This is a genomic window from Providencia sp. UF-224 (genome assembly GCF_058245955.1).
The window spans coordinates 115,344-173,014 of record NZ_JBSICC010000007.1; the positions used below are offsets into that span (position 1 = coordinate 115,344).

57 protein-coding genes (2 of these 57 cut by a window edge) are annotated in these 57,671 nt (G+C 41.5%); 20 read left to right on the top strand and 37 right to left on the bottom strand.

Going from position 1 to position 57,671, the window contains the following annotated elements:
* Window positions 1-74, bottom strand: the beginning of a protein-coding gene (locus AC4IFO_RS09205; RefSeq protein ID WP_490733691.1) for a malonate decarboxylase holo-ACP synthase. Its footprint begins 547 nt before the window's first position; the window shows 74 of its 621 coding nt (coding positions 1-74); its start codon is at window positions 72-74; the stop codon falls past the left edge of the window.
* Between the two features lie 207 nt (window positions 75-281).
* Here AC4IFO_RS09205 and AC4IFO_RS09210 point away from each other — a divergent pair, with 207 nt between their 5' ends.
* On the top strand, window positions 282-1,277 hold the full coding sequence (locus tag AC4IFO_RS09210) for an FUSC family protein (RefSeq protein ID WP_490733693.1): 996 nt from the start codon (window positions 282-284) through the stop codon (window positions 1,275-1,277).
* A gap of 19 nt (window positions 1,278-1,296) precedes the next feature.
* Here the strand turns inward: AC4IFO_RS09210 and AC4IFO_RS09215 are convergent, their stop codons facing one another.
* On the bottom strand, window positions 1,297-1,989 hold the full coding sequence (locus tag AC4IFO_RS09215) for a DAPG hydrolase family protein (RefSeq protein WP_490733695.1): 693 nt from the start codon (window positions 1,987-1,989) through the stop codon (window positions 1,297-1,299).
* A gap of 92 nt (window positions 1,990-2,081) precedes the next feature.
* On the opposite strand from AC4IFO_RS09215, the gene AC4IFO_RS09220 reads away from it, so the two are divergent.
* Complete coding sequence (locus tag AC4IFO_RS09220; protein ID WP_490733697.1) at window positions 2,082-2,723, top strand: TetR/AcrR family transcriptional regulator; 642 nt, start codon at window positions 2,082-2,084, stop codon at window positions 2,721-2,723.
* A 128-nt stretch (window positions 2,724-2,851) separates the two neighbouring features.
* Entirely contained in the window at window positions 2,852-3,493 is a 642-nt protein-coding gene (locus AC4IFO_RS09225) for an NAD(P)-dependent oxidoreductase (RefSeq protein WP_490733699.1), read from the top strand.
* 100 nt (window positions 3,494-3,593) lie between these two features.
* Here the strand turns inward: AC4IFO_RS09225 and iolB are convergent, their stop codons facing one another.
* The 4 genes from iolB to AC4IFO_RS09245 form a co-directional block, all read right to left on the bottom strand.
* Window positions 3,594-4,424 (bottom strand): 5-deoxy-glucuronate isomerase, encoded by an 831-nt coding sequence (gene iolB / locus AC4IFO_RS09230; RefSeq protein WP_490733701.1) that lies wholly within the window; start codon window positions 4,422-4,424, stop codon window positions 3,594-3,596.
* A 178-nt stretch (window positions 4,425-4,602) separates the two neighbouring features.
* Window positions 4,603-5,496 carry a myo-inosose-2 dehydratase gene (gene iolE, locus AC4IFO_RS09235; protein WP_219246425.1) on the bottom strand — a complete coding sequence of 298 codons (894 nt, stop codon included), beginning with the start codon at window positions 5,494-5,496 and terminating at the stop codon, window positions 4,603-4,605.
* A 30-nt stretch (window positions 5,497-5,526) separates the two neighbouring features.
* Window positions 5,527-7,431, bottom strand: a complete 1,905-nt coding sequence (locus tag AC4IFO_RS09240; RefSeq protein ID WP_490733704.1) for a bifunctional 5-dehydro-2-deoxygluconokinase/5-dehydro-2-deoxyphosphogluconate aldolase — start codon at window positions 7,429-7,431, stop codon at window positions 5,527-5,529.
* 25 nt (window positions 7,432-7,456) lie between these two features.
* Window positions 7,457-8,590, bottom strand: a complete 1,134-nt coding sequence (locus AC4IFO_RS09245; RefSeq protein ID WP_490733706.1) for a Gfo/Idh/MocA family protein — start codon at window positions 8,588-8,590, stop codon at window positions 7,457-7,459.
* 419 nt (window positions 8,591-9,009) lie between these two features.
* Between AC4IFO_RS09245 and AC4IFO_RS09250 the strand changes: the two genes are divergently transcribed.
* A complete protein-coding gene (locus AC4IFO_RS09250) occupies window positions 9,010-9,294 on the top strand; it encodes a helix-turn-helix domain-containing protein (RefSeq protein WP_490733708.1) in 285 nt (94 codons plus the stop codon).
* Between the two features lie 67 nt (window positions 9,295-9,361).
* On the opposite strand, the gene AC4IFO_RS09255 is transcribed toward AC4IFO_RS09250, so the two are convergent.
* The 5 genes from AC4IFO_RS09255 to AC4IFO_RS09275 all read right to left on the bottom strand — a co-directional run bounded on the left by AC4IFO_RS09255 (window position 9,362) and on the right by AC4IFO_RS09275 (window position 16,625).
* On the bottom strand, window positions 9,362-9,790 hold the full coding sequence (locus AC4IFO_RS09255) for a PTS mannitol transporter subunit IIA (protein WP_206082750.1): 429 nt from the start codon (window positions 9,788-9,790) through the stop codon (window positions 9,362-9,364).
* Between the two features lie 54 nt (window positions 9,791-9,844).
* Complete coding sequence (locus tag AC4IFO_RS09260; RefSeq protein WP_219246419.1) at window positions 9,845-11,251, bottom strand: sugar porter family MFS transporter; 1,407 nt, start codon at window positions 11,249-11,251, stop codon at window positions 9,845-9,847.
* A 413-nt stretch (window positions 11,252-11,664) separates the two neighbouring features.
* Window positions 11,665-12,651 (bottom strand): inositol 2-dehydrogenase, encoded by a 987-nt coding sequence (gene iolG / locus AC4IFO_RS09265; RefSeq protein ID WP_206082752.1) that lies wholly within the window; start codon window positions 12,649-12,651, stop codon window positions 11,665-11,667.
* Between the two features lie 512 nt (window positions 12,652-13,163).
* The gene (gene iolD, locus AC4IFO_RS09270) at window positions 13,164-15,101 is read right to left on the bottom strand and encodes a 3D-(3,5/4)-trihydroxycyclohexane-1,2-dione acylhydrolase (decyclizing) (protein WP_490733711.1); all 1,938 of its coding nucleotides are present in this window, start codon (window positions 15,099-15,101) and stop codon (window positions 13,164-13,166) included.
* A gap of 12 nt (window positions 15,102-15,113) precedes the next feature.
* Window positions 15,114-16,625 (bottom strand): CoA-acylating methylmalonate-semialdehyde dehydrogenase, encoded by a 1,512-nt coding sequence (locus AC4IFO_RS09275; protein WP_490733713.1) that lies wholly within the window; start codon window positions 16,623-16,625, stop codon window positions 15,114-15,116.
* A gap of 393 nt (window positions 16,626-17,018) precedes the next feature.
* On the opposite strand from AC4IFO_RS09275, the gene AC4IFO_RS09280 reads away from it, so the two are divergent.
* Together AC4IFO_RS09280 and AC4IFO_RS09285 are read left to right on the top strand one after the other, a co-directional pair.
* Entirely contained in the window at window positions 17,019-17,855 is an 837-nt protein-coding gene (locus tag AC4IFO_RS09280; RefSeq protein WP_490733715.1) for a MurR/RpiR family transcriptional regulator, read from the top strand.
* 257 nt (window positions 17,856-18,112) lie between these two features.
* Window positions 18,113-19,108 (top strand): hypothetical protein, encoded by a 996-nt coding sequence (locus tag AC4IFO_RS09285; protein WP_490733717.1) that lies wholly within the window; start codon window positions 18,113-18,115, stop codon window positions 19,106-19,108.
* A 179-nt stretch (window positions 19,109-19,287) separates the two neighbouring features.
* On the opposite strand, the gene AC4IFO_RS09290 is transcribed toward AC4IFO_RS09285, so the two are convergent.
* Window positions 19,288-19,542, bottom strand: coding sequence for a helix-turn-helix domain-containing protein (locus tag AC4IFO_RS09290; RefSeq protein WP_490733719.1), 255 nt, complete (start codon window positions 19,540-19,542; stop codon window positions 19,288-19,290).
* 912 nt (window positions 19,543-20,454) lie between these two features.
* Between AC4IFO_RS09290 and AC4IFO_RS09295 the strand changes: the two genes are divergently transcribed.
* A complete protein-coding gene (locus AC4IFO_RS09295) occupies window positions 20,455-21,339 on the top strand; it encodes a helix-turn-helix domain-containing protein (protein WP_490733721.1) in 885 nt (294 codons plus the stop codon).
* A 51-nt stretch (window positions 21,340-21,390) separates the two neighbouring features.
* On the opposite strand, the gene AC4IFO_RS09300 is transcribed toward AC4IFO_RS09295, so the two are convergent.
* The 6 genes from AC4IFO_RS09300 to AC4IFO_RS09325 form a co-directional block, all read right to left on the bottom strand.
* A complete protein-coding gene (locus AC4IFO_RS09300; RefSeq protein WP_490733723.1) occupies window positions 21,391-23,427 on the bottom strand; it encodes a TonB-dependent copper receptor in 2,037 nt (678 codons plus the stop codon).
* Window positions 23,428-23,602: 175 nt separating this feature from the next.
* Window positions 23,603-24,043 (bottom strand): DUF2946 domain-containing protein, encoded by a 441-nt coding sequence (locus tag AC4IFO_RS09305; protein ID WP_490733725.1) that lies wholly within the window; start codon window positions 24,041-24,043, stop codon window positions 23,603-23,605.
* Between the two features lie 280 nt (window positions 24,044-24,323).
* Window positions 24,324-25,355, bottom strand: coding sequence for a phosphotriesterase family protein (locus AC4IFO_RS09310; RefSeq protein ID WP_490733727.1), 1,032 nt, complete (start codon window positions 25,353-25,355; stop codon window positions 24,324-24,326).
* Between the two features lie 2 nt (window positions 25,356-25,357).
* Entirely contained in the window at window positions 25,358-26,323 is a 966-nt protein-coding gene (locus AC4IFO_RS09315; protein ID WP_353242179.1) for a DMT family transporter, read from the bottom strand.
* A gap of 119 nt (window positions 26,324-26,442) precedes the next feature.
* Window positions 26,443-27,180 (bottom strand): glutamine amidotransferase, encoded by a 738-nt coding sequence (locus tag AC4IFO_RS09320; RefSeq protein WP_490733729.1) that lies wholly within the window; start codon window positions 27,178-27,180, stop codon window positions 26,443-26,445.
* 26 nt (window positions 27,181-27,206) lie between these two features.
* Window positions 27,207-28,427, bottom strand: a complete 1,221-nt coding sequence (locus AC4IFO_RS09325) for a ribokinase (protein ID WP_490733731.1) — start codon at window positions 28,425-28,427, stop codon at window positions 27,207-27,209.
* A 390-nt stretch (window positions 28,428-28,817) separates the two neighbouring features.
* Between AC4IFO_RS09325 and AC4IFO_RS09330 the strand changes: the two genes are divergently transcribed.
* Complete coding sequence (locus AC4IFO_RS09330) at window positions 28,818-28,964, top strand: hypothetical protein (protein ID WP_490733733.1); 147 nt, start codon at window positions 28,818-28,820, stop codon at window positions 28,962-28,964.
* A gap of 76 nt (window positions 28,965-29,040) precedes the next feature.
* Here AC4IFO_RS09330 and AC4IFO_RS09335 read toward each other — a convergent pair whose 3' ends face one another.
* From AC4IFO_RS09335 to napF, 13 genes are all read right to left on the bottom strand, one after another.
* Window positions 29,041-30,111 (bottom strand): cytochrome c-type biogenesis protein CcmH, encoded by a 1,071-nt coding sequence (locus AC4IFO_RS09335; RefSeq protein ID WP_490733735.1) that lies wholly within the window; start codon window positions 30,109-30,111, stop codon window positions 29,041-29,043.
* Entirely contained in the window at window positions 30,108-30,665 is a 558-nt protein-coding gene (locus tag AC4IFO_RS09340; RefSeq protein WP_219246344.1) for a DsbE family thiol:disulfide interchange protein, read from the bottom strand. Before AC4IFO_RS09340 ends, AC4IFO_RS09335 begins: the two co-directional genes overlap by 4 nt.
* Window positions 30,662-32,593, bottom strand: coding sequence for a heme lyase CcmF/NrfE family subunit (locus AC4IFO_RS09345; RefSeq protein ID WP_490733737.1), 1,932 nt, complete (start codon window positions 32,591-32,593; stop codon window positions 30,662-30,664). Before AC4IFO_RS09345 ends, AC4IFO_RS09340 begins: the two co-directional genes overlap by 4 nt.
* Window positions 32,590-33,075, bottom strand: a complete 486-nt coding sequence (gene ccmE / locus AC4IFO_RS09350) for a cytochrome c maturation protein CcmE (RefSeq protein ID WP_225819741.1) — start codon at window positions 33,073-33,075, stop codon at window positions 32,590-32,592. The genes AC4IFO_RS09345 and ccmE overlap by 4 nt, the downstream gene beginning before the upstream one ends.
* On the bottom strand, window positions 33,072-33,284 hold the full coding sequence (gene ccmD / locus AC4IFO_RS09355; RefSeq protein WP_490733740.1) for a heme exporter protein CcmD: 213 nt from the start codon (window positions 33,282-33,284) through the stop codon (window positions 33,072-33,074). The genes ccmE and ccmD overlap by 4 nt, the downstream gene beginning before the upstream one ends.
* Window positions 33,281-34,021 (bottom strand): heme ABC transporter permease, encoded by a 741-nt coding sequence (locus AC4IFO_RS09360; protein ID WP_353242173.1) that lies wholly within the window; start codon window positions 34,019-34,021, stop codon window positions 33,281-33,283. The genes ccmD and AC4IFO_RS09360 overlap by 4 nt, the downstream gene beginning before the upstream one ends.
* A 197-nt stretch (window positions 34,022-34,218) precedes the next feature.
* Entirely contained in the window at window positions 34,219-34,857 is a 639-nt protein-coding gene (napC, locus tag AC4IFO_RS09365; RefSeq protein WP_490733742.1) for a cytochrome c-type protein NapC, read from the bottom strand.
* A 9-nt stretch (window positions 34,858-34,866) separates the two neighbouring features.
* Entirely contained in the window at window positions 34,867-35,316 is a 450-nt protein-coding gene (gene napB / locus AC4IFO_RS09370) for a nitrate reductase cytochrome c-type subunit (RefSeq protein ID WP_273803967.1), read from the bottom strand.
* On the bottom strand, window positions 35,313-36,176 hold the full coding sequence (gene napH / locus AC4IFO_RS09375) for a quinol dehydrogenase ferredoxin subunit NapH (RefSeq protein ID WP_273803968.1): 864 nt from the start codon (window positions 36,174-36,176) through the stop codon (window positions 35,313-35,315). Before napH ends, napB begins: the two co-directional genes overlap by 4 nt.
* A complete protein-coding gene (gene napG, locus AC4IFO_RS09380; RefSeq protein WP_219246330.1) occupies window positions 36,163-36,873 on the bottom strand; it encodes a ferredoxin-type protein NapG in 711 nt (236 codons plus the stop codon). The genes napH and napG overlap by 14 nt, the downstream gene beginning before the upstream one ends.
* A 6-nt stretch (window positions 36,874-36,879) precedes the next feature.
* On the bottom strand, window positions 36,880-39,366 hold the full coding sequence (gene napA, locus AC4IFO_RS09385) for a nitrate reductase catalytic subunit NapA (RefSeq protein WP_353242170.1): 2,487 nt from the start codon (window positions 39,364-39,366) through the stop codon (window positions 36,880-36,882).
* Entirely contained in the window at window positions 39,347-39,625 is a 279-nt protein-coding gene (napD, locus tag AC4IFO_RS09390; RefSeq protein ID WP_273803969.1) for a chaperone NapD, read from the bottom strand. Before napD ends, napA begins: the two co-directional genes overlap by 20 nt.
* Window positions 39,615-40,106, bottom strand: coding sequence for a ferredoxin-type protein NapF (gene napF, locus AC4IFO_RS09395; protein ID WP_490733746.1), 492 nt, complete (start codon window positions 40,104-40,106; stop codon window positions 39,615-39,617). Before napF ends, napD begins: the two co-directional genes overlap by 11 nt.
* 811 nt (window positions 40,107-40,917) lie before the next feature.
* Here napF and nrfA point away from each other — a divergent pair.
* The 7 genes from nrfA (at window position 40,918) to AC4IFO_RS09430 (ending at window position 48,228) form a co-directional block, all read left to right on the top strand.
* Window positions 40,918-42,357: an ammonia-forming nitrite reductase cytochrome c552 subunit gene (nrfA, locus tag AC4IFO_RS09400; RefSeq protein ID WP_490733748.1), complete on the top strand. Its 1,440-nt coding sequence runs from the start codon at window positions 40,918-40,920 to the stop codon at window positions 42,355-42,357.
* Between the two features lie 47 nt (window positions 42,358-42,404).
* Window positions 42,405-42,974, top strand: a complete 570-nt coding sequence (nrfB, locus tag AC4IFO_RS09405) for a cytochrome c nitrite reductase pentaheme subunit (protein WP_219246320.1) — start codon at window positions 42,405-42,407, stop codon at window positions 42,972-42,974.
* On the top strand, window positions 42,971-43,642 hold the full coding sequence (nrfC, locus tag AC4IFO_RS09410; RefSeq protein ID WP_490733751.1) for a cytochrome c nitrite reductase Fe-S protein: 672 nt from the start codon (window positions 42,971-42,973) through the stop codon (window positions 43,640-43,642). Before nrfB ends, nrfC begins: the two co-directional genes overlap by 4 nt.
* Window positions 43,639-44,595, top strand: coding sequence for a cytochrome c nitrite reductase subunit NrfD (gene nrfD, locus AC4IFO_RS09415; RefSeq protein ID WP_490733753.1), 957 nt, complete (start codon window positions 43,639-43,641; stop codon window positions 44,593-44,595). The genes nrfC and nrfD overlap by 4 nt, the downstream gene beginning before the upstream one ends.
* Window positions 44,596-44,619: 24 nt before the next feature.
* Window positions 44,620-46,479, top strand: coding sequence for a heme lyase CcmF/NrfE family subunit (locus AC4IFO_RS09420; RefSeq protein WP_490733755.1), 1,860 nt, complete (start codon window positions 44,620-44,622; stop codon window positions 46,477-46,479).
* Window positions 46,472-47,515 carry a heme lyase NrfEFG subunit NrfF gene (nrfF, locus tag AC4IFO_RS09425; RefSeq protein WP_490733757.1) on the top strand — a complete coding sequence of 348 codons (1,044 nt, stop codon included), beginning with the start codon at window positions 46,472-46,474 and terminating at the stop codon, window positions 47,513-47,515. Before AC4IFO_RS09420 ends, nrfF begins: the two co-directional genes overlap by 8 nt.
* A gap of 314 nt (window positions 47,516-47,829) precedes the next feature.
* Window positions 47,830-48,228: a hypothetical protein gene (locus AC4IFO_RS09430; protein ID WP_490733759.1), complete on the top strand. Its 399-nt coding sequence runs from the start codon at window positions 47,830-47,832 to the stop codon at window positions 48,226-48,228.
* 218 nt (window positions 48,229-48,446) lie between these two features.
* Here AC4IFO_RS09430 and AC4IFO_RS09435 read toward each other — a convergent pair whose 3' ends face one another.
* Window positions 48,447-48,701: a GDCCVxC domain-containing (seleno)protein gene (locus tag AC4IFO_RS09435; RefSeq protein ID WP_490733761.1), complete on the bottom strand. Its 255-nt coding sequence runs from the start codon at window positions 48,699-48,701 to the stop codon at window positions 48,447-48,449.
* Between the two features lie 182 nt (window positions 48,702-48,883).
* Between AC4IFO_RS09435 and yegD the strand changes: the two genes are divergently transcribed.
* Window positions 48,884-50,236, top strand: a complete 1,353-nt coding sequence (gene yegD / locus AC4IFO_RS09440; protein ID WP_490733763.1) for a molecular chaperone — start codon at window positions 48,884-48,886, stop codon at window positions 50,234-50,236.
* 55 nt (window positions 50,237-50,291) lie between these two features.
* Here the strand turns inward: yegD and AC4IFO_RS09445 are convergent, their stop codons facing one another.
* Window positions 50,292-50,771 (bottom strand): DUF4822 domain-containing protein, encoded by a 480-nt coding sequence (locus AC4IFO_RS09445; RefSeq protein ID WP_490733765.1) that lies wholly within the window; start codon window positions 50,769-50,771, stop codon window positions 50,292-50,294.
* A gap of 182 nt (window positions 50,772-50,953) precedes the next feature.
* Window positions 50,954-51,814 carry a LysR family transcriptional regulator gene (locus AC4IFO_RS09450; protein ID WP_490733767.1) on the bottom strand — a complete coding sequence of 287 codons (861 nt, stop codon included), beginning with the start codon at window positions 51,812-51,814 and terminating at the stop codon, window positions 50,954-50,956.
* Window positions 51,815-51,923: 109 nt separating this feature from the next.
* On the opposite strand from AC4IFO_RS09450, the gene AC4IFO_RS09455 reads away from it, so the two are divergent.
* The 4 genes from AC4IFO_RS09455 to dmsD all read left to right on the top strand — a co-directional run bounded on the left by AC4IFO_RS09455 (window position 51,924) and on the right by dmsD (window position 54,990).
* A complete protein-coding gene (locus AC4IFO_RS09455; RefSeq protein WP_490733769.1) occupies window positions 51,924-52,394 on the top strand; it encodes a multidrug/biocide efflux PACE transporter in 471 nt (156 codons plus the stop codon).
* Between the two features lie 251 nt (window positions 52,395-52,645).
* Entirely contained in the window at window positions 52,646-53,113 is a 468-nt protein-coding gene (locus tag AC4IFO_RS09460; protein ID WP_490733771.1) for a hypothetical protein, read from the top strand.
* A 227-nt stretch (window positions 53,114-53,340) separates the two neighbouring features.
* Window positions 53,341-54,093: a TonB family protein gene (locus AC4IFO_RS09465; RefSeq protein ID WP_490733773.1), complete on the top strand. Its 753-nt coding sequence runs from the start codon at window positions 53,341-53,343 to the stop codon at window positions 54,091-54,093.
* A gap of 279 nt (window positions 54,094-54,372) precedes the next feature.
* The gene (gene dmsD / locus AC4IFO_RS09470; protein WP_490733775.1) at window positions 54,373-54,990 is read left to right on the top strand and encodes a Tat proofreading chaperone DmsD; all 618 of its coding nucleotides are present in this window, start codon (window positions 54,373-54,375) and stop codon (window positions 54,988-54,990) included.
* Window positions 54,991-55,082: 92 nt separating this feature from the next.
* Here the strand turns inward: dmsD and AC4IFO_RS09475 are convergent, their stop codons facing one another.
* The 3 genes in view from AC4IFO_RS09475 to AC4IFO_RS09485 are tightly spaced (at most 26 nt apart) and all read right to left on the bottom strand, a layout consistent with a single transcriptional unit that may run on beyond the window.
* Window positions 55,083-56,222 carry a trans-sulfuration enzyme family protein gene (locus tag AC4IFO_RS09475; RefSeq protein WP_490733777.1) on the bottom strand — a complete coding sequence of 380 codons (1,140 nt, stop codon included), beginning with the start codon at window positions 56,220-56,222 and terminating at the stop codon, window positions 55,083-55,085.
* Window positions 56,223-56,248: 26 nt separating this feature from the next.
* A complete protein-coding gene (locus AC4IFO_RS09480) occupies window positions 56,249-57,244 on the bottom strand; it encodes a D-cysteine desulfhydrase (protein ID WP_490733779.1) in 996 nt (331 codons plus the stop codon).
* A 16-nt stretch (window positions 57,245-57,260) separates the two neighbouring features.
* On the bottom strand, window positions 57,261-57,671 hold the end of the coding sequence (locus tag AC4IFO_RS09485) for a Na+/H+ antiporter NhaC family protein (protein ID WP_490733781.1). It continues 1,014 nt past the right edge of the window; only the last 411 of its 1,425 coding nucleotides appear in the window; the start codon falls outside the window, past its right edge; its stop codon occupies window positions 57,261-57,263.

Sequence of the window (57,671 nt, forward strand, 5' to 3'; positions counted from 1 at the left end):
TCGGGGAGTGATTCTATCTCGACGTCTTCATTACTGCCGACCCAAACAAAATCATGAGGATTGATTATTTGCATTTTTTTACCTTTATGATTGTTACGACTGCTCTTCGCCTATTATGCCTTTTTTACTCTATAAAAACAGAAGTTACCTCCACTTTGCTTGTGCAATAACATTTATTCCCAATCAGACAAAATACACATTCCCCCTTGTAATCCCGTGATGCTTATTATTTAATTACCTTATTAATTAATAAGTTAAAATCGGTTTATGAGTATCATATTATGAGAACATTTCCGGCTATTCACGATGGGATTATCTTTACCAGTTGCATGTTTTTCAGTGCGGCAGCAGCTTTTGCCATTTTAGATGCGCAAGCTGCCATGTGGGCGGCCTTCTCAACCTTATATTCCTTTAATTTATTCAATGCGGCGAAAGAGTATAAAAATTATGCTTACACCGCGTTTTGTTTACTGATGATCTTAGTGGCGATTTTCATCGGTGATACCCTGCGTCTGGGTATTCCTTTTTATATTTACCTCGCCATCTTCTCGTTTATTTATTATCAATTGTACGGCACCGATCCCGCCATGGATTTAACCATGAAATTTATGATTATCATGTCAACAATTGGGACGATTTTACCGGACATCTCTAAAAGCTTAGCGTTGGGTTTTATTATTGGCAGTACTGTGACACTGATTACCTATTATGTGCTTAGCCATAAAATGACACGCCACAGTGTGATCACCAGCGCCTTGGTTGAACGCAATTTATTTACTCTGCGTAAAAATATTATCCCTCGGTCAATGACCTATGCATTGGGATTATTGCTCGCACTTGCTATTCCACGCTTTATCGACCTTGGGCATTTTTATTGGACACTGCTGACCTTTGTATTTGTTTTACATCCCAAATCACAAAGCATTATTAAGATTACCTTGCAGAGAGTCTTAGGTAGCCTGATTTCTGTTTTATTACTCTATTTTTTATTTAATACCCCACTCATGCCGTATATCGGGTTAATTGCGATGGTGGTTTTTGCATTTTTAATGCCAATGAGTTTCCATCACGGATATACGTTTATGACTTTTGTTGTAACGAGTTTAATACTCTCCGTGCTTGAACAAGTGGTGTATTGGCGGCACCCAACTTATGAATTACTGTTCGATCGTGTATTAGAAACGGCATTGGGCGGTGTAATTGCCATTGTGACGAGTATTATTTTGAAGTTGTTCCGCGAGGGAAACACACCTGAGCAAACCGTGGAAAAAAGCTAATTTCCCACGGCGGCCTCATTTACCAAGGTAGAGGGGCTTTCTCATTATTCGCGTGTTCCCCGTAATATAAAGACGGTAAGAAACGCGATAGATAGGTAAATTCGTTATAACAATGGCGCATTAACTCAAGGCCGATATTGTCAGGTAATTCATTCACTGGGTCTGTTAATGAAGCGCCCAGTAAAAAACGACTCCGCAAAACACAACCAAATTCAGTATCTCGCGTAATGTGCATCATTTTACCATCAATAGGGTAGCCTTCGGCATCCATCAAGACATGGTCCCCAAAGCCAATTGAAGCGCAGACAGCCCCTGAGATTGATTGGTTTTCAATCGCTTGTTTCAATGCGTTTGAATCAAAAAAGTCACTGGCTTCGCGAAATTTTAATTTAGCCGCAACAGGTGGAATTTCTCCCAATGATTCAACTGCATGAATTGATGCGCCAATGTAGCTCTCCCCTTTTTTCCATTTGTCATCCCAGCCATGGTGGGCAACATGGTCATGGGGGTGCCACCAGCGGATGTGCTGAGTCGTTTCAAAAAACGTAAACCACCACTCCAACATTCGGCCCTTACAACCGTGTAAATCTGTTCGAACAGCAACAGTGAGTAACCCATTTTCATCCCTTTCAATCCCCATCTCTAACCGTAATGGTGCGGGTAACAGTAAGTCATTCACATTTTCAACGGCCCAAGCTGTATTCGTTTTCATTTTTCACCTCAATTAGGAAACTTTATTTGTTTCCTAATTATATTTGAGCTAAAATACGCCTAAGTCAAGTACAAAAAAATAGAGCGCCATTTATGCAAAAAAATGAACCAAGCAAATCAACACGCGGTAGACCCAGTGTTCCTGAGGCTGAATTAAAAGAAAAAATTATTCAGGCCACTGCACAATCGCTCCTTGAGGAAGGTTACTTATCCACCACCATTGATACAGTGGCAAAACGCGCAGGGGTGGCGAAAAAGACTATTTACCGCTTTGTGGATAACCGCGAAACGTTAATTGAAATGGTGATTTTGAGTTGGACCGACAGCTTTGTTCCTCTGTTTGAGCAAGAAGCACAATCAACTGATAACTTTTTTGCCTTACTCACTCAAAACATCAATGCAATTGCACAAAAAGTTTTGTCTTATGAAGCTGTTGGGCTCTTTCGTTTATTGCAAACCGATTTCAAGCAAAAACACATTTTGCTCGATAAATACCAAAAAAGTGGCATTGAACGTAGCCGCCAACTGTTGGGACAGTGGTTAGTTCGTCATGAGAAAAAGCAGCTTATTAAACAAGCAGATTTTATGGTACTCAGCGATTTAATCTTATCCATGGCCATTGCTGAGCCATTGCGGCAAATTTCCCTAGGGCTCTCCCCTGCGGGGTTAACACCCACACTCGAAGCAAGAACGGAACATGTCGTTGCCCTTTGCAAACACGTCTTGCACCCATAAAACTGGCGAATGATGTCAAGAAAACGCACTAAGTACATTCCGCGGAAGATAAATCTGCCCTATACTTTAATGAGATGATATTTACAAAATCAATCAAACAACAGTGTGTCACACACTAGGGGTTCCGTATGAAAATATCGATCATTGGTGCGACCGGTTTTGTGGGAAAAGCATTAGTTGCAGAAGCGCTGCGCCGCCATCACCAAGTGACTGCCATTTCTCGCCATAGCAACACCCTGCCACAACATGCTCATTTGATAACAGAATCTGGGGATATTACCGATGTGGCGTGGCTAACATCTCGCCTGAAAGGCCAAGATGTGGTGATCAGTGCGTTTAACGGCGGCTGGCAAAATCCGAACTTATACCAAGACACAGTCACAGGGAATAACGCTATTTTGCAAGCGGTACAAAAAGCCTCGGTAAAACGCTTTATTGTGGTCGGTGGCGCGGGTAGTTTAAAAATTGCCCCTAATATGGATTTAATTGATTCGCCTGATTTCCCAGCCGAAATCAAACCCGGCGCACAGGCAATGCGTGAGTTTAAAAACCAGTTGCAAACTATCGATACCCTTGACTGGACTTATGTGTCCCCCGCTGCCATGTTAGAACCCGGTGAACGCACAGAAACGTTCCGTTTGGGTGGCACCGAATTATTGATGAATGGCAATGTGCCTGCGAAAATTTCTGTGGAAGATTTTGCCGTTGCTATCCTTGATGAAGTCAATAATGCCCAATTCGTTCGCCAACAATTCACAGCGGCTTATTAATGACATATAAAAAAGCCGGTAAATAATTTACCGGCAAAATAGATAACAGATTTGGTGCTTTTAACTTTATTCACGACTACAGGTGACTACAGGTAACAACTTACTGCGCTTTGTGCTTGGCGGCATACACGTCACTATTGACCCAATTATGGTCTTTTTCCCATGTAAATAACCACTTACGTGTTGGTCCTGCCATCACATTCAAATAGTAGTTATCGTAGCCTGCCATCGTTGCCATTGGGTGATACCCTTTTGGCACCATAACCACATCTTTGTTATACACCGCCATACATTCGTCTAATTCACGGTCGTCAGTGTAAACACGCTGCATACAGAAACCTTGGGATGGGTTCAAACGGTGATAATAGGTTTCTTCTAAATAGGTTTCATTCGGTTCATTATCGGTATCATGTTTATGACTTGGGTATGAACTGGTGCATCCCTCATCCGTAAACACTTCCACCACTAACAAACTGTCTGCGGCTTTATCATCAGGCAAAATATTGTGGACATAACGTTTGTTATAACCATGACCACGTTGTTCTGCACCAATATCATTAGGGCCAATTAAACGGGTTGGGTAAGTACCTTTGCCTTTCGCACTGCACACGGCAAGCTCTAAAGCCGTTTCAGCTTTAACTTCTGCAAATTCTTGCGCCGTCACATACACCGCATACGGTTTTTTACGCTCAAATGGATCCATGCGATCGCCAATATTTTCAAACGTTTGATCTGGCGTTTTGATCGTCGCCTTACCTGCCACTAAGACTAAACACATTTCATTTTCAGACGCAGGTAAAGAAATGGATTCTCCTTGTTTCAGTTCATACACATCAAAGTGTACATATCCCCAGTTGGCAATCTGTGGCGTGATATGCTGAGTACGCTTATGTGCATCTGGAGCATGATATTTCGACAGTAATTTTGACATAACTTTCCTCTAGCTTTTTTCAGGTTGTGACCGTTGTTCACAACCTATTTTATTAACTTTTAGCGCATATCTAATATGCGTTTATGATCAAAAGTACCAATCCCTAGAAACGCACAAATCAATATCTAGGGATGGTAAACGAGACCAACAACATCACAGACTAAAATGTGACGAAGGTTTAGATGAGGCCTGCGTCTTTCGCTAACTTGTGTAAATTGTTATAGCCTAAAGTCGCATACGTCAGTGGATGCGCAATTGCCGGGTCTTGCTCCGCTTCTACCACTAACCAGCCATTTTCATATTGGCTATTTTTCAATACTTTGAAAACTTCTGGGTAGTTAACACAGCCATCACCCGGTACGGTAAAGACCCCTGCCAGTACCGCATCTAAGAAACTCGTTTTACGGTTTTTCACATCATTGAGCACATCGGCACGTACGTCTTTGCAGTGCACGTGGTTGATGCGTTTTGCCCAACGTTTCGCGACTTCTACAGGGTCTGCCCCTGCAAATGTTAAGTGACCTGTATCAAGCAATAAACCGACTTCATCACCCGTATATTTCATTAGGTTATCCACATCTTCAGCCGATTCAATCACCGTCCCCATATGGTGATGGTAGGCAATTTTAACGCCTTGAGATAACGTATATTTCGCAAACTCTGTCAGTTTTTTACCGTACTCTTCCCATTTGTCCGCTGGGAACAGTGGGCGCATATGCACGGGTTTGTTTTGATCCCCATGAATACAATGGGTAACCTCAGCAAACACCATCACTTTAGCACCAAGGTCACGCAATAACGCTAAGTGCCCTTGCACAGCTTCAATTTCTTCTTCTACACTGCGGGTTAATAGCTCCCCCGAATACCAGCCAGAGACTAATTGTAAGTCGTGCTGTTTTAAAATTGGCCCTAAAACATCGGCTTTACGTGGGAATTTGTTCCCCAATTCAAAGCCTGCGAACCCTGCCTGACGGCCTTCGGTCAAACAAGTTTCCAGTGACGTTTCCGCCCCCAGAGTGGGTAAATCATCATTGGTCCATGTCAAAGGGTTGATACCAAGTTGGATTGCCATGATGAAGCTCCTGTGTAGGTAAGAGGGATATTATTTACGCTGACGCCATAGGGCTATCAGGTTTAAATAGTTTGTTTTAATTTTCTGCACGAGTTCGTCATCATTCAGCTCACCTTTCATCCATTCTAAAGAAGGTTTACCGAACAACGTACGACCCACTGCGAATCCTTTAACGATTGATTTGCCTGCGGCGGCATTAAAGCCTGCTTGCAGTTCGTCTTGCGGCGCGTCTAGCCCTAATAACACGACTCCGCGGCAATACGGGTCTCGCTCTTGAATTAAGGCATCCACCGCATCCCAATTTTCGGCTTGCAACGGTGGCAGCTTCCACCAATCGGGTTTAATGCCTAAGTTATAGAAGCGCTTGATGGCACGTAAATACAGCTCGTCAGTGCGTTCCATATCCGCAGGTAAAATCACTTCAAGCAATAACTCATGGCCGGATTGGCAGCATGCGCTGTACACCTCTTGAACCGTTTTTTCTTGTTCTAAACGCAGCGGATGGTTGTCTTCTGGGTGGAAGAACACCAAACATTTTACGATATGCTCTTTCGGCCAACTGATCAGCTGTGAACCAATGTTGCCGTGTTCTAAGCACAATGGTCTTGATGCAGGTAACTCGATTGGGCGGCCAATCCACCAGCCTCGCCCTGTTACGTCGTTGAGCACATCTTGCCCAAAGGTACTGTCACACAGCAAACCCGCTTTACCTTGTAAATTCGCTTCTTGCGACACTTCAAGACTGGCACGGAAAATCAGTTTTTTCAGATGCGGGATGCAGGAAATGTCGGCTCCAGCAGCGCGTGCCATATCCACAAATTGGATGCGGTGGTCAAATGCCATCACACAAAGTTCATTCCATTGTGTGCTGCGTGTCGTCACACGGTGTAAGTGGTTTAATACTGGGTCAAGGTCTGGGCGCGGCACTGCCGCTGCACGCTCAAGGTAGTTATCCAACTCAACCTTCGTTGGCATTGCTGGCGCACAGCCGTGGCGTGAAACCACCAGCGCACCACACGCATTGGCGTAGGCACAAGCTTTTTCCCAACCATCGCCATTTAGATAGCCCCGCAACAGGCCAGACATAAACGCATCACCCGCGCCTAACACGTTAAGAACATCGACTCTAACACCGTGCACTGTAATGCCTTCGTCTAAAGTCTCTGGGATCGCACCACTAAATACCGAGCAGCCTAATGAACCGCGTTTACACACTAATTCTGCATCCGTTAATTTGCGGATATTTTTCAGTGCTTGGATGGTATCGGTTGTTCCTCCTGCAATGTGAAACTCTTCTTCGGTTCCCACAATCAGGTCAAACATCGATAATACGTCTTGCAGTTGCTGCGTTACACTGTCTGAGGCAATAAAGCGTGTTTCGCCATCACCCAAAGAGGTTAACCCCCATAACACCGGTCGGTAATCGATATCAATCGCGGTTTTCACATTATTGCGTTTCGCATATTCCAGCGCTTTTAATACCGCCGCGCGGGTTTTCGGGTTCGATAAATGCGTACCCGTAATCGCTAAGCAGCGGGAAGAGGCAATATAGTCTTCCGTGAAATCATCCGGAGTAATGGCCATATCAGCACAATTATCACGGTAGAAAATCAACGGAAAAGTATCTTGGTCTTTGATCCCTAAGATCACTAATGCGGTTAATCTGTCTTTGTCCGTGATCAGGTGGCTGGTATCACACCCTACGCGTTGTAACTCCTCGCGTAGAAAGCGCCCCATATGTTCATCCCCCACACGGGCTAACATCGATGATTTCAAACCTTGTATTGCGGTACCGAATGCAACGTTACCTGATGAGCCGCCTAAATATTTGGCAAACGTGCTCATATCTTCTAAACGAGAACCTATCTGTTGTCCGTACAGGTCAACGGCAATACGGCCCATACAGATAACATCTAACTTCTTCTGCTTATCCATTAATTACCCCTTAACTACAACAGAATTAATTGATTTCTTTTACTTTGACCCAGCGCTGCTCTTCATAAGAGCGGGCGATGGCATCTAAAATACGCGATACTTTCCAACCTTCTTCAAAGTCTGGCCACATGCCTTTGCCTGTCGCGACACCATCAATTAAATCGCGTACTTCGACTGTTTTTTGATCGTTAAACCCAATTCCATGACCTGCACCGCCGCAAAATGGCGCATAATCTGGGTGTTCAGGCCCAACTAAAATAGTTTTAAACCCTTGGCGGTTTGATGGCTCATCATGGCGATACAGTTTTAATTCCGCCATTCGCTCTTGGGTAAATGACAACGTGCCTTTGGTGCCCGTGACCACATAGGTCAGCCCCATTTTGCGGCCAGATGCAATGCGAGAAGTTTCGATAACCCCCATCGCACCACCCGCAAAACGCACCATCGCATGAGCTTGGTCTTCATTTTCTACCGCAACCATCACTGACGAACCTGCTTTTTCTGGACGTTCTTTGATGACTATCTCCATATCGCCACACACCGTTTCAATATCGCCCACTAAATATTGCGCCATATTGATGATGTGAGCAGATAGATCCCCCAACGCACCCAACCCTGCCTTTTCTTTAAAGCAGTGCCAATGAATAGGCGCCGTTAGATCAGCCATATAGTCTTCATTATGTGTGCCGTAGAAATGGATCACATTGCCGATTTCGCCATTTTCGATGATCTCTTTTGCTAATTGCGCCGTTGGGTTTTTCATATAGTTAAACCCAACCAAGGTTTTTACGCCGGCTTTTTCAGCCGCGGCAACCATCTCTTTTGCATCGTGGGAATTGAGGGCTAGTGGCTTTTCACAATAAACATGTTTGCCATGTTTAATCGCTTCCATCGCCATTTCTTTGTGTAAAAAGTTAGGAGAACAAATATCCACCACATCAATATTTGGATCCGCTACAAGTTTGCGCCAATCATCCGTTGAACGATTAAACCCCATTTCTTGTGCACGAGTTTGCGCAAGCTCTGGTGTCACTTCCGCAATCATTTCACGAACTAGTTTTCCTTTTAGTGGGAAAACCGTTGATGCTTGTGCATAAGCAATCGCATGTGCGCGCCCAATGTAGCCTGTTCCAATCATACCAATACGGATTTCTTTCATTTGTTCTCTCCCTCGCACATTCTGTATGGCGCAATGGCTGTCCCAATGCTTTATTGAATACTTTTGATTTGATAATACTGTTATACGGAATATTTATTTCATTTTCAATAAAGTTAGAAATATTAATTTCATTATGTGATCTGGCATGGATTTTCCTGTAATTAGCTAATTTATAAAGAATTAAAATTCAAAAATCTCTATTTAACCAAATAAACAGAGAGGGGAAGTCAAATAAAAAGACACTAAATGAAATGAAAAATGAAATAAAAGGAGAAGTGTTTGGTATTGTATGAGTTTGAATTACACTTATAGCTTAATTAAACTTATAGCTTCATTTAACTCTTGAGTATCATTATTTTCTCTTTTACTGTTAGCTATTTTAACTTCAGCTGCAAAGCGACTAGAGGAGATGCTAAACGATGAGTAAAAAATCAATTGCTTGGGAAGATGCTCTCAACGATATTTTATCTGATCCAGAAGTCAACGCCATTTATGAAGCTGAATTACGCGCAGAACGAGTCAGAGAACAATTACTTGCATGGCGCTGCTCTGCGGGGCTAACGAGTTCTCAAATTGCAGCACGATTAGGCATTTCCCCTTCAGCCGTATCGAGAACCGAAAGGCATGCGGAAAAAGCAACAATCGAAACACTCGCTCGCTATGCCGCCGCATGCGGTATAAAAAAACCTAAAATTATGCTGTAAACTCAGAACATTATGCCCACCATGCAAATCAGTACCGCCATGGTGAGCGCATTTATGAGCTAGAACATTAACGATGAAGAATGCTCAAAAATTCCTCTTTGCTTGAGGTCAGTGACAGCGCATTCGCAATAAATTCATCACTAAAAATCAACGCAATTTCTCTGAGCACATCAATATGCTCCCTTGATTTTGCGATAACGCCAATGGCGATGAACATCACATTTGTTCGGTCCCAAATTACCCCATCAGGAAATTGAAAAATCTCCACACCACTGTGCAAAATAATGTCATTCGCCGATTTTGGTAAGTGTGGCAAGGTAATGCCATTGCCTAAAAAGGTCGAAATTTGCTGCTCTCGCTCTGTTAAAAAGTGGACGCAATCCCTATCGACATAGCCTTTTCGTTTAAATTCAGCGCCAACCATTTGCAATACTTCGGCTTTGTTTCTCGCTTGGCAACCTAAATGTAGGCTTTGTGTGGTCAGTTGTTCAATCATATTCCACCCTCTTGTAAATTTATTAGGTGCATTCACAGAGTGAATGCACTGTAATTACATTGATGACAATTCTTCTTCCAGCTGTTCCAGAGATTTGTTTGATGTTTCAGGCAATAATTTCACCACAAACACAATGGCGAGGTAGTTTATTACCGCGAAAATCAAGAATACTGGGCCTAATCCAAGTTCTGCCTGTAACACTGGGAACAGGTAACTGACAATTGCGTTCATGATCCACATAAAGAAAACAGAGATCCCCATAGATAACCCACGAATTTTCAGTGGGAATAGCTCGGCTAATACAACCCAGGTCAGGAAGCCCATTGTTCCTTGCATTACCCCGACAAACACCGCACCCAATAACCAAATTAAGGTCGCTTTCACATCCCCCGTTAAGAAGTAATCCGTTGCAGCAATTAATAAGTGCAATGAGGCCATTAAGGCGAAACCACCCACAATCAGGGTTTTACGTTTGAAACGGTCAACTAAGAAAAGTACCCCGATAACCATACCACCAACAGAGAACACCCCGTTAAGTACGTTGAAAACTAACGATGTTTGCTCAGAAAAACCGGCTGTTTTTAGGATTTCAGTCCCGTAGTACATGATCACGTTCACACCCGTGGTTTGCTGCAATGCTGCCCACACCATACCGATGAGAACTAACTTTAAAATCCACGGAGTATTGAGGATAAGGGCTAAATTTCGTTTGTTTGCATCCGGGTTTTTCTTCGCTTCTGCCGCTTCAACGTCTAACAGCGTCACGATGTCTTCGTACTCTTGTATTGCGCGTTTTTCAGGGCGAATTTGCTTTAAAATCTTTAGCGCTTCTTCGCGGCGATTTTTGCTCATTAACCAACGTGGGCTTTCAGGGGCTTTCCACATACCAAATAATAAGCACAATGCAGGAACAGCTTGAACGAGCAACATATAGCGCCAAACGTCGGGTAAATGCCCCCAAATAGAGCCGATAATGGCATTAATCGCAAATGCGGCTAGCTGCCCAATAACAATGGCAACCTCATTGAGCCCAGTGAGTTTTCCCCGCATCTCTGTCGGGGCAACTTCAGAGATAAAAGTCGGCGCTGTGACAGAAGCGCCACCAACAGCAAAACCAAGGATAAACCTCGCCACTAATAAGACTTCAATATTCGGCGCTGCCGCGGATAAAAATGCCCCGAATAAGAATAAAAAGGAGAGATAAAGTAAGTAAGTTCGTCGACCTACATAGTCAGCAACACGCCCACCACAAACACTACCAAGGGCTGCGCCCACTAACAGAACGCTCATCACTAACCCTTCAGTGGTCGGCGTGAGCCCCATGTTTTCTTTTAGTGATGAAAATGCGCCGTTGATAACACCAGTGTCATACCCGAAAAGTAATCCACCAAAAGTGGCAACCAGTGTAATTTGGTGCAACCTTTTTCGCTGTTGTTCGTTGAGATTCATTATTAATGACATATTATTACCTTATTATTTGTATCATTATGTCAGTCAAAAAATGCCTTTTCAGTATTTAAGCAAATGCCTTATGTAAGGAATTAAATAATGAAAATATTTTTTAACACGCTGAATTGAATCACTATTGAATTAACTTTTAATATGCTTTTAAATTAACCCACGAGAGGAAAATAAAACTAAAATCAATAAATACAATAAGTTAATTAAATAGAGCAAAAATAAGATTGTAAAAGGCCCTCAATCTATATCGGAATATAAAAAGTCTGTAGAGTTTTTTATTAAGTACAAAACTTATTTTTTATATTTAATTGATGTTTGAATATCATTAAATACTTTTAGGTTTTGTCTGCGGACGAAATTATTTTTCGCCCGCAAATTTGTAATCGAATTTAAAACACGTTCAAAGAAACAAATTACAACTTAACTTCTTTACCTGATTTCAGTGACTCAAGTGCTTTATCCGCTAAATACAGCGCTAACTCACCATCTGTTCCTGTCGTTTCTGATTGTGCACGACCCGCTAAAATGTCCACAAAATGCTCCCATTCTGCCTTATAAGCTTCATGGTAGCGTTGCAAGAAGAAATACTCTGGTTTTGCAGATAATGCCCCTGCTTCACTTAACAATGAAACGCTGTTTTCTTTAATGTTTCCAGCGGTTAACAAGCCTTTTTCACCATGTAATTCAATGCGCTGGTCATAACCGTAGCCAGAACGGCGACTATTGGAGATGGTCGCCATCGCACCCGATGGGAATTTCAAAATAATAAATGCCGTATCGATATCGCCCGCTTGACCAATGGCAGGGTCAACCACATTACTGCCTTGTGCGAAAACTGAGCATGGCTCTTCGCCAATCATAAAGCGCGCCATATCAAAATCATGGATAGTCATGTCTCTGAACATGCCGCCCGATACTTTGACATATTCTGCTGGTGGAGGTGAAGGGTCACGCGAAGTAATAATTAAGGATTCCGCTTTACCAATTGCGCCTTGTTGGAATAAATTTTTCAGGTGGCGAAACTGTGGGTCGTAACGGCGGTTAAAACCAATAAACAATGGTACATTATGTTCTTTAACGCTTTTGATACACTGCTTAACACGCTCTAGGTCAAGGTGAACTGGCTTTTCACAGAAAATCACTTTTTTATGTTTAGCAGCAAGCTCGATTAAATCAGCGTGGGTATCTGTCGCAGAAGCAATCAAAACACCGTGAACATTCGGGTCTTGCATCGCTTCTTCTGTCGTTTGCACTTTTGCTTGGTATTTTTCAGCCAAGGCAACCGCGTTGGGTTGATAAGGGTCGATAACAGAATAAAGTGCGGTTTCTTTATGGCCGGCAATATTAACAGCATGAACCTGTCCGATACGTCCTGCGCCGAATAGTGCTATATTGAACATTCAAATGCTCCTTGATACTTTAAATCCACTATTTGGATAATATGAAATATACCAAACAAAACGTTCATTTCAATTTATAATTTTTTGGAAATTATGTTTTTGGGCTCTAGGTAACAAATGTTACATTAAAGTGGTTTTTTAGTGTTATTTAGATCACAAAACAATAATGCAACCTATCAGTATTTGACAATAAAGTCTGCGTTCCATATCCCTTTTTTAATTCATCATCCCTTTTCCCGACTCAATAAAGTGATATTTCGAAACATACGTTTCTATTTTTTAATTTTTAAACTATTAAAACCATAAAAAAACCCAGCAAAAGCTGGGCATAAATAGATAAAGCTAACGCAAATGTTAACCACGTAGAATATAAAATGAAACGCAATCCTTGCTAAATTTCCAATAACGACCCTACCTGACGATGTTGATGCCCCTTATAGGCATAGCACCCAAGAGTGCTTCTCGGCGGTTAACTACCGCCGATGACCATTCAATGAGCAACTAAGCATTCATTAATAAAGACGAACGTTGTTCTCAACCATCTGTTTAATACTTTCTGCCGCAGCAACAATTTCTGGTTTCTCAGATACTTGAGCCGTACCTGTTCGCCACCAAGCCTCATAGCCATTTGTCATTGTTTTTGGCAGTACTTTAATATCAATCAATACACAACCTGGATGATCTTTAGCGCTCTCTAGGGCATCTAAAAGCTGGGCTTCATCGTGTACGCGATAACTTTTGCAGCCATAACTTTCTGCGTTTTTCGCAAAGTCCACTTTCACTAATGGCCCATCCATTAAACCCGTTTGTGGGTTTCGATGGCGATTCTCTGTGCCAAAACTCCCCATACCTTGGCTCATCTGTAAGTTATTGATGCAACCAAACCCTGCGTTATCAAACAATAAAATCGTGATTTTAATGTTCTCTTGGATAGCCGTTTGTAACTCGCTATGTAGCATCAGATAAGAACCATCGCCAACCATCGCATACACAGGTTGCTTAGGTGCCGCTATCTTGGCACCGACTGCCGCCGCAATTTCATACCCCATACAAGAATAACCGTATTCCAAATGGTAGGTATCACGCTGTTTGGGTAACCAAATACGCTGCAAGTCACCGGGTAATGAACCCGCTGCGCCCACAATGATGGCGTTATCTTCCATATGTTGCTGCATCAACCCCAGCACACGGGTTTGCGTCAACTCACTTCCTAGCGCCTTACGGTATTCCTCGAGCTTATCATCAAGGTGCCCTGCAATTTCAGGAACAAAATCTAATGGCTGGTACTGAATACTAAACAAGCGGTCGAGTTCCTCTTTCCACTGCGCTTTCGCTTGTTTTATTTCATTACCCCACTGACCTTGATAACCTGTACCTTTCAGTTTGGCATCAAGTGCTTGCAGCCCTTCTTTTGCATCTGCCACCACTTTTAATGCATCCAATTTGCTTGCATCAAACTCGGCGACATTGATGTTTAAAAATTTAACCTGAGGATGACTAAACAACGACTTCGACGCCGTTGTAAAATCAGTAAAACGGGTGCCGACACCAATAACAAGATCAGCCTCTTTCGCCAGTAAATTCGCGGCTAATCCCCCAGTCGTGCCAATCCCCCCCATATTCAGTGGGTGGCTCGCAACAATGGCGCTTTTCCCTGCTTGGGTTTCCCCAAACGGAATGTGGTAATCTTCAGCGAACTGCACAAATGCATCATGCGCTTCAGAGTAACGCACCCCGCCACCACAGACTAACAGTGGTTTTTTCTTACTTTGAATCAGGGCAACAGCCTCTTCGATACTCACCGTTGTTGCAGGGCGACGTTCGATGCGGTGAACACGTTTTTCAAAGAAATAATCAGGGTAATCCCACGCTTCACCTTGCACATCTTGCGGTAAACAAATGGTTACAGCCCCGGTATCCGCAGGGTCAGTTAATACCCGCATGGCATTAACCATTGCCGCCATCAATTGTTCAGGACGCGAAATTCGATCCCAATAGCGGGAAACAGGACGGAAGCAATCATTGGTACTGATTGTGCCATCACCATATTGTTCGACTTGCTGTAAAACAGGGTCAGGTTGGCGAGTAGCAAATGTGTCACCCGGTAATAATAACAATGGGATACGATTCGCCGTGGCAGTCGCGGCAGCGGTGATCATATTCGCCGCACCGGGGCCGACTGAAGAGGTAACAGCAAAAATTTGTTTACGTTTCTTTTGCTTAGCAAATCCCGTCGCAATATGCGCCATACCTTGCTCATTACACCCTTGATAGACACGCAGGTGGCCAGGTGCTTCTTCAAGCGCCTGCCCTAAACCTACAACGTTACCATGGCCAAAAATCGTAAATACTCCCTGAATAAACGGATACTGCTCACCATCGACATCAACATATTGTTGGTTAAGAAACTTTACCAATGCTTGAGCTGTAGTCATTTTCTGCTTATTCATTTGGGTCTCCATTTATTCCATGGTTGGCATTGTGAAACTACTTTCATGATGCTCTAAGCGCACACTAGCAGGCCAACGGCTTGTCACCGTTTTCATGCGAGTATAGAAGCGAACACCATCATTTCCATGCACATTTAAGGGTCCAAAAATAGAACGTTTCCATCCACCAAAGCTGTGGAATGCCATCGGAACAGGAATTGGAATATTGATACCCACCATTCCCGCTTGAACATTCTCTTGGAATTCACGAGCTGTTTCACCATCACGGGTAAATATTGCGGTTCCATTACCATATTCGTGCTGGTTAATCAGTTTCAAACCTGTTTCAAAATCTGGAACACGGACGACAGCAAGCACCGGTCCAAAAATTTCTTCTTTATAAATGTCCATTTCAGGCGTGACATTATCAAACAATGTTGGCCCAACGAAATAGCCATTTTCAAAACCTGTCACTTTAAAATCACGACCATCAACTAGCAGGGTTGCACCTTGTTTTTCGCCGCTAGTTATATAATCACAAATTTTAGCTTTATGCTGTGCAGAGATAACTGGCCCCATGTCATTTTCTTTGCCTTCAGTGATACCTGGGCCAACCGTCATTTTGGCAATTTGCCCTTTCAGATTAGCAATCAACGCATCTGCGGTTTCATCACCAACCGCTAATACCACTGACAACGCCATACAGCGTTCACCCGCAGCACCAAACGCTGCGCCCATAATCGCATTTGCGGCCTGCCCCATATCTGCATCAGGCATTAAGATACAATGATTTTTTGCACCACCTAACGCTTGGCAACGCTTACCATGAGCAGATGCAGTTGCGTAAATATATTCTGCAATAGGTGTTGAACCGACAAAACTGACCGCTTGGACTTCCGGCGCTGTTAATAAGACATCAACAGACTCTTTATCCCCTTGTACAACGTTAAAAACGCCATCAGGTAAGCCCGCTTCTTTAAGCAGTTTAGCCAATGCCAGTGCTAAAGAAGGGTCTTTTTCAGACGGTTTTAAAACAAAGGTATTCCCCGTTGCAATCGCTACTGGGAACATCCACATGGGTACCATTGCTGGAAAGTTAAACGGCGTAATCCCTGCACACACCCCTAAAGGTTGCATTAATGAATGGCTATCTACGCCCGTTGCGACATTGGCTGAGTGCTCACCTTTTTGCAGATGTGGAATACCACAAGCAAATTCAACAACTTCCAATCCACGGGTCAATTCACCCACTGCATCGGAGAAAACTTTACCGTGTTCTTTTGAAATTAAACGCGCTAAATCATCCATATTGTCTTCGAGTAATGCTTTAAATTTAAACAGGATGCGTGAACGTTTTAACGGTGATAATTTTGCCCATTTTGGGAATGCTTTGTGCGCAACTTCTATGGCTTTTTTCGTTTCATCGGCACTGCTAAGTCCAACTTGTGCAATTTGCGCCCCTGTTGCAGGGTTAAATACTGGCGCAAATCGCCCGCTTTGACTGGATACGATTTCACCACCAATGAAATTATGAATCTGTTCCATGCTGCCTCTCTTTAGCTGATAGAGTTACCTTGTGTTACTTAATGTATATGAAATATTCATTTCATTTTCAATCAAATTTGAAACAACATTCAATATATGTGATCCAGCCAAAGTTTTTATGAAATTTTTTATTCACTTTAGAGACGCTCGTTTCAAAAACCGCTTTAATCATTAATTGCCCCAAGAACAATCAAACTTATGGGGTTAAATGGGGCTGTTCTCCTGTATTCAATAAAAGAAATACGTGAGATAACCCATTCAATTTGTTGAGTGAAATACCCAGTAATTACAATAAATGAGAAGAAAAGACAGGATCGTATGAACTGATTGTTTCAAAAAGATTCGACTAACGGCACAAAACAACTACAATTAGAGCCAAATCATGGAGGTTATATGTCAAGTGCAGCAAATTTAAATGAGTTTCAAGAGCAAGTTCGTGCTCGGTACGATGAGTTAAGTAAACGTCTACAACAAGTCGCAAGATACGTACTCGATAATACGAATAGTGTCGCCTTTGATACGGTTGCGGTTATCGCTAAAGAGGCCAATGTGCCTCCATCTACCTTGATCCGCTTCGCCAATGCATTCGATTTCAGTGGCTTCAATGAAATGAAACAACTGTTTCGCATGAATTTGGTCGAGGAAACCGCAAGCTATACAGATAGAGCAAGGCTCTTTCGTGAGATGGATAGCGAGCAGGAATTAAGTGATGATCCAGCACAAATTTTAAAAGAATTTGCCCATTCAAACGCACAAGCGTTGCAGCAAATGGCAGCAAGAACCCCTGCTGAAGATATGGAAAAAGCCGTTTCATTATTAGCCGATGCCCAGAATGTCTATATTATAGGGCTGCGTCGTTCTTTTAGCGTGGCAACTTACTTAAGTTATGCTCTCAGCCATTTAGAATGTCGCCCGGTGTTAATTGATGGTCTTGGTGGAATGTTTAAAGAGCAGATCAGCCGGATTAGCGAAAATGACGTCGTTATATCGATCAGTTTCACACCTTATGCCTCAGAAACAGTGATGGTAAGTGAAAAAGCGGCTCAGGCAGGAGCAAAGCAAATTGTGATTACCGATAGCCAAATTAGCCCACTCGCCAGCTTTAGTGATGTCTGCTTTGTAATTAAAGAAGCCCAAGTTGATGCGTTTCGTTCTCAGTCAGCCACATTATGTTTAGCACAGTCATTAACCGTTGCATTAGCCTACCGCCAAGGTAATAAACTCATTTAGCTAATAATTGCTCTTAACTCACGCCTCCATGGGTTAAGAGCATTCTATTTGCCGATTGTGAATCAAAATTTCTTAACCCACCGCGCATTTTTCGACTCGACAACTTAAATGTGATTTTTCGACATTATTTTCTGTAAATTGTGAGTTACATCAGAAAATACAAATTCCATTATAACATTCAAATGAAATTATTATTCCGCCCTGTTATGTTGAGATTATGTAAATTTCCGACTCAAAACCGAAAATAAGGAAAAAGCATGATAAACACTCACTTCCTTTATTTGCTTGGCCACCTTCGTTTACTCGAAGAACAGCACTCAGTGATGTCTTTGGACCGCACTGGAATTGGTTTAATCGGGACGCATAACCAAAATTTGCCTTATATTCAATCGATAAAGTTAAGCTCACACCACTGCGAGTTAAAAGCGGTTTGCGATATTGAACCGCCATTACCGTCAATGAGCTATTACATGTGTCAAAAGCGCAGAATCGAAGAGTTGATGAATAATGATGATATTAATTCCATCATCATGACATCAGTATGCAGCGATGAATTACTAAAATTCACGATAGAGCGAGCTATTGATGCAGGAAAAGATCTCTTACTCAATAATATTCCTAACTACAGTGAGTTAGAACTCAGTGATTTACTTAAACGCGCCAAACGTAATGGCGTGTGCATTAATTACAACCCTGTACTTTCATTTGAAGATGCGTTCACTCAATTAAAAACGGCTTTAACAATCAGTAGTGGTTCCGAAACTGGCTTGCTAAGGCTTTCGGCACACCGAGTGATTGAGCCTGAAAATAGGCTACCTTTTAATACGTTACGTAGCGTATTAACGCAAAAAGTTGCATTACTTTTATCATTATTACCAGACTTCTCGCTAAGCGAGGCTTCCGTTCAATACTCCCACCCGTTCGCAAAAATGGAAAATGGTGACGTCATTATCATCAACCTTCGCCATAAAAGCGGACTACTCGTTTCATTTGAGCTGTTTTTTAATACCGGAAACATCGCTGATAAAATTTCACTTAAACAGTGTAATCACAGTTACGAAGCTGAGAGTAAACTGACTATTAGCCAAGAAAATCAAAACATTAACGAGGAAACCTCCATCGTTAAGCAACTTGACCAATTTATTCTAAAACTCCGTAATGAAGAAAAATCATTTCAAATAAATCACTGGTTACAAGCAAATAAACTCACTGATGAAATAATAAACCTGCTGACTAACAATGATTTTATTTAGCATAAATCTATTTGTAAATACTTAATGATGTAAAGGCTATTTGCTTTCATATTTCATAACTCATTGAATTTATATAATGTATTTTAAAATAATACATTTTATAAAAATGAGTACCATGACATACATTATAAATAAATCTAATTAATTAGCTTTCCAATAACGATTAATAAGATAATAAACTAATGTAACGTACTACGAGCACCACTATTTGTGTTGACTACGCCATATAAAAAGCTGGCTGGTTCTAAGTTAAATAAATATGCAAATTGAAATAATGAATCAACATCAATACAACTATCACCTGTCTCAAAACGATTCATTTCATCTTCAGACACACCAATTAATGTTGCAGTTTGCTTAATTGTCATTTTATGACTCTCACGTTGCATTTTAATTTTCAAGCCTAACATTTTTGCGATATTATCTTTGCTCATAACTTTCCCGATAGATTTAATAACATTACTATTAATGGATGCGTAAATTATCATTACCATTAAATATATAAATTGATTTATGATAATAAAATTTCAGTTAAACACGTCAAAATAAGACTATTAACTTATAAAAAAATAAAAAATCAAAGCCCATCCAATTGAAATAAAACAATTTTTAAATTTACATTGTTACATTTTAAACTTGAACAACATCACAATTCAATAGCAAAAAAACACATAATGAACATTCTTTTTCAGAATAATCCAATAATGTCATTCTGTTTTTGAAATTGATTTTTAATTAATTTAAAATTCTAGCTTATTTTTTTCATCTTATAAAATCAATCTGAGCTATTTATTGTTATTTCCTTACATTTATCGTGTCAATTTATTGTCAATTGTATCATTTAGTTTCCACCTTCAGAAATTAATCAATAAAAACAAGCTAAAACTTACCTTAACCTACTAATCATAAAAAACCAGTGCATCGATAAAAAATCATCTAAATAATCCAAATGTTTTTCTCTTTAAATAAACATAATAACATTTACCACACTATATCTTTTTTAAATAATCATTAAATCACCATCTAATATTGATGATTTATGAATTACAGCACTCTTTCTTATTTTACATATTAATTTAATATTAATATTTATTTAATAAAAAAATTAAACGTTATAGTAATATTAGGCGAACATCGAAATTAACACCGAACATGCGTAATGCATTGATTCCATGTTAAATCAAACCAATAGAAAACTTACTTAACTTCACATCTTTTTAATTAAATTGTCAGTAGACATGTTATCCTATTTAGAGCACTTATGAATACTTACCTAACATTACCCTCTACTATTGATAGTTTTGCATTCTGTTGGTCTTAAGTAAAAGCGAATTGAAGGGATTATCATGCTACAAGAAAGCGTTATCAGAGAAATTATTCTTTGGATTGAACAAAATTTGGAGTCTCGCCTATCCCTTGATACGGTGGCTGATAGGTCAGGATACACAAAATGGCACTTTCAACGCCTGTTTAAAAATCAAACAGGGTTAGCGCTGGGTTCGTATATTCGAGCAAGGCGCTTATCATGTTCTGCGGTAGCACTACGTTTAACCAATGATAGTATCATGGATATCTCTCTTCGCTATCGCTTCGATTCTCAGCAAACATTCTGCCGCGCCTTCAAAAAGCAGTTTAATCTGACACCATCAGAATATCGCAAACGTGAAGGTTGGAAAGTGGATGGTTTCTGCCTTCCACTTCGAGACAGTAAAGAGTTACAAGTGCAGGTGAAGTTAACACAACTTCCTGCAACTCATCTATTAGGTGTACAACACCGCTATACACAAGACATTAATGAGTGGAATCTCAAGACTGAAGAACTTAGACGCCATTACTGGCAGTCATTTCTTGATAAAAACCAATATGTTACTCAGCATTTATATGCTATTCATGGCGTTGACCCGAATGCTAACGAAGAAGGCCGTTTTTTATATACTACGGCTTTAGATGAAAAAGATGTGGATATCGTTCCCGCACAAGCCAAAAGCCTGCAAGTCCCCGCAGGAGATTATTTAGAAATTAAATTTAGTGGCAGCCTTCAAGGCACTGATTACAACGATATTATTTATACTGCTTATGGTAAGGTTTTGGCTGAAATGGATATTGTTCGAGGGGATGGCTCAGATGTTGAGCTTTATGTCCTGAAGTCTAAACCCACTTACGATGACTTTATCAATAACCCATATAGCTATATTCAAGAACTCAATTACTATATACCCGTTATAATTTAAAATGTTCTTAATAACCCGCTAATAAATAGCGGGTTATTTGTAGGCTAGAAATTAAAACGTTACGTTCAGTTTAGCCCAGAACGTTCTGCCCGGTTCATTCACCGGTACGTTAGATGAATAACCAAACCCACTGTTACCCGCTAAATTTAAGTGCTCACTGTAAGTCTTATCAAACAAATTATCGACCCCAGCACTTAACTTCATATTTTCATTCACTTTGTATGCGGTATTGAATGAGAAAATGGTAAAACCTGCACTTTTACTAAAATCTTTCCCCACCACATTGCCGTCGTTGATGGCGACACGACTTTGACGACTGACAACACGCACTAACCCTGTCGTTGTCCAATCCCCTTTTTCCCAAGACAAACCAAAACGGCTTTCAAGTGGTGGCATTTGTGGAAGCGCTTTACCGTCTGTTCTGTTTTCACCCCATGCATAAGCAAGGCTAGCATCGGCTTTCCACTCATCGCTAAGTTTTTGCGCCACACCGAGCTCTCCGCCCATGATCATGGCATTCACATTTTCAACTTGGCTCATCCGAGGATTGCTGGCGCTATAACGGAAAAGAATGAAATCATCAACACGACCTACGTAGGCAGAAACCCACGCATTGGTATTCTCATGACTGAACTTAGCCCCAATATCCAATTGGGTGGTTTTTTCTGTTTTTAAGCTATCAAAAACATTACTTGTACCGTCTGGGCCCATTTTTGGTGAAAACAGTTCCCAATAATCAGGAAAACGCTCGGTATAGCCGACACCTGCATACAACATTACAGGGGTATTTTCGAGGGAATGCTCATAACGAGCGAAACCCGCTGGCATGACGGTATTACGCCCTGAAGAGCCGATTTCCTTATTATTCTCAACGATTACGCGATCCAAACGTGCTCCACTGACAACTTTTCCTTGTGCCGTGGCTTGCCATGTTAATTCGCTAAATACGCCATAATCTTGGAACTGCGCATCTTTCACCCAGCCAGCCGTATTTTTACTGCGGTGCTTGTTAGTTTGCATATCAGCCCCCGCTCGCAGCTCATAATCCGTCCATAACCATGTTCCCATCACACGCCCACCCATGGTTTCACGGTCAACGCGCATTTTCATTGGCATGTTCATCATACTATGGCCGCCATGCCCCATCCCCATATGCCCTCCCATTCCGCCACCTGATGGTGAGCGTAAAGAATAGTTATCCATAATATGGTCGGCATAGTTGTAATAGGCATTGGCTTCTATTTTGTCGAGAACATCGCCGATATTGCTCTTTTCAAATCGCAACCCATAACTTTCACGTTTAAATTGGGAACCATCCATACCACGTCCTGCGTAACGCGCTTCGCCATCGCCTTTACCCGCAGTAAGTTCTAATAGCGTGTATTCATCTGGCGTCCAGCCCAGTGCAATATCCGCGTTCCATTTGTCCCATTTCGACGGAACTTTATCGCCATTACCATCTTTATAATCATTAGAACGTGATTTATTGCCAATAACGCGTAAGTAGCCTGTTTCATTGCCCAAACTAACATCCGCGTTCGTATCCCAGCGGTGATTCGAGGCCGTTAACGCGCTTGCATTCCCCTTCATACCACTTTCAGTAAATAATGGTTTTTCACGTTCAAAACGAATAGTTCCTGCTGAGTTACCCGGCCCCCACAATACCGTTTGCGGCCCTTTAATCATATTGAGCACATCAAAGTTTTCAGGGGATATATAAGATGTTGGTGCATCCATCCTTGATGGGCATGCGCCTAGCATTTCACTGTCATTAGTTAAAATACGCAAACGTGAACCAAACATGCCACGAAATACCGGGTCGCCATTGGTTCCACCATTACGAATTTGGGAAAAACCGGGAATAGTTTTGAGGTAATCAGAACCATCACTGGCAGGAACGGGCTGCCTTGGTGTTTTTGGTGACGTCGTAATCGTTAATGGGGAATCAACAGGTGCAGTCACGATCATGACTGAGCTTTCAGAGATTGGGCTTTGGTTAATATCATTTTTCGCCATCACTGAGGTGGAACCAATCACGCTGATAACCAATACTGCCGCAGGTGCAAATCTAAATTGTAATGTCTTCATTTATAACCTGTTTTTTATATTAATAGAAATACTGCCATCGTTGTCTTAGCCACAAAATCGACGCTCCTAATAGGAATACCTCTTGAAAAAGTAATCAAATTCAAGACGTACAAAATCGACTTTGCTGAATAAGGCAAAAATAGAATTATGTTATGAATGTATTAATGATAAAAAATCAGATAAATGGTGGAGCACGGGCTAAACGCAAGGTCCAAGGCCTAAATAACCAAAGCTGGACGCGACGTTCAAATGGCAGGAACAGTGTTAGTGTTGCAAGCTGTCGAATAACAGCGGCAATAAATAAGATAAGAAATGGAAAGTGAACCAATAATTGACAGTAACCGCAGGCAATATCTTCCATCGGCGATTGCCCAATACCCGTCATTAACATGTGATTCATTGCACCACTGTGCTCACAACTTTCAGGCATCAGCATACCTTGATGCGAATGCATCGAATGCTCTGCCATTGCAGTGTTCTCTGTAACGTTATTCGTTGCTATGCAATCATTCATCTGTTCCATCGATTTAGAGATCAATGGCGCAATGAACAACATAGCAACCGCTAATAACGCCAGATAGGCAGCAAGTTGTCTAATTGAGGAGCGCAGGTGCAACGTTTTTCCGTCATCTGGGTACGAATTTATAACGCGCGATTGTATCTTATTTTGATTCTCATTGTTATTGGTATTTGTGGAAAATGTTAATTGAATATAAGTTTTATGCGTGTTTTTAGTAATATACGTCCGATATAATTCAATAGTAAAATCAATCAGTTGAATAATTGATAAGTTATCTCAAGCTCATGAGTGCCCCTTACCAAACTAAAAAAGCAAAAAATGCGGCACTCATTATGAGATGCCGCAAATGTTTTCTTTTCAAATAGAACTAAATCATTTATGCCAATAAATTCGCAGGATTATCAATACAAAGACGGTTGAGCATTGATTTATCAACGCCTTTTTTCGCGAGTAAAGATAAGAAAACATTAGGAACAAATCCCCAACCATTCCCCCCATTTTTAGCCCACATTTGCTTAAGGAATACATCATGGCTTAACACGATTTGCTGGCCATAACCCATCTCAATCAGCTTACACACTGCATCCGCAGTTTCGGTCACTGTGGGAGCAACCCCTTCTTTTGGAAATGAAATATCTAAACCTATCATGTCGAACTCAAGCCATACGCCTCTGTCTAGCATCCGGCGTTGGTAATCAAAATCTTTCCCTGATGGGTCTGAGTGCGCCAATGAAATTTTAGCTGGGTTAACACCCATTTCCTTAATTAAGATATCAAGGACTTCATCACCACGGCGCTGCCAGCCCGGCATGTGAATATTCATTGAGACATGATCATTTGCCAACTGTGCAACGGAAGCCGCGCGTAAACTGTTTTTTTCGCCTTCGGTAAAAAATGGTGAAACACCAATTTCACCAATCATACCCGCACAGATATCGGTTCCATCAATACCAATATTCAGCTCATCATCAATCATTTTAGCCATGGCATCGATATCATTAACGAGGCGATCACCTTCAAACTTTTCGATATATAACCCCGAAGAAGCAACAACATTAATGCCTGTTTTAATCGCCACTTCGCGTAATTGATGGACATCTCGACCAATCGCTTTTGACCCTGTAGCATCAACTAATGTTCTACCACCTAACTCTTTGAAGTTATTCACTTCATAGATGACATCTTCAATGGGTTTTTTATCCATGTTATCGCAGCAGCAATACGGGTCATGTTTAAGTCCCCATTGGATATCTGCGCTGACTTTTTTATCAACTAGAACATGCGAAAAGTCATAGAATGGCTCATCGACAACGGTTGATAAATCGTTAAACAGATGCTCATGTGGCAATGTCAGTCCCATTTCTTCTTTTTTAACAGGACCCGTCACTGTTTGGATATACCCTTTCATCTTTATACTCCTGCGGCTTTTGTCGCTTTTGCTTCTCTAAACTCAGGAATGGTAGTGATAATCGCCCCCACTAAGGCAAATACGGTACCGATGATAGTGACTAAATAGACGGTATTACCGAGGGATGGTAACAGAAGGTCAATTAATACGGAGCCAAGTAACTGGCCTGCCGTTGAAGCCACACCTAACATCAATAAACCTAAACCGCGAACTAAAATAGCCATTAATGCAATCGACATCAGACCTAATGGGCCACCTAAATACATCCACCAAACACCCGGTAATTCAAGGGTTAGGTGTCCCAATGCCATACGAATGACTAACGCAATCGTTAAAACAGTAAAGCCAACAATAAAGTTCCACGTGATAGAAACCATCATTGAGCCTGTCGCTTCGGCAACTTTAGAGTTACCTGCTGGCTGCCAACCGGCTAATAGACCCGCTAAGAACGGCAGAATAGCTAAATAAATTGCTGAGCTCGAATGCCACTGTGGTGACACCACAAATAAAGTCGCAACAACAGCAAACACGGCGCCTAATACACGAAACGTGGTAAACGGTTTTTTCTCATCGATACCAATACCAAAACGGTCGCATAATAGCCCAGAAAGTAATAATGCGGAGATTAATGCTGTTTGGAAGGTTGCAATCCCTAATGCACTGGCGGATGCCCCTTCAGAAAACACGACCATTGCGCCACATAACCCTGCAAACCAGTTCCACAGCGGAATTTTTTTGTTTTTAATTAAACTCGGAATTGCTGCAAATTGTTGTCGGGTTTGTTTTTTCGCAATAATGATAAAAAACATCACAACCAAACCGCTAGCAAAGGAAATAACCGCGCTCGCATTACCATCTTTTAAAACATCACCGAGCTGCCCATTCACTGCGGATTGCATTGGCGATAACATACCGGCTAATACCGTCGCTATCATTAAAAACGGAGTAGAATAACTTTTAGCACTCATAAAATATTCCTTTTGGATTTTGACTATGAGTCATTATTTTTGTAATCGGCTTACAAAGTGCTGAATAGAATCCAGCACTTATTTTCTTTATTTTTGATTTTTTACTTTTAAAGAATTAATTAACGTGCGATTTGCTTTAGGATATTTACCCACATATCTGAGTAATGTTCCCAAGCCATAAATTCACGACTTCCCCAGTGCGGCGAACAGTCACTCATAAAACAACCTGTTTTTCCGTTTTCATATTGGCCAAAGACGAGTAATGGATCTTCACCAATATTTAAAACGACGTCTGTATTTTCTTTTGGCTTAACTTTGTTATAGCCTAAGAACATAGGCCAATTACCAAAACCTTTAATAGAGTCATGTTGTGTATTTTCTGGTGTTGCGAAAATACCTTCAGGCGTTTCCACACGGTCATCACCATCTAGCATTTCAACCGGTAATACTTCTGCTAATAACGTATTTTTATAATTCGCTTTCGCTTCAATACCCATAAAGGATAAATAACCGCCAATCATTAATAAACCGCCGCCTTGGCTAACATATTGCTTAATTAGGCCTAATGCATTTGGTAATACTTTCATATTATAGAAAGTATCATTTTGCAGTAAAAATGTATTAGCACCGATATCGCTGATTACAACAACATCGTATTTTTCTAATTCTTCGACAGTTTTCGGAAATGCCATTTGCACTGTGTGGGCTGGCATATAATCAATTTCCACACCTTTATTTCTTAAACACTCTAATAAAAATGTAGCGCCTTCTTCATATTTGCTTGATGTGAAGCTGTCATAACCTTTTGTGTGGATCATATGGATATGCCATGATTCACCAATAAATAAAATTTTCATTTTTTTCCTCGTTTCAGAATATTAATTTATTCAGGGGATTGAGTCACAACCTGTGAGTAGGTTGTTTGATTAATACGATGCATAACATTAATATCTTCAGGCATTTCTGAAGCGTTGCTTGTTTCAACAGCAAGGGATGAAAACGCGGATGCATAACGTAAGGCATAAGAAAATTGTTTCCCTTTCGCTAATGAAGCTGCAAGAGCGCCATTAAATGCATCACCTGCACCCGCCGTATTTTTAACAACGGCAGTGTAAGCCGGAGAATAAATGAACTTATTACCATCAAATGCAATAGAGCCTTTACTTCCGAGTGTAATGACAACTTTTTTTACACCTTTGTTATAGATAATTTCAGCTGCTTTTTTGGCAGTTTCAATGTCCACAACATTGATGTCAGAGAGCAAGCTTGCTTCTGTTTCATTCGGTGTCAAAATATCGATCTTTCCAATTAGCTCATTAACGATATTATTGTAAGGCGCAGGATTTAAGATAATCGGAATATTATATTCATTACCGATTTCAATTATTTCCCTTAATGCTTCAATATTCGTTTCCAGTTGAAGAAGAATAATATTTGAATTTACAATTTTATCTTTCTGAATTTTAACCTCATCCGCAGTGATATCCATATTTGAACCTGGATATATCGAAATAATATTTTCCCCACTGTTTTCAGAGACAAATATTGATGCCGTTCCTGTTTGGTATTTTTCCGTTTGGTATATTGTTGATGTTTTTATTTTTGATGAAGAAATAAAATTTATTGCATATTCACTAAATTGATCAGTCCCTATTTTAGTAATAAAATGCACAGGTGAATCGGAATAACTTGCTGCTAGTGCTTGGTTACAACCTTTTCCACCTGGTGAAAAAATAAATTTATTCGATAACAATGATTCACCCGCTTCAGGAAGTCGAGGTAAATAACTAATCATATCAACGTTAAATGAACCTAATACACATACTTTACCTAACACGGCATCATCCTTATCTGTTCTTTCATTAAAACTTTCATTGCACTCAAGAAATTGAATAATTTCCTTTTTAGCAACTTTGTCTAGGGTTTCAAATTCGATATATGCGCCACCATGGCAACGGCTAATAATTCCTTTTTTTGCTAAAGAATTTAAATCCGCCCTAATGGTTTCTTTCGTGACATTAAGTTCTTTCGATAAAACAGAAACTTTTGCTGAGCCTGTATTTTTTAAAATACTAATTATTTTCTTATGTCGTTCTGCTTTCATGCCATTTTACCTCATGGCATTTACTCTAATTTATACCCTGTTACGTTAATGTGACTATACTCATACCTTCCCATTCAAAAGCAAAAAAAAGCAAAAAGCATAAAAATAAAAACAAAAAAAACCAAAAAAGAACAACCAAAGCTAAATGGACTATTATTATCAATATAATATTAGAATTGATTAATTAATTTAATTGAATTTCAACTTACCACTGTAAATATAAGAAAATATTAACTCTCCTTTCTTTAATTATTTAATTTTAAAATAAACAGTTTATTTAAAATTTTAAAGCTAAATTATCAAACCATCATACACCATCAATTTGGTTTTATTATAACAAATACTCTTATCCATCGTTGTAACCTATAAATAATGAAGAAGCCGCTATTTGTGATGGTATTCACAATTCAATACATTCATACAAACCAACAGCAAGAACTGGTTGAAGCAGAGGAACATGGCAGAGGTAGGTTAAGTGGGATTGTGATGTTTTACGCCTTTGAAGCAAAGCATTGTTCGCTAAAGGCGCTAACGTGACTTGGAGGGACTTAAAACTATAAAAACAAAAACGGGGACTTACGCCCCCGTTTTAATCATATAGACCAAACTGATGTTACTTATCAGCAGGCATGCCTTTCTTTTCATGCACCATCATTAGTGCTTGCTCTACGCTGCGCTCGATAATCACTCGGCGCTGATCATTTTCAGGCAGCAGTTTTAACATCATTTGCCATGCTGAAATCGCCTCTGCGTAACGCTCTTGCTCAAAAGCATTGAAAGCAAAAATACTTAACGCTTTTACATTCGTGCGGTCTTCTGCAATCAGCTTTTTCAGTAACTCTGCACCTTGGCGATTATCTTCAGGGTCAGAGGAACGCGTTAAGACTTCTGCATAACCAATCACCACATTCTCATCTTTCGGTGAAAGGCGGTACGCACGGCCATACGCATCGGTTGCCATCGTTGCGTTACCCAGCACCATGCCTATGCGCCCTAACATCACCCATGCTTCTACATTTTGCGGGTCTTCTTGTAAGCGAGTACGCAAGCCTAATGCTAAGTGCTCCATTTCCGCATTATTCAGCGGCGGCTCTGACGGGTCTAAGGCTCTATCCAGCAAGGCAGGTGCTTGTTGATAAGCATTATTCCAATCGGCAACTTTTTCATAGCTGCCCACTTGATAATACGCCCCAGCAGCAACGCCGAGTGCTATGACTACGCCCGGCAGGTAAACCCAATTACTTGCCCGTGAAGCTTCCGGAATTTCATCTTCTTCTCCGTTTTCGACTTGCTTGATGCGCACGCGTTTTTTCGAGCGGGCAAAAATAATCCAACCACCAATGATAATCGCGGCAAATGGCAGCCCCCATAACATTATGGTTAATGGCGTTAATGGTGGGTTATAAGTAACAAAGTAACCATAACGCGCCACCATATAATCGACGATTTCATCACGGTTTTTGCCTTCTTTCATCAACTCATACACTTTTTGGCGTAAATCCAGTGCAATCATCGAGTTAGAATCGGCAATACTGTTATTTTGGCACTTAGGACAACGCAACTCTTCCGTTAATTTACGAAATTGCTGCTCTTGCTGTTCGTTATCAAACGTAAATACTTCCGTAGAGGCATACGTGATTGTTGCACTAAGAGCCAACATCAATAAACCGAGTAAATACCTCATTGGTTCGCCTCCTGGTTATAGCGCTCCCAAAGGGGCTTAAATTCTTTTTCCCAGACACGTTCATCCATTGCCCCTGCGTGGCGGTAACGGATAATGCCATTGCCATCAATAAGGAAGGTTTCTGGCGCACCATAAACCCCAAGATCAAGCGCTAACATGCCTTCACCATCAAATAAACTCAATGCATAAGGGTTGCCCAGCTGACGCAACCACACAACCGCTTTGTCGCGTTTGTCTTTGTAATTTAAGCCAACCACACGCACACCTTGCGCGGATAATGTGTTGAGGTATTGGTGCTCTGCACGGCAAGTGACGCACCATGTTGCCCAAACATTCAATAAGATAGGCTGGCCTTGCGTTAACACCTCTGACTCGTAATGCTTTCCGGGGTTTTCTAACGATTCCAAGCGGAAAACGGGCACGGGCTTGCCAATTAATGCCGATTCCAATAAACGTGGGTCATCGCCCTCTGCATTACGCATCAACTGCCACAGCAATACCGCAGCTATCCCTGCGAAGATAATAAAAGGGATTAAAAAGACTTTGCGGTTCATGCTGTTTCCCCTTGTAATTTACGACGACGATAACGTGGGTCAAACAGGCAGAACAACGCGCCGATTGCCATTAACACACCGCCAGACCAAATCCAGCGAACAAAAGGTTTATAATACAAACGCATGGTCCACGTGTTTTTATCGACTTCCTCACCGAGAGCAGCATATAAATCGCGGGTAATCCCACCATCAATCGCCGCTTCAGTCATAACGGCACGGCTCACGCTGTAAAAACGTTTTTCGGGCATTAAGATGCTAACCACTTTGTCGTTTTTGGTGACGGAAATACTGCCGATAACCCCTTGGTAGTTCGGGCCATCCGCTTCATGTACACCATTAAATGTGAAGGTGTAACCGTGAATAGCAATGTTATCCCCCGGTTTCATTTTCACATCGCGCTCAATACTGTAGTTTTGACTAAAGGCAATCCCGACAATGGTGACCGCTAAGCCTAAGTGCGCACAAACCATGCCCCAGTAACTTGGGGTAAGTTTGATTTTTTTGCTAATACGCACTTTCATTTCAGCGAACGCTAAAATGGCAATCCATATTGCCATCATCAAACCGACTACGGTTAGTGCTTCAACGCGGTCTTCCATCAGCATAGGTAATGCAAATGACAGAATCAGCGTCATCACCGTTGCAATAATCAGCATTTTTTTAATCGCCACAGGACGGTCACGCCCCCAGCGAACCAATGGCCCAATCCCTAATAACAAGGCAAAAGGCACCATCAATGCAATGAACATGGTGTTAAAGAACGGTTCACCAATAGAAATGGTGCCTAACCCGATTTGTTTATGCACTAACGGCAGTAATGTACCAAGCAGCACCACAAGCATCGCCGCAGTTAAAATCACGTTATTACCCAATAACATTGACTCTCGTGACCACAGCGCATTGTTGACCCGTGAACGAACTTTATGGCCTCGTAACGCAAACACCAACAGCGAGCCACCAATCACCAGCACCATAAATGCTAAGATGAATAGCCCGCGGGATGGGTCAGAAGCGAACGCATGCACGGAAACCAATACGCCCGATCGCACTAAGAATGTACCGAGTAAACATAATGAGAAAGCAAATATCGACAAGAGCAATGACCACGCTTTAAACGTCGCCCGTTGTTCTGTCACTGATAAAGAGTGGATTAACGCCGTTCCCACCAACCATGGCATAAAGGAGGCATTCTCTACTGGGTCCCAGAACCACCAGCCGCCCCAACCAAGCTCATAATATGCCCATGCGGAACCTAACATGATCCCGAGGGTTAAGAAGAACCACGCAGCCATCGTCCAAGGGCGTGCAAAACGGGTAAAGGAGCTGTCTAATCGCCCACTGAGCAAGGCCGCAATCGCAAAGGCAAATGCCACCGAGAAGCCCACATACCCCATATACAATAAAGGTGGGTGGAAGATAAGACCGGGGTCTTGCAACAATGGGTTCAGGTCGCGCCCTTCAATCGGAAACGACGGCAATGTGCGTGAAAATGGGTTTGAGGTAAAAATGATAAACAACAAGAAACCGACGCTCACCATCCCCATTACAGCAAGCACGCGAGCAACGATATCCAGCGGCATGCGATAGCTAAACAGCGCAACCGCAAATGTCCAGCCACTCATCAACAAGACCCATAACAACAGGGAACCTTCGTGAGCGCCCCACGTTGCGGCAACGCGGTACCAAATCGGCAGTTGAGTATTGGAGTTGTTCGCCACATAAGTGACAGAGAAATCATTTACGACAAACGCATTGACGAGAACAAGAAACGCCCCCGTCACACAAAGAAACAGTAACCACGCCAATGGGCGCGATGAAGCCATCAAACGTGTATCGTTACGCGCCACGCCCCATAATGGGTAGATGGACAACAAAACGGCAAGGCCTAGCGCTAAGCACAATAAAATGCTACCAATTTCTGGGATCATGACGCATTTTCCTTATAGGCTGCGGCAGGTCTCCGGTGGTTTTCTTGCATCGCTTTTTCCACTTCTGGCGGCGTGTAGTTTTCATCATGTTTTGCCAGTACTTCTTTCGCTAAAACATGGTTGTTTTCTTGTAATTCACCTTGTACGACGACGCCTTGCCCCTCTTTAAATAAGTCCGGCAAGATGCCTTCATAACTGACATCAATTTCGGCTTCTGCATCATAAACAGTGAAGGTGATTTTTAATGATTTTGGATCAGCATCGCGCACGACACTGCCTGGCATGACCATACCCCCCACACGTAAACGTTGCCCAACCTCAGGCATTTGCTGAGTTTCACGTTTACCGTAAATGATTTCACCGGGTGTATAAAAGAGGTCAATACTTGAGCGCAGTGCGTAGAGGATCAGTGCTAGCGTTAAGCCAACTCCAATAAGTATGGAACAAATCAACCAAAGTCGGTTACGACGACGAATATTCACATCCCCTCCCTACGCGCTCTTGCGGCTTTTTGTCTTTGTTCGCGAGCTTGCTGTTGAATAATGGCATTAATAATTATTTTTCGTTGGATAACGGTATGTATACAGAGTAGCAAAATGGGAATTAAAGTCAGCGCTACCGCCAACCAGACATAAAACCCATAGCCTCCCATCGCAAAGAAATCGCTCCAAGATGCAAATGCACTGGTCATTGAGGGCGCCCTCCTTTTTTCACAATATCGAGCACCCAAGGGCGATTACGTTCGAGAACCAATAACTGATTACGTAAGCGAATGAGTGTTAAAGAGATAAATAAGAATAAATACCCGAGGATAGCTAACCGTAGTGGTGTGCGCATCGCTGGGTTGATACTTTCTTGCATCCGTGTTGACGGCTGATGCAGCGTTTGCCACCATTCAACAGAGTAATGAATGATAGGTAAGTTAATCACGCCAATTAATACTAAAATCGCCGCGGCTTTGCCTGCGGTACGGCGATCATCAAAAGCATGCCATAACGCAATAACGCCCACATACAGAAAAAATAGAATCAATTCAGAGGTTAAGCGTGCATCCCACACCCACCAAGCGCCCCACATCGGCTTACCCCAGGTCGCGCCAGTGACTAATGCAATGAAAGTAAAGACCGCGCCAACGGGTGCCATCGCGGCAATCGCCAGTTCAGACACTTTCATCTGCCACACCAGCCCAATAAAGGCCGTGATAGCCATAGTGGCATAAATCCCCATTGACCACATCGCAGCAGGCACGTGGATATACATGATGCGGTAGCTCTCGCTTTGTACTTTATCGGTTGGTGCAAAACCGAAGCCCCAGACCCAACCTACCGCTAAACAAATCACACTTAATATAATAAACCACGGTACTAGACGCCCACATAACCGGTAAAGGTTAACGGGGATGGCAAGTTGATGAAGCTTTTTCCACATAGTTTAATTACCCTGATTTATTATATTGTTAGTAAATGCTGAGTGACAGCATCATACAATACACATTAAAAAAGCAAAGATATTGATTTAACACAAATATAACTTAGGCTGATTATACTCTTACGCATAATCAGCCTATTTCGTGATCATCACTTATAATTCATTGAGATAACTCATCATAAAACGATGTCTCCAAATTAAAAGCCCGGCTCGACTTCGCGCATATCAGGCAGCTTATGAGCAATCCCTTTATGGCAGTCTATACAGGTTTTACCATCCGTAACGGCTTGGTCATGCATTTTGGCTGCAACCCCTTTTTGGGCTGTGAAATCCATATACTCAAAGTTGTGGCAGTTACGGCACTCCTGCGAGTCATTGTTTTTCATGCGCCGCCACTCACTTTGCGCCATGGCTAAACGGTGATCTTCAAATTTTTGCGGTGTATCGATAATGCCAAAAATTTTCCCGTATAACTCTTTACTGGCTTGGATTTTACGCACCATTTTCGGGCCAAATTCGTGAGGTACGTGGCAATCTGGGCAAGTTGCACGAACACCACTACGGTTAGTATAGTGAATTGTATCCATATATTCTTCATAGACATTTTCACGCATTTCGTGACAGCTAATACAAAATTCTTCAGTATTTGCCATCTCCATACCGGTGTTGAACCCGCCCCAGAAAATCACGCCACTGACAAAGCCAATTAGCAATAAAGTGCCTAATGCTAAACGGCTTGGTCTACGCCACCACTGCCATATACGTCCAATAATCCCAAACAAGCCTTTTTTCTTCGGCTTGTCGCCCGTTGTTGGTTTTTCGTTATTATTTGCCATAATTCCCCCTTATTTCCCAAAGCCTTTGGATGGGGTAAATGTGTTATCAATGATAGCCGGCGTATCAGATTGCGGTACATGGCACTGTAAACAGAAATAACGGTTTGGTGCGACTTCACCCAACACTTTCCCCGTGGCATCCATAAAGTGTGTTGGGCTAACACGCGGCGCACCTGTCGTACGGTAGTTTTCAACGCCGTGGCACTGTAAACAACGGTTTGTGTTGGTGGTAATTTGGTAACCATCCACACTATGTGGGATCATCGGTGGCTGGTTCACATAGTTTAGTGCCATTCTTTCTTGCTCTTTAGGAATATGAATACTTCCCTCAGTCGTACCAGACACTTCAGGTGATTGCGTCAAATCGACACCATTAGCAGCCCAAACTAGGCCACTAACAACAAAGAGCATACCTGCGATTGCGCGGCTTAGCGTCTTTTTCAGGACTGAATTTTTCATGATTTAGCTCCCGAGCTCCATCGTAGTGTTATTTTAAAAACATCCTCAGAACAGACGTCGATACAGCGACCGCACGTGATGCAGTCTTTATCGGAAATCAATGCTGGGGCTTGTTTATCGAGGACCGGGGCACGCAACACTTGCGGCTCCGGACAAACGTGGAAACAATCCATACAGCGGCTACAGTCTTTTTTATTCACCGCTGTGACGACCAGTGCGCCTTTACAACCCGCGACACCATACAGTGCGCCTAATGGGCAAAGGTGGCCGCACCATCCATGTTCCACTACCAATAAATCGAATAAAAACAGCGCTACTAAAACCAATGCGCCACTTCCAAAACCGAAAATTAAACTGCGCCCCATTAATGAAACTGGGTTTAGCCATTCCCACAGTAACGTGCCTGTCACCGCTGACCCCACTAAAATCACCACCAGCAACACATAACGAATGTAACGTGGAATGGTGGCAGATTGGTTCAGGTCAAACTTACGGCGCAGCCATGCCGCGGCGTCAGTTATCGGATTAACAGGGCAAACCCAACTGCAAAAAATGCGTTTACCTAATAGCGCATACACACCGAACACGATGGCGGCACCGATCAGCGCAGAGATCCCCGGTAAGTAACCACTTGCTAAGCTCTCTAACGTAATCAGTGGGTCGGTCAATGGCACAGTGTCTAACAATAAGCTGCTGCTATAGTTCCCGTGTAAGATCCACACACCAAACCATGGACCACTCAAAAACATCGCTAGCACCAATAATTGGCTGACACGCCTTAATACCAACCATTTGTGGCTCTGCCACCACCCTTTTTTTGCCTGAGCTTCACGTCCGGCGTCGCGTTTACGATTTGCCATTGTTTCCCTCCAGCCAACCAAAACGGTAATGATGGCCTAATTCACCTTTCGCCAAGTCTCTTGGCAACACTTTGATAGCCGCTTCTTCCAACACACAAGCTTGCTCGCATTTACCACAACCCGTGCAGTAATTGCTGTTTACGGTTGGTAAGAAACGCGCGTGTTTACCTGTTCGATGGTTTTGCTCAAGTTCCAATGTGATAGCTTCGTCAATAAGCGGACAAACGCGGTAACACACATCGCAACGCAACCCTTGGAAATTCAGACAGTTTTCTTGGTCAAGTAACACAGCCAAGCCCATACGCGCATCATTGATAGACTCAATGTCTTTATCCAGCGCGCCACTTGGGCACACTTTCGCGCAGGGAATGTCTTCACACATTTCACATGGATTTTCGCGGGCGATAAAATACGGTGTTCCCGCTGCCAGACCTGATGCCAATGTGGCTAATTTCAACATGTCATAAGGGCAGGCTTGAACGCATTGACCACAGCGCACACAGGCACTGGCAAATGCCGTTTCATTCAGCGCACCCGGCGGGCGAAGTCTCACACCGCTCGCTCGGGAGGTTTGTTGCTGAAGCCCCAGTACCACACCAACAGCCACTAACCCACCTGCTGCGCGACCTACATCACGCAAAAAGCGACGGCGACTATTCTGGGACTTAACCTTGTTAGGATTAGTTTTCTGGGGCATGAGCAATTACACCTTTTCCAGTTTAACGGCACATTTTTTGTAGTCCGTTTCTTTCGAAAGTGGGTCAGTCGCATCCAGTGTTAAGTTATTCACTAATTGCGCTGCATCAAAGAACGCCATGTACACCAAGCCTTTTGGTGGTCTATTACGGCCGCGAGTTTCAACGATAGTTGTCACATCACCGCGACGAGAAACCACTTTGACTTTGTCACCACGACGCAATCCACGGTCTTTCGCATCGAGTGGATGCATAAACACTAACGATTCAGGGAAAGCACGGTGCAATTCAGGCACACGGCGGGTCATACTACCGGTATGCCAATGTTCAAGGACACGCCCTGTTGATAACCACAGGTCATATTCTTTATCTGGTGATTCCGCGGCGGGCTCAAATGGCAGAGCAAAAATCACCGCTTTGCCGTCTGGTTTACCGTAGAATTGGTAACCTTCACCCGCTTTAACGTAAGGGTCATTCCCTTCGCTATAACGCCATTGAGTTTCTTTGCCATCCACCACTGGCCAACGGATACCGCGAGCTTTGTGGTAAGCATCAAAGTCCGCTAAGTCATGACCATGACCACGGCCAAACCCTGCGTACTCTTCAAATAAGCCTTTTTGTAAGTAGAAGCCTAACTCACGTGACTCATCGTTTAGCTGGTCATCTGCTAATTCGCTGATAGGGAATTTACTCACAGCTTCATTCGCAAATAAGACGTCGTACAACGTTTTACCACGCAGTTCTGGTTTTTTCGCCAGTAACTCTTCTGGCCACACTTCGTCAGTTTTAAAGCGTTTAGAGAATAACACCATCTGCATTAAGTCAGATTTAGCTTCGCCCGGCGCTTGAACTTGTTGGCGCCAGAATTGAGTACGACGCTCTGCGTTACCGTAAGCCCCTTCTTTCTCTACCCACATTGCGGTAGGTAAGATTAAGTCGGCAGCCAATGCACTGACCGTTGGGTATGGGTCAGATACCACGATAAAGTTACGCGGATCGCGCCACCCCGGCATACGCTCTTCGTTGATATTTGGGCCCGCTTGCATGTTGTTATTACACATGACCCAGTAGAAATTCAGCTTCCCGTCTTTTAGGGCACGGTCTTGTGCAACGGCGTGTAAACCCACTTTTTCTGGGATAGTGCCCGCAGGTAATCCCCAAACACCTTCTACTTTTTCACGGTGTTTTTCGTTAGTGACCACCATATCCGCAGGTAAACGGTGTGAGAAAGTTCCCACTTCACGTGCAGTACCACAGGCTGATGGCTGACCCGTTAAGGAGAACGGACCACAACCCGGTTGAGAAATTTTGCCGGTTAATAAGTGCAGGTTGTACGCAAGGTTATTTGCCCAAACACCACGAGTGTGCTGGTTAAAGCCCATTGTCCAGTAAGAAACCACTTTGGTTTTCGGGTTCGCATACAGCTCCGCTAATTCAACTAACTGGTCTTTTGGTACACCCGTCATTTCTGCGGTTTTGTCTAAGGTATATTCCGCAACGAAGGCTTTGTATTCATCCCATGTCATTGGTTCAGAGGCATCAGAACCTGCGTTTTTCGCGCTTTTTTCTAATGGGTGAGTCGGACGTAAACCATAACCGATGTCTGTTGCACCACGGCGTAAGTTAACGTGTTTATCCAAGAAATCCTGATTAACTGCATTATTTTCAATAATATAGTTCGCAATATAGTTCAAGATTACCAAGTCAGACTGCGGCGTAAATACAATGCCATTATCCGCAAGTTCAAAGCTACGGTGTTTAAACGTAGACAGCACCGCAACACGTACGTCTGGATTAGATAAACGACGGTTAGTAATGCGCGACCATAAAATCGGGTGCATTTCGGCCATGTTTGAGCCCCACAGAACGAAAGCATCTGCGTGCTCAATATCATCATAACAACCCATCGGTTCATCCATACCAAAGGTACGCATAAAACCGACTACCGCTGACGCCATACAGTGGCGCGCATTCGGGTCTAAGTTGTTAGAACGAAAACCACCTTTAAACAGTTTAGATGAGGCATAACCTTCCCAAACTGTCCATTGACCCGAACCGAACATGCCGATCCCTTCTGGGCCTTTTTCTTTTAAGGTGGTTTTGACTTTTTCTTCCATGACATCAAATGCTTGTTCCCACGTAATCGGAGTGAATTCGCCATTTTTGTCATATTCACCGTCTTTCATGCGCAGCATTGGCTGCGTTAAACGGTCTTTTCCGTACATGATTTTCGGTAAGAAATAACCTTTGATACAGTTTAGGCCACGGTTTACAGGGGCTTCAGGGTCACCTTGGCTCGCAACAATACGGCCATTTTGTGTGCCAACAAGGACACCACAACCTGTACCGCAGAAACGGCATGGGGCTTTGTCCCACTTAATGCTTTCTTGTTGACCGACGACCGCTTTCGCAATACTGGGTGTGCCAATACCTGCCGCCGCAGCAGCGGCCGCTATCGCATTGGCTTTCATAAAGCTACGACGACTGAGTTTCATAATCTTCCTCACCTTGCTCATCCTGCTGGTGATACACCAGCGAAACATCTAGCACGCCTTCTAAATCGCGTACTAAATCAATAGTATCTAACAACGTTTTACTGCCTTGCCCTTCAACAACGACAATCAGTTTTCCGTTTTCAGGGGCGCTAATCGCCACTTCACAGTTCGGAAACTGATTTATTTTCTCGGTCACAGCAGACATTCGTTCGCTTTTTATTTGTACAATCAAACTGCACACTTGATATTTACTGTGCATGTTCATGCTCCACGGTAATGGCTGATACAGGGCAACCTGCAACACAGGCACCACAGCCTGTACAGCCTTGTGTTTCTATTTTTGGCTGGTAAATACCTGCCAGTGACGGACGAAAAGAGATAACTTCAGGTTCACAACTGTCTTGGCAACGGCGGCATTCGATAGATTTAAATGCAAGGCAGTTTTGACCGATAGAAACGGTGATATCCCAAGGTTGGGTTTGTTGTGGCAGGAAAATAGGTTCAGGACAGGCGGTCGCACACGCGTAGCAAAAGGTACATTCGCCACGTTTAAAATCGACAACAGGGTATCCGCCTGCGCCAGCTTGCAAAATAGTCGTTTCACAACTTTCTACGCAAGCGTTGCAACGGGTACACTTTTCAATAAAGTGCGCTTCACTACCACTCCATGGCGGTCGAACCACTGGAGCGGCATTACGCCACGCACCAGTTAATACTCCCCGACGGGTGAGATCAACCATGTTTATTTCCTTTACATTGCCAACAAAATCGTAAAAAAGTACTGATAAACCGCAGTTTTTATATGTGTATTATTTATGAGAAATATTAACGATAGAGGTTAGAAAAATACATACTACCTAGTAGGTAAAAGGAGTAATAACACGACTTACAACTGAAAATCACCGTATCCGAATTCCTGATAACTTTTGAATATCAAAACGACTAAAATCAGGGAATACCGACAATTTTTTAATTATTTTTTAACAATCATTCAATATAGATATTTAATTTAGACGCGAGTTTTAATGTTCTAAGTTTAAATTAACACCAATATCTACCACCAAAGTGGTAGATGTAATGTCATTTTGAAAAAAATTAATTGCAAGTTTTTTGATATTACGCACGATTTATTTCTTATTTTACTTTGCGAAATATAAAAAGGATCACATCAAAAGATAATACTATTAAAAATCAATTTATTATATAAAACAAACCTCATGGGTAAAAATAAGAATCATTACTAAATAATTACCCTAAATGATCAATTTAAAACTAGTCAATAATAACTATAGCAGTTTCTTTAATACTCCGTATTTATTATTTATCTGCATTCTATTTCTTTAATCCAAATTATCTTTTGATCAAAAACAATATTTTTTGTGTGGTTTTTTGTTACACATATAAGTTGGCAATGTCTTGATAGCATCTGTCTGTTTGCTATCAAACCTATATAACAAAAAATACCCAAAATCGTTCGGGCAGGATTACCCCCTAAAATAATCGCTCGAAACATGAAGGGATGGTTGGCTCACATTACTCGAGGCCCTTTTTATGGCAAACATAAGAAATAATGTACTGTGCTTACTGAGTCTAATTGCAGGAATATTTCTCTTTACCTCTGTTCATGCACAAACCCCTACTCCGACTAAGGATGGCACCTCCACAATAAATACACGAAATGAAACTTTCGAAGCCGCTCACCCAGACCAATACCACTCTTGGCGAGCAACCTCTGAACAAGCTAACCGCGAAGATGCCCTGGCAGAAGATCCGCGTTTAGTGATTCTTTGGGCAGGATACCCATTCTCCCGTGACTATAACAAACCACGGGGTCATGCGTATGCCATCATTGATGTGCGCGAAACATTGCGTACAGGCGCACCAAAAGATGCACAAGATGGCCCTCTACCGATGGCTTGTTGGAGCTGTAAAAGCCCCGATGTTGCAAGACTTATTCAAGAACATGGTGAAGATGGCTATTTTGAAGGTAAATGGGCAAAAGGTGGCCCAGAAGTCGTTAATGTTCTCGGTTGCGGTGACTGCCACAAAACTGACTCCCCTGATTTTGCGAAAGGAAAACCTGAGCTCACCCTAACGCGCCCTTATGCAGAGCGTGCGATGGAAACCATTGGTAAACCATTCGACCAAGCGAGCCGCTTTGATCAACAATCCATGGTGTGTGGTCAATGCCACGTTGAGTACTATTTCTCTGGCGACAAAAAAGCCGTTAAGTTCCCGTGGGATAACGGAACCAAAGTCGAAGAAATGGAAGTGTACTACGACAACATCGGTTTCTCTGATTGGACAAATACACTCTCTAAAGCGCCACTGTTAAAAGCACAACACCCTGAATATGAAACATGGAGCGCAGGCATTCACGGTAAAAACAATGTGACTTGTATTGATTGCCACATGCCGAAACTGCAAAACGAAAAAGGCGAACTGTATACCAGCCATAAAATTGGTAACCCGTTCGATAATTTCGAGCAAACCTGTAGCAACTGCCACACTCAAAGCAAACAACAGCTGCAAGATGTCGTTGCAGAGCGTAAACATGCTATCCAAGAAATGAAAATCAAAGTGGAAGATCAGTTAGTTCGTGCTCACTTTGAGGCGAAAGCCGCTTGGGATGCAGGTGCAACGGAAGACGAAATGAAGCCAATCCTAACCGATATTCGCCATGCACAATGGCGCTGGGACTTAGCGATTGCGTCTCACGGTATCCATATGCATGCCCCTGATGAAGGCTTACGCATGTTAGGTGGCGCAATGGATAAAGCCGCGGATGCACGGACTAAACTTGCTCGTCTGCTTGGTTCGAAAGGCATCACCCATGAAATTGCCATCCCAGATATTTCCACTAAAGAAAAAGCGCAAAAAGCCATTGGTTTAGACATGCAAAAAATCAATGCTGAGAAACAAGAGTTCTTAAAAACTGTTGTTCCACAGTGGGATGAACAAGCTCGTAAAAATGACCTATTAGCCAAATAACCGCATTTGCCCCGATGATAAGGGGCAATACAACCAATGGAGTAATTATGAGCGTACTACGTTCGTTATTCACTGCTGGGGTGCTGGCAACAGGCTTATTATGGGCAGCTGCCGCCTCCGCTACACCTCAAATTGCTGAGGAAAATGCTGATGGCCGTTGGGTTGTCACACAGCAACGCAGCGCTGATGGTGCATGCTTAGATTGCCACAAGCCTGACAAAGAAGGCATGCACGGCACGCACTCAGAAGTGGTCAACCCAAACAATAACTTACCCGTGACTTGTACCAACTGCCACGGTAACCCAGGGCCTGATCACCGCGAAGGCGTAAAAGATGTTATGCGCTTCAATAACCCGATGTACACGGTGGAACAGCAAAACAGTGTCTGTTTATCTTGCCACTTACCGGAGCAACTACAAAAAGCATTCTGGCCCCATGATGTCCACGTGACAAAAGTGGCCTGTGCCAGTTGCCATGACCTCCATCCAAAACAAGATACGATGAAGGTACTGACCGATAAAGGCAAAGTGAAGATTTGTGTTGATTGCCACTCTGAGCAGCGCGACAACCCTGCTTTCAACCCAGCAGCGGTGAAATTGCGTAAGGAGCAGCCATGAGTTGTTCTCGTCGTCAATTCATTATTTATTCAGGAGCACTGGCGGCGGTAGGAGGGATGGCTGGCCAAACTCTGGCGAATACCATGAAAATAGACGGCGTTCGCTACGGTATGATCCACGATGAAAATTTGTGTATCGGCTGTACGGCATGCATGGATGCGTGCCGCGAGGTAAACCAAGTCCCAGAGGGTGTTTCACGGTTAACCATTATTCGTAGTGAACCCATCGGCCAGTTTCCAGATGTCAAATATCGCTTCTTTCGCCATTCATGCCAACACTGCGAAAGTGCACCTTGTGTTGATGTCTGCCCAACAGGCGCTTCCTTTATCGATAAAACCACAGGGATTGTGGATGTAAACCCAGACTTGTGCGTGGGCTGCCAATACTGCATCGCGGCATGCCCTTACCGTGTGCGGTTTATTCACCCAGTCAATAAAACAGCGGATAAATGCGATTTTTGTCGAAAAACCAATCTGAAAAATGGCAAGCAACCTGCTTGTGTTGAGTCTTGCCCAACCAAAGCACTCACATTTGGTAATTTGGACGATCCGAAGAGTGATATTTCTTTGATGTTAAAAGAGAAACCTACTTATCGATTTAAAATCGCACTTGGTACTCACCCCAAAATGTACCGAGTTCCATTCAAATATGGGGAGGTTAGCCAATGACAACCGCTTCTGCTTTCCATTTTGAATCACTGGTTTGGGACTGGCCTATCGCGGTTTACCTATTTTTAATCGGTATTTCTGCGGGCTTGGTTGTATTAGCCGTGTTATTGCGCCAGTACTACCCTAACGCCGCTGGCAGTGACAGCACCTTAATGCGCACGACCCTGATTTTAGCGCCAACCACCATTGTGCTGGGCTTATTGATTTTGATTCTCCATTTAACACGTCCATGGACGTTTTGGAAATTGATGTTCCATTACAGCCCAACCTCCGTCATGTCGATGGGGGTAATGCTATTCCAAGTGTATATGGCGGTCTTAGTGGTTTGGCTGGCTAAAATTTATGAAACCGAACTGATTGGCTTGCAACAAAAATGGCTGCCGAAACTCAGCATCATTCCTCGAGTCTTAGCAATGCTCACCCGAGTGATGCGCTTTCTCGATATCATTATGCTGGTTTTAGCGGTATTGCTGGGCGCTTATACAGGCTTCTTGCTATCAGCCTTAAAATCTTATCCGTTCTTAAACAATCCATTATTACCTGCTTTATTCCTATTCTCTGGAATATCGTCAGGAATTGCCGTGTCATTAATTGCATTAGCATTACGCTATCGCAAAAATATTCATAACCCAGAAGCTGCCTTTTTGCATCGCGTAGAAGGGTTTGTAATTTGGTTAGAGATATTCCTATTGGCGGCATTTTTTGTCGGCTTAGCCTTAGGTGATGACGGTAAAATTCGTTCATTAGTTGCTGCATTAGGCGGCGGATTCTGGACGTGGTGGTTCTGGATTGGTGTGGTTGGATTCGGTTTTATTATCCCATTAGCCTTAAAAAAATGGGCGGATAAAAGCCACGGTGCAGCAAGAATTTTGCTGGTAAGTGGTGCAAGTTTATTCGGCGTATTTTGCCTGCGTTTTTTTGTGTTATATGCAGGGCAATTGACGGTTGCATAATTTATTCAAGAATAAAGGTGATAATTGGAACTAATACTCCCAGAAGTGGGTTTCATCTGCCTTGTGCTGGCGCTGGGTCTCACCAGTTTCCAAGCATTATTTGGGTTTATTGGTCACTTCAGACATGTTCCGAGGCAGATGCCTCAGAACGTGTTTTGGACATCTTTGCAGTTTATCCTATTGCTCGGCGCGTATATTTGTTTAACCGTCAGTTTTATTAACAGTGATTTTTCGGTGGTTTATGTTGCTCAACATAGCCACCGACTCTCTCCGTTATCCATCAAAATTGCCGCTGTTTGGGGCGGGCACGAAGGGTCATTATTCCTCTGGTTACTGTTTATCTCCGCTTGGAGTACCTTATTTGCGTGGCGCTACCGTCAGCAAAATCACCCATTATTTTCATTAACGCTTACCCTACTCGCCATTGTTAATGCGGCTTTATTGCTGTTTATTGTTCTGTACTCCGACCCTTTCGCACGTATTTTCCCTCCAGCAATTGAAGGGAGAGATCTCAACCCAATGCTGCAACATTGGGGCTTAATCCTGCACCCCCCACTTCTTTATTTAGGTTATAGCGGGTTAATCGTGGTTTGTGCTGTAGTCATTGGCTCTCTTTTATCTAATGCCTTTAATGCAACAACCGCTTGGGTTTGCTGGCGCTTCCTCGTACCTAGTTGGTGTATACTCACTCTCGGTATCATCCTTGGCTCATGGTGGGCTTATAGTGAGTTGGGCTGGGGTGGATGGTGGTTTTGGGATCCTGTCGAAAACGCATCTTTGTTACCGTGGCTGAGTGCTACCGCACTCCTTCATAGCTTAGCCGTATCACGTAAAAATGGGCTCTATCGCCATTGGTCAATATTACTCGCTATCGCAACATTTATTCTGTCATTATTAGGAACACTGATAGTCCGTTCCGGCATTTTAATGTCTGTACACGCCTTCGCATTAGACAATGTAAGAGCCGTCCCGCTCTTTATATTATTCAGTTTTTTAAGTCTCTCCAGCTTACTTATCTATGGGTGGAAGGCCAAAGTAGCTGACAGTACAAACCAAGAAAAAACACAGCGTGAAGTTTATTTATTACTCACATTAATCTTATTCGTCGCCGTGCTATTTATTGTACTCACAGGTACGCTGTACCCAATGATTTATACGCTATTTAGCTGGGGTAAAATTTCGGTTGGCGCGCCCTACTTCAACCAAACCTTATTGCCATTTGGCATCCTGATGTTGCTGGTAATCACATTAAGTGCATTTAATCCTAATCAGAAAAAACACCGTATTCTTTATATTGCACTTTTCTGCTTATTACTTGGCCTAGTGTTAGCGTCACAAGGTGCTATTATCGCGATAGCCTGTAGTTTATTAGTGGCTATTTTGTTGATTTTATGGTTAAAACCCTTACAAACGATCCGCCAACAGCTTCCGGCTTTACTAGCGCATACTGGCGTGGTTATTTTTGCTGCGGGTATTGCCTTATCCGTCGGTAGCCGTCAAGAAACCAGTGTCAATCTGGCCGTTGGGCAAACCATCACATTGGCAGGCTATCAATTTAAATTTACTGATTTACAACTTGCTGCACAATCGAATTACACCACTGAAAAAGCCATTATCCATATTACTCAAGAGGACCAATTTCAACATGATTTAATTACCGAACGCCGTTTTTATTTGGCTCGGCAACAATTAATGATAGAACCTGGTATCAACTGGGGATGGCTTCGTAACTGGTATGCCGTGCTCGGTGAGAAAACCAGTGACCAACATTATGCAATGCGCTTTTATGTGCAAGATGGTATTCAATGGATATGGGGCGGTGGCATATTCATGTGCCTAGGGCTGTTATTTGGCTGGATACGAGGGCGAAAAAAACATGGTTAATCTCTTACGCGCCCTATTTTTATTATTGATTTCAATGGTCGCAAATGCGCAAATTGTCGATACTTGGCAATTTAATTCTGCTGAAGAACAAGAATATTCTTTGCAGATTGCCTCACAACTGCGTTGCCCTCAATGCCAAAATCAAAATCTATTAGAGTCTAACGCCCCTACCGCTGTCAGTATGCGCCATCAAGTGTATAAAATGGTGTCAGAAGGAAAAGATCAAACCCAAATAGTGCAGTATATGACTGACCGCTACGGTGATTTTGTCCTGTACAATCCGCCTATTAATTTCACCACCGCCATTCTTTGGATATTGCCTTTTTTTGCATTTTGTCTGATTTCTTACTACCTCATACACGCCATTCGTACCCAACGAAAACAAGGGTCGCCACAATCATCAGTAAGCCAGCCAGAACAATTACTGGCTATGCCTGAATTAAATTCGCAACTAAATATATGGAATCGCAAACTCAATATTTCACTCATCGTATTATTCGCAGGCATTACGGCAAGCTATTTTTTATTGCCCCGTTTTCAATTAACTTATAATGAATACCAACGTATTTCTGACCCAATAAACGCCTTTACGCCATTAGAACAAGAACAAAATGACTTATTACGCCTACAAAATGATATTCGTCAATCTCCTGAAAACGGTGAGCTTTGGGCCGTTCTTGGGGAGTATTATTTATACCAAAATAGCTTTGATAATGCGTTAATCGCCTACCAGAGAGCCTTAAAATACACAGGTGAAAATGCACAGTTGTATTCCGCTATTGCCACTGTTTTATACTATCAAGCGGGCCAGCACCTAACAGATGATACCTTAGCCGTTATCAACAAAGCACTCAGCCTTGATAATAATGAAGTGACTGCACTTATGTTACTCGCTTCTGATGCGTTTATGAATGCAAACTATGATAAAGCCATTCGAATTTGGCAAACCTTACTCGATAGCAATAGTCCTCGGATTAATCGAGCCCAACTTATTGAAGCTATTCAAATGGCAAAAATCATGAATAATAAACAATAATAACTTTATTCTAATATTGCTAACCTTAGGTATTAATACATGCTAATCTATCACTAAGTGATATTTCCCCTCAAAAGGATGACAATCTATTTAAATATGTAATTTTTCGTTTCTTATTGATTGTCATTATTTCCTTCCTCTATTACTTAAAAAAAATTTATGCTAGATTGAATGAAATCAGCATTTCTTAATATGTACGCGTAAAATACCGTAAGTAATTTAGTCATATAATCTATATATACTAATTATATTAACTATTTTTAGCTACGCATTATTAGGAATAATTAAAATAACTACACATAGAAATAAACACTATGAAAAATAAAATATTTTCATTTTTAGTCATTGGCCTTATAGCTGGCGCTTCGTTTGTCGCTGGTGTTGCCAGCAACTATACACCGGATTTAGATATTGTTTCTAAATCACAAAAAGCGGTGGAAGACTTCTTAGCTTTTCCGAAAACAGCGGAATATAAAAACGTTAAATATCATGAAATAAGAGAAACTCTAGACCATGGTATGCTAGGTTATGTTTGTGGGGAAGTGCTCATTTTTACTGCACAAAACACTTATAGCTTTAAGCGATTTGTTGTTAAAACATACCTGCATCAAGATGGGCGTAATGTGGTTTCCATTCCACTAATCGACAGTGATGAGAAAGAGTTTCCAAATGATGATTTTAATATTCTTTGGAATAAATATTGCAATAATTAACAAAACGTAAATATTTCACACTTCATATTTATGATTTAACTTAATTAAAAAAGTAAGAAGCATATATATTAAATATAAATTTGATACCAAATAACCTTGGCAATACCTAGACTTACCCATTTTAAAAAAATAACAAAGCCCCATATAGCGTTAATGTGACCACTAATATTTGGAAAACATATTATTAAAGATCACCTCACAGCCATGGGGCTTTATTTTTATTTGCAACTCTCTGAGTTTTGGCAACAGCAAGAGGAAGATCCTGTAATTGCAGCTTCTTGGATCGGTGGGCATTTAACTGAGCCATAAGAACAAAAAACGCAGCAATCCCCTTTTAATGGTTTCAACAAAACACCACAATGTTTGCATTCATAAAACCATTGGCATGCATCCGTTGGCATTTCTTCCGTTTCAGATTTCCCGCATTCAGGGCAGGTAATTGTGGACATTAATTCTATTTGTTGGTTGTTCATTTCCTCTCCGTACATCCCAGTCTCATTATTGTTTATCTTATGATGATAGCGTGAATTTACCCTGATTTCCTTGAGCTAAATGCAGAACAAGATAAAAATTACTATTCTGATAGTAATTCAAAGCCGCTTGATATAAAGTCTTTCCCCTTTTTTGTTTGGCTACTCAACTTTTTGGAGGCGTGATGTTTATTGGCTTTGATTATGGAACATCCAACTGTGCTGTCGCGGTAATGGAAAATGGCGTTCCTAAACTATTACCTTTGGAGGGTAATCAGGCTTACATTCCATCGACGCTTTGTGCCCCAACGAGAGAATCCGTCTCTGAACATTTATTTCGTCATTGCAAAATTTCACCTTCCGATAATATTGGGCAACAAATTCTAAGAAGATCAATCGCATTTAACCAAGAAGAAGGGATTGATTTAGTGCCAGAAGACATTGTTTTCGGCCAAGCTGCATTGGATTTGTATCTACGGGATCCCCGTGACGTATATTACGTTAAATCACCAAAGTCATTTTTAGGTGCTTCAGGCTTACATGAAACACAAATAAGCTTTTTTGAAGATCTGGTTTGCGCCATGATGCGTAATATAAAAGATACTGCTGAAATCAGTACACAAAATCAGATAGCAGATACAGTCATTGGGCGACCAATTAACTTTCATGGTCGTGGGGGGGAAACCGCCAACCAGCAAGCAGAAGCTATTTTATATCGCGCAGCAAAACGGGCTGGCTTCCATAATATTGCCTTTCAATTTGAACCCGTTGCAGCGGGTTTAGAATATGAGTCAACACTAAATAATGACCAGATAATCCTAGTCGTTGATATTGGCGGTGGAACAACAGATTGTTCATTAATTCAAATGGGACCAAGCTACCGCGCTACTAAAGACAGAACGCAATCGTTATTAGCTCACAGTGGTCAACGTGTAGGCGGAAATGATCTTGATATTTACCTCGCCTTAAAACAATTAATGCAACCTTTTGGTATGGAGAGTCAATCACTCTCAGGGCTAAAAATGCCATTTTTGCAATTTTGGAACCCCATTGCCATTAACAATGTGGAAGCCCAAAAGGAATTTTATTCAAGGCCAAATTTATTAGCACTCACCCGCTTAAAACAAGATGCCAAAGAACCAGAAAAGATTGCTCGTTTGCTGGAAGTTTATAACCAAACATTAGGTTATAGCCTTGTTCGCAAAGCAGAGGAAGCCAAAATCGCATTATCAAATAGCACTGAATATTTAGCGAAAATTAATCTAATGAGCGAAATATTAGAAGTGAATATTCATCATGACCAAATGGTTGAGTCTATTGAATCACCCAAAAGTAAAATGATTGAACTGGTGAAAGAAGCGGTTATTCAAGGTGGCGTACAACCTGATGCCGTTTTTGTTACCGGAGGAAGTGCTCGCTCACCTGTATTACACCAAGCGATTACCCAAGAACTCCCTAATATTCCAATTGTAAAAGGTGATGATTTTGGCTCCGTCACGGCTGGATTAGCGCGCTGGGCAGAAACCTGTTTTAAATAAAAGGAACGGTAGCTTACCTAAAATTAATGCCGCATTACGCGGCATTAATTAAAAACTATTTTTTTACTTTATGAACAATATCAAAGTACTTATCTTTGCTATCTTGTTCTGGGTAAATACGGTAAGTATATTCTTCCGGAGTCACAGTGACATTTTCAACAACACGGGTAAATAAGACTTCACCCTTATCATTTTTTGCCGTTAATGACCGTGTTTTTCCATTTTCATCAAACGACCAATCCCCTTTCATTTTCGGTTTGCCATCGAAAGTGGTCATGTTAAATGTACCATCAGGGTAATACTCAGCTAAACCAAAGAAATTAGCGACTTGCTTATCATCAGCACTTACCGCTTTTTTATCTTGATCCAACGCTTCCGTCGTTGTCCAAACTTTGCCGACCATAATTTCTTCGTAAGCATTTAATTTATGTTCTGCACTTTGAACTTGTGTAGCAGCTTGAGTTGTAGCGGCATGAATACCAAATGACATAGTAGATACAACAGCAAATAATGTAGGTACTAATAGTTTTTTCATTTTTTCCTCTCAATTAACGCTAACGACAGCATTTATATTATTTAGGTTAACGATATGAGCCTTATTATCAAAATAGTATTACGTTTATTTACAAGATAACATTTTGTTACATGAAATATTTAGATTTTCAATCTAAAAATGATGATTTTTATACGCGTTATTAATACTAAATAACGTCTATTTTAAACCTCACCAGCCAATAATTTATTGATTAACCAATAGCCTGCCTTACCTGGAGGGCTATTTTTAGACCAAACTAAATCAACATCTATTTTACGAGGCCATAAATCGTAATTTAGGCTAACTAATACATTATGTCCAAATTGTTTAACTAACCATGTAGGTAAAATAGCCCAGCCAATACCTTGCTCCGCCATTTCCAATAACAATAAATAATTCGGTGCTAGCCAATTTTTCTCGCTGTTAATAATAATTTGGCTGCTGCTACTCAAGCGCAATTGACGGGTCATGGTTAAATGCTGGTAAGTCACCTCCTTTTCTAATGCTAAAGGATGTGTTTTTAATACATATAATCCGAGCTCACCTTGAATAGGTAGACGTGAAAAAGAAATATCGGCAGGGTATTCAGTCCTCGACTCCATCATTCCAACATGAGCCTGCTGGTTTTGGATCATCTCAATAACCGCATTATTTTCTGCAATTAGAAATTCGAATTCAATATGAGGGAATTGTCTATTTAGTGTTGTTAGAATATGCTCAGCATGGGGTGGCTGATAAATATCTGAAAAAGCACAACTTAATTGTGGCTCTATATCAGGCGATAATTCCACTCTTAATGCTTGCAAACGCTCATCCGCTGATAATATATCTTCAACCAAACTCAACACTTTTTTCCCTGCCAGTGTTAACGTAGATTCACGGCCTTGTCTGTCAAATAACACAAAACCCATGTCATCCTCAAAGCCACTTATCGTGCTACTGATCGTGGACTGACTTTTATTGAGCTTCCTTGCTGCCGCAGAAAATGATTTTAGCGATGCCGCCTCTACAAAGGTACGCAATGTTTCAATGGAATAATTCATAAGGTATCGGTTTTATCGATGGCTGCCATTTTGTATATATAGTAAAAATTGCCAATAATTGCACCTGTTTTTTACTAATACACTATTTTGCTATAAGTTTGAGGTTGTTATGAGCAAGCATACAAAAACATTAACTGAACGAATTTTTCATGCAGTTTCATTTGAAGTCATTGCGATTGCAATAACTGCACCGGTCAGTGCATGGATTTTAGGGCGCTCAATTTTCCAGATGGGAACAGTGGCTATCGTACTTTCCACGCTCGCGATGTTATTAAACCTATTTTATAACATGCTATTTGACCGTTTTTGGCCTTTATCAAAAGGCCCAAGGCCCGCAAAAGTACGTGTAGCCCATGCCGTTGGCTTCGAATTAAGTTTCGTTATCTTAGGTGTCCCAATGTTGGCTTTATTATTAAAGATGACGCTCTGGGATGCGTTTATTTTAGAAGTTGGCTTTTTTGCCTTTTTCTTATTTTATACTTATGCATTTAATCTGGTATACGATATTTTACGTGTACGTTGGTTTGCACGCCAGGAAATGCAAGCGAAAACCATTAAGCCAATAACAAAACGCACCTAATTTTCTCAGTAACACCGAATATCAATACATTCGGTGTTATCTTTATTCTCCCGTCAATTTTATCAAGTCATCCGCCCTATTATTGCAAAAAACTTTCGTTAATTTATTAATAGATGCGTTTTTTGCATTCAACATTTGCAGAAATGTCAATTTTCCCTTTATCTCTCATCACTTATATTTAGCGCATTAAAGAAACAAACACTTAAAGTCACAAGCCATTTTGACGGGCTAAACTGTTTAAAGGTATTTAAATGAAAATCTTATTTATTTCATCTGCATTTTTATTGTTCTGTAATATGAGTGCACAAGCCGATACTCGCGCACATGAAAATGCAATTATTTCGCTAAAGTTCAATGAAAATAACACGTCTTATGCGAACGAAGCCGCAATTGCAGCCCATGCAAAGGCAGCTAATTTACCCAAGAGTGAAATCAATGGAGTGGCTAAGCCTTTTTCACAAATGAATGTTCATGAAAAAGCCATAACCACATTAAGTTTCACTGAAAATAATATGTCTCCTTCCATTTTGCGCATCATGGCGTCACATATCCAAGCAGGCCAACTCCCTGCTGATAATATTTCGGGTATTAGCAAACCTATTTCCGAAATGGATAGCCATGAAAAAGCAGCGGTGGCATTAAGTTTTACCCACAACAACCAGTCCCCTTCGACTCTCTATGCAATAGAACAACATTTAATTCGGAGCCAAAAAAAATAAGAAAATTCATTATTATTTCTCTATCTTGATTTATCACACACTCAATATGTTTAAGGCTTAGGAGAGTTATCCTAAGCCTTTATATTAAGTAATTCACCTTTCATCTACCACATTCAATTGATAATAACTACCATTTGCAATTGATAATTATTTACATATAATCCGATTTATCATTTTTATTTATGATTATGAAAAGAACAATAAATCTGAAAAGATCCCGAGGCTCTATGATAAATCGAAAAATCTTGATGCTTACTTTATCAATTGCACTGCATGTTTTGGTTGTTGGCTCTCTGATTTATGCCACAACAACGTCTTTAACGCCAAAAAATCAAGCACAGTGGGAATCTCCAACTATTTCAATTGCACTCACTCAAGCTGAGCAAAAAAATGCCTCTGAAGAAGCAATACCAACGGATTCAGCACCTGAAGAAATAAAAATAAATTCAGAGACTTTCGTCGAGAAAGCCGCAATTGCTGTGCCTAAAAAACAGAATAAAGTTGAAAAAAAGACTGAAGATCCCATAAAACCTAAAGAAACCAAGATTGTAAAAAATGCTGAAAATCCTAAAAAACCTTTAGAGAAAAAAACAGTCCCCCAAACCAGTCTTGCACAACAACAAAAAGATGGCAGTCGTGTATCTTCCCAATCATTAGGAAGTAAAAGCCCAATAACACAACAAGTTTCAGGCTCCGAAGATAATCAATTAATCAATGCTTATCGTGAAAAACTACGTCAAGAAGTCGAACGTAATAAACAATATCCACGCCGAGCTAAAAAAATGAAAAATCGTGGTATAGCTAAGGTTCAGTTTCAACTAAACCATAATGGCGAAATTAGCTTAATTCGTTTAGAGAGTAGCTCTGGAAATGAGCTATTAGATAATGCAGCTCTATTAGCGGTACAAAAAAGTAACTCGGTCGGTAAACCACCAGCAGGTTTTGCACAGTCCATTACACTCAATATTGAATTTCATTAGTTTTTAGCCTAACGATAAAATCAATTAACTCATTAGTCGAGGGATTTCCATGCCTTACATATGACTGTTGGTATGGTCGTAGTGGGTTAAATATCTTTCATTAGTGGGATATTTTCCCCCTCTTCTCGTCGACAAGTATCTGGTGATTCGTTACGATGATAAAAATAATGAAGAAATCAATATATTGGCATAAACACAAACAAGCCAAATCCTTCAATTACATTTTAAATTCAAATAGTTAATCCATTTTAGTAATATTAAAAGACGAAGCGAATCAGTATGGAACAAAAACAATTAGATGATTTTTCACTGTGCATCCAAACGTTAGGTGCACTGTTTTCCTATGACCCCTCAGACTCTCGTGTTAGCAAATTGATTGCGTTGTTTAGCTCTAGTGAATGGCTAACTGAATGGCCTTTCACTGTGCATTATAATTGCCAACGGATTGATCAGTTATTCCAAGGCCAAGCAAATCAATCTGAATCACTAAAAGAGGCTTATGAGCGGTTATTTATTGGCTCTAATGCCCTCCCTGCTCCGCCTTGGGGGTCTGTCTATCTCGACAAAGAAAATGTTCTATTTGGTATTTCTACTCTTGAATTAAGAGCTTGGTTACGTAATAACCAAGTTAATATTGAATTAAGTGCCAACGAGCCAGAAGACCATGTTGGGTTATTATTTTTATTAACGGCGTGGGTTATTCAAAATAAACCCGAATTATTGAATGACTTATTGGAAATTCATTTCTTACCTTGGGTATATCGCTACTTGGAAAAAGTGCAGTTAGAAGGCGGTAGTGCTTTTTATGAAGCCACAGCCTTATTGGCAACAGAAACCTTAAAATATTTGCAAAAAGAAGCTCAATTAACACCAGTAAATAAAGAACTCTATTTATAATATTATTTCTTCAATTGAAAGCACCCTATAACATATTAGGGCGCTTTTTTTTATTATGGATGTTGCTTAGGAATATGGTAAGCACCCACTAACTATAGCGTCGATAAAGCGTTATCTAAATCCGCCAATAAATCACTAATATCTTCACAACCAACCGAAAAACGCAGCAACCCATCAGTTACACCTTGTGCAATTCGTTCCTCTTCAGGGATACAAGCATGGGACATAATCTTAGGATAAGAAATAATTGACTCAATACCCCCTAAGCTCACTGCAACTAATGGAATACGAATCGCATCTAAAAATAATTTCACATTCTTTTCATTACCTAAATCAAAGGAAACAACCATTCCCCCATTTTTAGATTGTTGCATATGAATATGGTGATTTGGGTGTGAAACCAAGCCTGGATAAAACACCGTTTTTACTTTCGAATGCTGGTTCAGATATTCTGCAAGTTTCTGTGCATTCTCACTGGATCGTTCAACCCGCATTGCCATTGATTTTAAACCGCGCATGGTCAACCAACTATCAAATGGCGCAGCAATACTGCCAATAGCCACCGCTGATTTGTGTAACCATTTTGCATATTCGGCGTTATTTGTCGCAACGGTTCCTAAAATAACGTCACTGTGCCCATTAATAAATTTGGTGGCACTGTTAATAGAAAAATCAATACCTAATGAAATCACATCAGATAATAACGGCGTCATAAATGTGTTATCACATACCGTAATTAAATTATTCTTTTTTGCCAAACCGATAACTGCATTTAAGTCTGTGACTTGCAGTGTCGGGTTAGATGGCGTCTCAATATAGAATGCCTTGGTATTTTCTTGTATTGCTTCTGCGTAGTTTTTAGGGTCTGTCGCATCAACAAATGTCACAGAAATGCCATAGCGAGGCAAAAACTCAGTCATTAACTGGAAAGTGCCGCCATAAATATTTTTGCAAGCAACGATATGATCTCCCTGACTAAACCCCAATAAAACGGCACTAATCGCCGCCATTCCTGATGAAAAAACCTCAGCAAATTGTGCATTTTCAATGGAGCAAATTGCTTCGCTTAATGCATCACGAGTTGGGTTTGAAAAACGCGAATAAATATACGCATAATTTTCTTCAATATTACTTTGCGAATACGTTGACGATTGATACAACGGAATAGATGAACTTCCCGTGTATTTATCCGTCATTGGGTAACCGTGTATAACTTTAGTATTAATCTTCATAGGTACATCACATTTTTAATATAGGTTTAAATACTTACTACATTGATTTCAGAATAAGCAAATAAAGCAGGTGAACCGCCAGTATGAATAAACAAAAGCGGCTGACTCCCCTCAATGGTTTCTTTTAAAATATTATCGATTACCCCTGCCATGGCTTTCCCCGTATAAACAGGGTCGAGTAAAATACCTTCCTTTTGCGCTAATAACTCAATGGCTTGCTGCCCTTTGTTATTTGGAGCCCCATAAGCAGGTGAAAAGTATTGATCCCATAACAGCACATTCGGAAAATCAGCAATGTTTAATAACTCACCAATTTCATGTTGTAGCCTTTCAACTTTTGGCTGTTGCTGTTCAACCGTGCGTGAAACGGTCACACCAATAACCGGCGTTTGCGGTAACACGGCCTGTAACCCCATCGCCAATCCTGCATGAGTCCCCGCACTGCCTGAAGCAACAATCACCGCGGCAAAATCAATCTCTTGTGGTTTTTGCTGTGCAATTTCTAAAGCACAATTCACATACCCCAGCGAACCTAGTGCATTCGACCCACCAACAGGCACTACATAAGCATTTTCTAACCCCAATGATTCAATTAATGCTTTCATCTGCATATTAGGGTCAGTTAATTCTTCACAAAAGTAGCAGCGGGTATTAAACAAATCCGTCAGGAGTTTATTGCCATTATTTAAAAATAAGGAATTGCCGCTTTGCAGCGGGTTTTCCAATAATGCGACACATTCTAAACCGTACATTGCGGCAACGGCTGCCGTTTGGCGAACATGGTTAGATTGTATAGCCCCCGCCGTGACTAATACTTTGGCTTTTTTCTGTAGTGCATCAGCAATAATAAACTCTAACTTACGCAATTTGTTGCCCCCCATGGCAAGGGGGGTCATATCATCGCGTTTAATATAAATTTCACGACCAAGATATTCAGATATATTATTCAGTTTCATCAATGGCGTTGCCGTATGTAATAAGTCAATTTTTGCTATTGCTGAAAGCCTTTCTTGTATACTCATTTGAATATAATCCCGATTAATATGTGAAACCTAAGTAGAGATAAACCATCAGCGCAAATGCGGCGGTAACCGTGGCATAAGGCATTTGTGTTCGAATATGTTCAATATGGTCGCAATCCGTTGCCATAGAAGCCACAATCGCATCACTGGAAATTGGGGAAGTCATATCACCATAAATAGACCCAGCGATAGCTGCACCAATCATATATTCCACTGGCATACCCACTGAAATACCTAATTGCACGCCGATTGGGATCATAATGGCAAATGTTCCCCATGATGTGCCTGTCGCTAATGACATCACGGCGCTAATTAAGAAAATAAAACCAATTGAGAATCCAGGAGAAATAACACCCGAAGTCACTTCTGCAATATAAGCTCCGGTATTTAAATCAGAAGAAACCGTACCCATTAAGAAAGCTAAGAT

Bases quoted from the DNA above. Each gene is read 5' to 3' on its own strand.
- AC4IFO_RS09210 (WP_490733693.1), top strand. From the start codon at position 282: ATGAGAACATTTCCGGCTATTCACGATGGGATTATCTTTACCAGTTGC.
- AC4IFO_RS09215 (WP_490733695.1), bottom strand. From the start codon at position 1,989: ATGAAAACGAATACAGCTTGGGCCGTTGAAAATGTGAATGACTTACTG.
- AC4IFO_RS09220 (WP_490733697.1), top strand. From the start codon at position 2,082: ATGCAAAAAAATGAACCAAGCAAATCAACACGCGGTAGACCCAGTGTT.
- AC4IFO_RS09225 (WP_490733699.1), top strand. From the start codon at position 2,852: ATGAAAATATCGATCATTGGTGCGACCGGTTTTGTGGGAAAAGCATTA.
- iolB (WP_490733701.1), bottom strand. From the start codon at position 4,424: ATGTCAAAATTACTGTCGAAATATCATGCTCCAGATGCACATAAGCGT.
- iolE (WP_219246425.1), bottom strand. From the start codon at position 5,496: ATGGCAATCCAACTTGGTATCAACCCTTTGACATGGACCAATGATGAT.
- AC4IFO_RS09240 (WP_490733704.1), bottom strand. From the start codon at position 7,431: ATGGATAAGCAGAAGAAGTTAGATGTTATCTGTATGGGCCGTATTGCC.
- AC4IFO_RS09245 (WP_490733706.1), bottom strand. From the start codon at position 8,590: ATGAAAGAAATCCGTATTGGTATGATTGGAACAGGCTACATTGGGCGC.
- AC4IFO_RS09250 (WP_490733708.1), top strand. From the start codon at position 9,010: ATGAGTAAAAAATCAATTGCTTGGGAAGATGCTCTCAACGATATTTTA.
- AC4IFO_RS09255 (WP_206082750.1), bottom strand. From the start codon at position 9,790: ATGATTGAACAACTGACCACACAAAGCCTACATTTAGGTTGCCAAGCG.
- AC4IFO_RS09260 (WP_219246419.1), bottom strand. From the start codon at position 11,251: ATGTCATTAATAATGAATCTCAACGAACAACAGCGAAAAAGGTTGCAC.
- iolG (WP_206082752.1), bottom strand. From the start codon at position 12,651: ATGTTCAATATAGCACTATTCGGCGCAGGACGTATCGGACAGGTTCAT.
- iolD (WP_490733711.1), bottom strand. From the start codon at position 15,101: ATGAATAAGCAGAAAATGACTACAGCTCAAGCATTGGTAAAGTTTCTT.
- AC4IFO_RS09275 (WP_490733713.1), bottom strand. From the start codon at position 16,625: ATGGAACAGATTCATAATTTCATTGGTGGTGAAATCGTATCCAGTCAA.
- AC4IFO_RS09280 (WP_490733715.1), top strand. From the start codon at position 17,019: ATGTCAAGTGCAGCAAATTTAAATGAGTTTCAAGAGCAAGTTCGTGCT.
- AC4IFO_RS09285 (WP_490733717.1), top strand. From the start codon at position 18,113: ATGATAAACACTCACTTCCTTTATTTGCTTGGCCACCTTCGTTTACTC.
- AC4IFO_RS09290 (WP_490733719.1), bottom strand. From the start codon at position 19,542: ATGAGCAAAGATAATATCGCAAAAATGTTAGGCTTGAAAATTAAAATG.
- AC4IFO_RS09295 (WP_490733721.1), top strand. From the start codon at position 20,455: ATGCTACAAGAAAGCGTTATCAGAGAAATTATTCTTTGGATTGAACAA.
- AC4IFO_RS09300 (WP_490733723.1), bottom strand. From the start codon at position 23,427: ATGAAGACATTACAATTTAGATTTGCACCTGCGGCAGTATTGGTTATC.
- AC4IFO_RS09310 (WP_490733727.1), bottom strand. From the start codon at position 25,355: ATGAAAGGGTATATCCAAACAGTGACGGGTCCTGTTAAAAAAGAAGAA.
- AC4IFO_RS09315 (WP_353242179.1), bottom strand. From the start codon at position 26,323: ATGAGTGCTAAAAGTTATTCTACTCCGTTTTTAATGATAGCGACGGTA.
- AC4IFO_RS09320 (WP_490733729.1), bottom strand. From the start codon at position 27,180: ATGAAAATTTTATTTATTGGTGAATCATGGCATATCCATATGATCCAC.
- AC4IFO_RS09325 (WP_490733731.1), bottom strand. From the start codon at position 28,427: ATGAAAGCAGAACGACATAAGAAAATAATTAGTATTTTAAAAAATACA.
- AC4IFO_RS09335 (WP_490733735.1), bottom strand. From the start codon at position 30,111: ATGAGGTATTTACTCGGTTTATTGATGTTGGCTCTTAGTGCAACAATC.
- AC4IFO_RS09340 (WP_219246344.1), bottom strand. From the start codon at position 30,665: ATGAACCGCAAAGTCTTTTTAATCCCTTTTATTATCTTCGCAGGGATA.
- AC4IFO_RS09345 (WP_490733737.1), bottom strand. From the start codon at position 32,593: ATGATCCCAGAAATTGGTAGCATTTTATTGTGCTTAGCGCTAGGCCTT.
- ccmD (WP_490733740.1), bottom strand. From the start codon at position 33,284: ATGACCAGTGCATTTGCATCTTGGAGCGATTTCTTTGCGATGGGAGGC.
- AC4IFO_RS09360 (WP_353242173.1), bottom strand. From the start codon at position 34,021: ATGTGGAAAAAGCTTCATCAACTTGCCATCCCCGTTAACCTTTACCGG.
- napC (WP_490733742.1), bottom strand. From the start codon at position 34,857: ATGGCAAATAATAACGAAAAACCAACAACGGGCGACAAGCCGAAGAAA.
- napB (WP_273803967.1), bottom strand. From the start codon at position 35,316: ATGAAAAATTCAGTCCTGAAAAAGACGCTAAGCCGCGCAATCGCAGGT.
- napH (WP_273803968.1), bottom strand. From the start codon at position 36,176: ATGGCAAATCGTAAACGCGACGCCGGACGTGAAGCTCAGGCAAAAAAA.
- napG (WP_219246330.1), bottom strand. From the start codon at position 36,873: ATGCCCCAGAAAACTAATCCTAACAAGGTTAAGTCCCAGAATAGTCGC.
- napA (WP_353242170.1), bottom strand. From the start codon at position 39,366: ATGAAACTCAGTCGTCGTAGCTTTATGAAAGCCAATGCGATAGCGGCC.
- napD (WP_273803969.1), bottom strand. From the start codon at position 39,625: ATGCACAGTAAATATCAAGTGTGCAGTTTGATTGTACAAATAAAAAGC.
- napF (WP_490733746.1), bottom strand. From the start codon at position 40,106: ATGGTTGATCTCACCCGTCGGGGAGTATTAACTGGTGCGTGGCGTAAT.
- nrfA (WP_490733748.1), top strand. From the start codon at position 40,918: ATGGCAAACATAAGAAATAATGTACTGTGCTTACTGAGTCTAATTGCA.
- nrfB (WP_219246320.1), top strand. From the start codon at position 42,405: ATGAGCGTACTACGTTCGTTATTCACTGCTGGGGTGCTGGCAACAGGC.
- nrfC (WP_490733751.1), top strand. From the start codon at position 42,971: ATGAGTTGTTCTCGTCGTCAATTCATTATTTATTCAGGAGCACTGGCG.
- nrfD (WP_490733753.1), top strand. From the start codon at position 43,639: ATGACAACCGCTTCTGCTTTCCATTTTGAATCACTGGTTTGGGACTGG.
- nrfF (WP_490733757.1), top strand. From the start codon at position 46,472: ATGGTTAATCTCTTACGCGCCCTATTTTTATTATTGATTTCAATGGTC.
- AC4IFO_RS09430 (WP_490733759.1), top strand. From the start codon at position 47,830: ATGAAAAATAAAATATTTTCATTTTTAGTCATTGGCCTTATAGCTGGC.
- AC4IFO_RS09435 (WP_490733761.1), bottom strand. From the start codon at position 48,701: ATGAACAACCAACAAATAGAATTAATGTCCACAATTACCTGCCCTGAA.
- yegD (WP_490733763.1), top strand. From the start codon at position 48,884: ATGTTTATTGGCTTTGATTATGGAACATCCAACTGTGCTGTCGCGGTA.
- AC4IFO_RS09445 (WP_490733765.1), bottom strand. From the start codon at position 50,771: ATGAAAAAACTATTAGTACCTACATTATTTGCTGTTGTATCTACTATG.
- AC4IFO_RS09450 (WP_490733767.1), bottom strand. From the start codon at position 51,814: ATGAATTATTCCATTGAAACATTGCGTACCTTTGTAGAGGCGGCATCG.
- AC4IFO_RS09455 (WP_490733769.1), top strand. From the start codon at position 51,924: ATGAGCAAGCATACAAAAACATTAACTGAACGAATTTTTCATGCAGTT.
- AC4IFO_RS09460 (WP_490733771.1), top strand. From the start codon at position 52,646: ATGAAAATCTTATTTATTTCATCTGCATTTTTATTGTTCTGTAATATG.
- AC4IFO_RS09465 (WP_490733773.1), top strand. From the start codon at position 53,341: ATGATAAATCGAAAAATCTTGATGCTTACTTTATCAATTGCACTGCAT.
- dmsD (WP_490733775.1), top strand. From the start codon at position 54,373: ATGGAACAAAAACAATTAGATGATTTTTCACTGTGCATCCAAACGTTA.
- AC4IFO_RS09475 (WP_490733777.1), bottom strand. From the start codon at position 56,222: ATGAAGATTAATACTAAAGTTATACACGGTTACCCAATGACGGATAAA.
- AC4IFO_RS09480 (WP_490733779.1), bottom strand. From the start codon at position 57,244: ATGAGTATACAAGAAAGGCTTTCAGCAATAGCAAAAATTGACTTATTA.